Source organism: Pectobacterium sp. HCp5_1 (assembly GCF_032905925.1).
Lineage (GTDB): Bacteria > Pseudomonadota > Gammaproteobacteria > Enterobacterales > Enterobacteriaceae > Pectobacterium > Pectobacterium brasiliense_A.
The window spans coordinates 57,672-115,342 of record NZ_JAUMIO010000010.1 but is presented as its reverse complement, the minus strand read 5'-3'; the positions used below and the strand labels follow the sequence as shown (position 1 = coordinate 115,342).

At 52.2% G+C, this 57,671-nt stretch carries 47 protein-coding genes (2 of these 47 cut by a window edge); 27 read left to right on the top strand and 20 right to left on the bottom strand.

The window, feature by feature from the left end; genetic code table 11:
* The 5 genes from Q3A88_RS09800 to Q3A88_RS09780 form a co-directional block, all read right to left on the bottom strand.
* Positions 1 to 142 carry the beginning of a hypothetical protein gene (locus Q3A88_RS09800; RefSeq protein WP_110163740.1) on the bottom strand. It extends 512 nt beyond the left edge of the window, so only the first 142 of its 654 coding nucleotides appear in the window; its start codon is at positions 140 to 142; its stop codon lies beyond the left edge, outside the window.
* Positions 143 to 156: 14 nt separating this feature from the next.
* Positions 157 to 609 (bottom strand): hypothetical protein, encoded by a 453-nt coding sequence (locus Q3A88_RS09795; RefSeq protein WP_110163739.1) that lies wholly within the window; start codon positions 607 to 609, stop codon positions 157 to 159.
* A gap of 2 nt (positions 610 to 611) precedes the next feature.
* Positions 612 to 842, bottom strand: coding sequence for a 2-hydroxymuconate tautomerase family protein (locus Q3A88_RS09790; protein ID WP_110163738.1), 231 nt, complete (start codon positions 840 to 842; stop codon positions 612 to 614).
* 13 nt (positions 843 to 855) lie between these two features.
* Entirely contained in the window at positions 856 to 2,022 is a 1,167-nt protein-coding gene (locus Q3A88_RS09785; protein ID WP_317177823.1) for an MFS transporter, read from the bottom strand.
* Between the two features lie 202 nt (positions 2,023 to 2,224).
* A complete protein-coding gene (locus Q3A88_RS09780; RefSeq protein WP_317177822.1) occupies positions 2,225 to 3,322 on the bottom strand; it encodes a glycerol dehydrogenase in 1,098 nt (365 codons plus the stop codon).
* A gap of 400 nt (positions 3,323 to 3,722) precedes the next feature.
* Between Q3A88_RS09780 and nudK the strand changes: the two genes are divergently transcribed.
* From nudK to Q3A88_RS09750, 6 genes are all read left to right on the top strand, one after another.
* Positions 3,723 to 4,304 (top strand): GDP-mannose pyrophosphatase NudK, encoded by a 582-nt coding sequence (gene nudK, locus Q3A88_RS09775; RefSeq protein WP_039274973.1) that lies wholly within the window; start codon positions 3,723 to 3,725, stop codon positions 4,302 to 4,304.
* A 381-nt stretch (positions 4,305 to 4,685) separates the two neighbouring features.
* A complete protein-coding gene (locus Q3A88_RS09770) occupies positions 4,686 to 5,951 on the top strand; it encodes an ABC transporter substrate-binding protein (RefSeq protein ID WP_317177821.1) in 1,266 nt (421 codons plus the stop codon).
* 63 nt (positions 5,952 to 6,014) lie between these two features.
* Positions 6,015 to 6,896: a carbohydrate ABC transporter permease gene (locus Q3A88_RS09765; protein WP_039274971.1), complete on the top strand. Its 882-nt coding sequence runs from the start codon at positions 6,015 to 6,017 to the stop codon at positions 6,894 to 6,896.
* Between the two features lies 1 nt (position 6,897).
* On the top strand, positions 6,898 to 7,710 hold the full coding sequence (locus Q3A88_RS09760) for a carbohydrate ABC transporter permease (protein ID WP_317177820.1): 813 nt from the start codon (positions 6,898 to 6,900) through the stop codon (positions 7,708 to 7,710).
* Positions 7,711 to 7,746: 36 nt separating this feature from the next.
* On the top strand, positions 7,747 to 8,832 hold the full coding sequence (locus Q3A88_RS09755; RefSeq protein WP_317177819.1) for a sn-glycerol-3-phosphate ABC transporter ATP-binding protein UgpC: 1,086 nt from the start codon (positions 7,747 to 7,749) through the stop codon (positions 8,830 to 8,832).
* Positions 8,833 to 9,041: 209 nt separating this feature from the next.
* Positions 9,042 to 10,565 (top strand): glycosyl hydrolase 53 family protein, encoded by a 1,524-nt coding sequence (locus Q3A88_RS09750; protein WP_317177818.1) that lies wholly within the window; start codon positions 9,042 to 9,044, stop codon positions 10,563 to 10,565.
* Between the two features lie 70 nt (positions 10,566 to 10,635).
* Here the strand turns inward: Q3A88_RS09750 and Q3A88_RS09745 are convergent, their stop codons facing one another.
* From Q3A88_RS09745 to rpiB, 7 genes are all read right to left on the bottom strand, one after another.
* Positions 10,636 to 11,673 (bottom strand): LacI family DNA-binding transcriptional regulator, encoded by a 1,038-nt coding sequence (locus Q3A88_RS09745; RefSeq protein WP_317177817.1) that lies wholly within the window; start codon positions 11,671 to 11,673, stop codon positions 10,636 to 10,638.
* A 227-nt stretch (positions 11,674 to 11,900) separates the two neighbouring features.
* The gene (gene licT, locus Q3A88_RS09740) at positions 11,901 to 12,770 is read right to left on the bottom strand and encodes a BglG family transcription antiterminator LicT (protein WP_317177825.1); all 870 of its coding nucleotides are present in this window, start codon (positions 12,768 to 12,770) and stop codon (positions 11,901 to 11,903) included.
* A 149-nt stretch (positions 12,771 to 12,919) separates the two neighbouring features.
* The gene (locus tag Q3A88_RS09735; RefSeq protein ID WP_317177816.1) at positions 12,920 to 14,347 is read right to left on the bottom strand and encodes a glycoside hydrolase family 1 protein; all 1,428 of its coding nucleotides are present in this window, start codon (positions 14,345 to 14,347) and stop codon (positions 12,920 to 12,922) included.
* A gap of 65 nt (positions 14,348 to 14,412) precedes the next feature.
* Complete coding sequence (locus Q3A88_RS09730) at positions 14,413 to 16,317, bottom strand: beta-glucoside-specific PTS transporter subunit IIABC (RefSeq protein ID WP_110163767.1); 1,905 nt, start codon at positions 16,315 to 16,317, stop codon at positions 14,413 to 14,415.
* 314 nt (positions 16,318 to 16,631) lie between these two features.
* Complete coding sequence (gene tkt, locus Q3A88_RS09725; protein WP_317177815.1) at positions 16,632 to 18,626, bottom strand: transketolase; 1,995 nt, start codon at positions 18,624 to 18,626, stop codon at positions 16,632 to 16,634.
* 15 nt (positions 18,627 to 18,641) lie between these two features.
* Positions 18,642 to 19,592, bottom strand: coding sequence for a transaldolase (gene tal, locus Q3A88_RS09720; RefSeq protein ID WP_317177814.1), 951 nt, complete (start codon positions 19,590 to 19,592; stop codon positions 18,642 to 18,644).
* Between the two features lie 214 nt (positions 19,593 to 19,806).
* On the bottom strand, positions 19,807 to 20,265 hold the full coding sequence (rpiB, locus tag Q3A88_RS09715; RefSeq protein WP_014914261.1) for a ribose 5-phosphate isomerase B: 459 nt from the start codon (positions 20,263 to 20,265) through the stop codon (positions 19,807 to 19,809).
* Between the two features lie 543 nt (positions 20,266 to 20,808).
* Between rpiB and Q3A88_RS09710 the strand changes: the two genes are divergently transcribed.
* From Q3A88_RS09710 to mtr, 8 genes are all read left to right on the top strand, one after another.
* Positions 20,809 to 22,191: an MFS transporter gene (locus Q3A88_RS09710; protein ID WP_110163730.1), complete on the top strand. Its 1,383-nt coding sequence runs from the start codon at positions 20,809 to 20,811 to the stop codon at positions 22,189 to 22,191.
* Position 22,192: 1 nt separating this feature from the next.
* A complete protein-coding gene (locus Q3A88_RS09705; protein ID WP_317177813.1) occupies positions 22,193 to 23,965 on the top strand; it encodes a dihydroxyacetone kinase family protein in 1,773 nt (590 codons plus the stop codon).
* Complete coding sequence (locus Q3A88_RS09700) at positions 23,962 to 24,741, top strand: triose-phosphate isomerase family protein (RefSeq protein ID WP_317177812.1); 780 nt, start codon at positions 23,962 to 23,964, stop codon at positions 24,739 to 24,741. The genes Q3A88_RS09705 and Q3A88_RS09700 overlap by 4 nt, the downstream gene beginning before the upstream one ends.
* Before the next feature lie 16 nt (positions 24,742 to 24,757).
* A complete protein-coding gene (locus tag Q3A88_RS09695) occupies positions 24,758 to 25,585 on the top strand; it encodes a sugar phosphate isomerase/epimerase family protein (RefSeq protein ID WP_317177811.1) in 828 nt (275 codons plus the stop codon).
* A gap of 27 nt (positions 25,586 to 25,612) precedes the next feature.
* Positions 25,613 to 26,470: a phosphogluconate dehydrogenase C-terminal domain-containing protein gene (locus tag Q3A88_RS09690; RefSeq protein WP_010284305.1), complete on the top strand. Its 858-nt coding sequence runs from the start codon at positions 25,613 to 25,615 to the stop codon at positions 26,468 to 26,470.
* 199 nt (positions 26,471 to 26,669) lie between these two features.
* Positions 26,670 to 27,632, top strand: a complete 963-nt coding sequence (locus Q3A88_RS09685) for a sugar-binding transcriptional regulator (RefSeq protein WP_010284307.1) — start codon at positions 26,670 to 26,672, stop codon at positions 27,630 to 27,632.
* A gap of 258 nt (positions 27,633 to 27,890) precedes the next feature.
* A complete protein-coding gene (gene maeB, locus Q3A88_RS09680) occupies positions 27,891 to 30,170 on the top strand; it encodes an NADP-dependent oxaloacetate-decarboxylating malate dehydrogenase (RefSeq protein WP_039548421.1) in 2,280 nt (759 codons plus the stop codon).
* A gap of 193 nt (positions 30,171 to 30,363) precedes the next feature.
* Positions 30,364 to 31,638, top strand: a complete 1,275-nt coding sequence (gene mtr, locus Q3A88_RS09675) for a tryptophan permease (protein ID WP_317177810.1) — start codon at positions 30,364 to 30,366, stop codon at positions 31,636 to 31,638.
* A 69-nt stretch (positions 31,639 to 31,707) separates the two neighbouring features.
* On the opposite strand, the gene Q3A88_RS09670 is transcribed toward mtr, so the two are convergent.
* Together Q3A88_RS09670 and hemF are read right to left on the bottom strand one after the other, a co-directional pair.
* Positions 31,708 to 32,160 carry a YaiI/YqxD family protein gene (locus tag Q3A88_RS09670; protein WP_010307164.1) on the bottom strand — a complete coding sequence of 151 codons (453 nt, stop codon included), beginning with the start codon at positions 32,158 to 32,160 and terminating at the stop codon, positions 31,708 to 31,710.
* A gap of 3 nt (positions 32,161 to 32,163) precedes the next feature.
* Positions 32,164 to 33,096 carry an oxygen-dependent coproporphyrinogen oxidase gene (gene hemF / locus Q3A88_RS09665; RefSeq protein WP_110163724.1) on the bottom strand — a complete coding sequence of 311 codons (933 nt, stop codon included), beginning with the start codon at positions 33,094 to 33,096 and terminating at the stop codon, positions 32,164 to 32,166.
* 181 nt (positions 33,097 to 33,277) lie between these two features.
* Between hemF and Q3A88_RS09660 the strand changes: the two genes are divergently transcribed.
* From Q3A88_RS09660 to cysM, 11 genes are all read left to right on the top strand, one after another.
* Positions 33,278 to 33,703: a GNAT family acetyltransferase gene (locus Q3A88_RS09660; protein WP_039274944.1), complete on the top strand. Its 426-nt coding sequence runs from the start codon at positions 33,278 to 33,280 to the stop codon at positions 33,701 to 33,703.
* Between the two features lie 337 nt (positions 33,704 to 34,040).
* On the top strand, positions 34,041 to 35,012 hold the full coding sequence (locus tag Q3A88_RS09655; protein ID WP_317177809.1) for a TonB family protein: 972 nt from the start codon (positions 34,041 to 34,043) through the stop codon (positions 35,010 to 35,012).
* A gap of 70 nt (positions 35,013 to 35,082) precedes the next feature.
* The gene (locus Q3A88_RS09650; protein WP_317177808.1) at positions 35,083 to 37,686 is read left to right on the top strand and encodes a TonB-dependent receptor plug domain-containing protein; all 2,604 of its coding nucleotides are present in this window, start codon (positions 35,083 to 35,085) and stop codon (positions 37,684 to 37,686) included.
* Between the two features lie 105 nt (positions 37,687 to 37,791).
* Entirely contained in the window at positions 37,792 to 40,566 is a 2,775-nt protein-coding gene (locus Q3A88_RS09645; protein ID WP_317177807.1) for a M16 family metallopeptidase, read from the top strand.
* Entirely contained in the window at positions 40,563 to 42,236 is a 1,674-nt protein-coding gene (locus Q3A88_RS09640) for an ABC transporter ATP-binding protein/permease (RefSeq protein WP_317177806.1), read from the top strand. The genes Q3A88_RS09645 and Q3A88_RS09640 overlap by 4 nt, the downstream gene beginning before the upstream one ends.
* Before the next feature lie 188 nt (positions 42,237 to 42,424).
* Positions 42,425 to 43,024 carry an RpoE-regulated lipoprotein gene (locus Q3A88_RS09635; protein WP_010284344.1) on the top strand — a complete coding sequence of 200 codons (600 nt, stop codon included), beginning with the start codon at positions 42,425 to 42,427 and terminating at the stop codon, positions 43,022 to 43,024.
* A gap of 171 nt (positions 43,025 to 43,195) precedes the next feature.
* Positions 43,196 to 44,095, top strand: coding sequence for a Dyp-type peroxidase (locus tag Q3A88_RS09630; protein WP_014914274.1), 900 nt, complete (start codon positions 43,196 to 43,198; stop codon positions 44,093 to 44,095).
* A 319-nt stretch (positions 44,096 to 44,414) separates the two neighbouring features.
* Positions 44,415 to 45,443, top strand: a complete 1,029-nt coding sequence (locus tag Q3A88_RS09625) for a sulfate ABC transporter substrate-binding protein (RefSeq protein WP_317177805.1) — start codon at positions 44,415 to 44,417, stop codon at positions 45,441 to 45,443.
* The gene (gene cysT, locus Q3A88_RS09620; protein ID WP_317177804.1) at positions 45,443 to 46,297 is read left to right on the top strand and encodes a sulfate/thiosulfate ABC transporter permease CysT; all 855 of its coding nucleotides are present in this window, start codon (positions 45,443 to 45,445) and stop codon (positions 46,295 to 46,297) included. The genes Q3A88_RS09625 and cysT overlap by 1 nt, the downstream gene beginning before the upstream one ends.
* Entirely contained in the window at positions 46,297 to 47,163 is an 867-nt protein-coding gene (gene cysW / locus Q3A88_RS09615) for a sulfate/thiosulfate ABC transporter permease CysW (RefSeq protein ID WP_317177803.1), read from the top strand. Before cysT ends, cysW begins: the two co-directional genes overlap by 1 nt.
* Positions 47,164 to 47,219: 56 nt before the next feature.
* A complete protein-coding gene (cysM, locus tag Q3A88_RS09610) occupies positions 47,220 to 48,101 on the top strand; it encodes a cysteine synthase CysM (RefSeq protein WP_039312627.1) in 882 nt (293 codons plus the stop codon).
* Positions 48,102 to 48,104: 3 nt separating this feature from the next.
* Here the strand turns inward: cysM and Q3A88_RS09605 are convergent, their stop codons facing one another.
* Both Q3A88_RS09605 and Q3A88_RS09600 read right to left on the bottom strand, forming a co-directional pair.
* On the bottom strand, positions 48,105 to 50,057 hold the full coding sequence (locus tag Q3A88_RS09605; RefSeq protein WP_317177802.1) for a MacB family efflux pump subunit: 1,953 nt from the start codon (positions 50,055 to 50,057) through the stop codon (positions 48,105 to 48,107).
* A gap of 3 nt (positions 50,058 to 50,060) precedes the next feature.
* Positions 50,061 to 51,260, bottom strand: a complete 1,200-nt coding sequence (locus Q3A88_RS09600; RefSeq protein WP_180791470.1) for an efflux RND transporter periplasmic adaptor subunit — start codon at positions 51,258 to 51,260, stop codon at positions 50,061 to 50,063.
* Between the two features lie 250 nt (positions 51,261 to 51,510).
* Here Q3A88_RS09600 and Q3A88_RS09595 point away from each other — a divergent pair, with 250 nt between their 5' ends.
* Complete coding sequence (locus Q3A88_RS09595; RefSeq protein ID WP_010284362.1) at positions 51,511 to 52,191, top strand: response regulator transcription factor; 681 nt, start codon at positions 51,511 to 51,513, stop codon at positions 52,189 to 52,191.
* Complete coding sequence (locus tag Q3A88_RS09590; RefSeq protein WP_248721130.1) at positions 52,191 to 53,558, top strand: ATP-binding protein; 1,368 nt, start codon at positions 52,191 to 52,193, stop codon at positions 53,556 to 53,558. The genes Q3A88_RS09595 and Q3A88_RS09590 overlap by 1 nt, the downstream gene beginning before the upstream one ends.
* Positions 53,559 to 53,623: 65 nt before the next feature.
* Here the strand turns inward: Q3A88_RS09590 and crr are convergent, their stop codons facing one another.
* The 4 genes from crr to cysK form a co-directional block, all read right to left on the bottom strand.
* Entirely contained in the window at positions 53,624 to 54,133 is a 510-nt protein-coding gene (gene crr / locus Q3A88_RS09585; RefSeq protein ID WP_010284368.1) for a PTS glucose transporter subunit IIA, read from the bottom strand.
* 148 nt (positions 54,134 to 54,281) lie between these two features.
* Positions 54,282 to 56,009 (bottom strand): phosphoenolpyruvate-protein phosphotransferase PtsI, encoded by a 1,728-nt coding sequence (ptsI, locus tag Q3A88_RS09580; protein ID WP_039557011.1) that lies wholly within the window; start codon positions 56,007 to 56,009, stop codon positions 54,282 to 54,284.
* 45 nt (positions 56,010 to 56,054) lie between these two features.
* Complete coding sequence (ptsH, locus tag Q3A88_RS09575) at positions 56,055 to 56,312, bottom strand: phosphocarrier protein Hpr (protein ID WP_005971891.1); 258 nt, start codon at positions 56,310 to 56,312, stop codon at positions 56,055 to 56,057.
* Between the two features lie 432 nt (positions 56,313 to 56,744).
* Positions 56,745 to 57,671, bottom strand: partial view of a cysteine synthase A gene (gene cysK, locus Q3A88_RS09570; RefSeq protein WP_010284383.1) — the 3' portion only. 42 nt of this gene lie beyond the right edge of the window; 927 of the gene's 969 nt are visible here — the last part of the coding sequence; its start codon lies off the right edge, out of view; its stop codon occupies positions 56,745 to 56,747.

The window sequence follows — 57,671 nt, the reverse complement described above, 5'->3', positions numbered from 1 at the left end:
CGGAGTAATTGTGTTGCTCGTCATAACGCCAGTTATCGCAGCAAAAATTAATCGTTAGTGTGTTTGCGTTGGTGTACTGCACGCTGGAAATATAGCCGTTTAAATCGTCGTATAGCGCATCGGCTAGCTGTTCAATATCCATATTTTTTTTATCCTTTAAGCTGTGGACTCCCAGAAGAAGTGCAGGTATTCCTGTTCATATTCGGCAAATACGGATACCAGCATATCAGTGTCTGCCTCATACATCAGCAAAGCCCCGAGAAAGGGAGAATATGCTAAGGGGAATGCAGGAGGTTGTTTCAATTCGCTGCAATAATTCTTGACCAGTGTGTTAAATGTGGACTCGTCTATGCGTTTAAAATCAGCGTTTATCAGGTAGTTTTCGAGATTATTCGAACCCTCTGTCCGTTCTGCATAAATCCAGAATCGCAGTCCGTTATCCATAGCTGCTTTCGGGGCCCTGCTTATACAAATACCTTGTTCAGATTCGACTGAAGTAAAATCTGCTGCGATATAGCGCTGTACAAAAAATCTGGGGTAAACGATATCTAATAATGTCGTTCCAGATCGGTTTTTCAGGAATGAGATTAACGCATCACGGTTAAACATAGTTAATCCGCATCAGATTTCTCGGAAGGTTTCCCTGCGGCCTTCCTCAACTCCGTCACCGGCACGCCGCCGATTCCCCAATTGTCCGTTTCGACCTCATCAATCACCACCACGGTGGTTTTGGGGTTTTTGTTTAGCACATCGACCAGCAGTTGGGTCACGCCCTCAATCAATTGACGCTTTTGTTCAGCGGTGACGCCTTCATTGGTGATTTTGATGTTGACGTATGGCATGGGTTCTCCGGGATTATGGTTGTGGCCGGCGGTAGGGAAAACAGAGCCCTGCCGCGATGAAAAGTGCTGCTGCGCTACACAGGATCGCTGGCGCGACAGCGTGAGTATTCGTCAGGGCGCTGGTGAGCAGTGGGCCAAGAATCTGGCCGATGCCGTAAGTGAGCGTCACCAGCCCAAGCAGGTTGATGCCGTGCGGTGCGCGTAGCCGCTTGGCTAAGGGCATCACCAGCGAGGTCGTTCCCATAAAAGTAGCACCAAAGCCGATACAGCTGAATATCAATGCCACGGGGGAGTGGCTGAACAGCGTCAACAGGACGCAGCTTCCCTGAATGAGCAGGTTTGCCGTCAGGCAGGGTAACGTTCCCCAGCGGCTGGCAGCCCATAACCAGAAAAAACAGCCAGGAATCACCGCTAACCCAACCAGCGACCATAAATGCAGGGACAAACGTGGCATGTCCAGTGCAGTCACCATCAACGGCAGATAGGTAGCGATGATGATATACCCGAAGCCCGCGAGGCCGTACAGCAGCGCAAGCCGTCGCCAGCCAAGCAGAGGCGGTTCATCGGTATTGACCATCGGTTGCTGTGCGACGGTGGACTGATGCGGTGAAAGGATGAGTAGGGCGAACATAAGTAGTACGGCGATCAAAGCCGCACCCCACCACAATGGCTCGGCGTTGAGGGCGTAATGTCGTCCGATGATGATGTATTCATTACCCAACACGATCCCCACGCCAACCCCAGCATAGAGCGACGCGATAACGCGAGTATGCTTTGTGTGGTGCAAAATAGTCAAAGAACCGAAGATCATCATGGCCGCGCTGGCTATCCCGGCGAGGAAACGAACGAGCATGACCAGCGTCGTATCAGTGGTCAGAGCCATCGCGAAGAGCAAAATGCCGGTTGCGGCGGCTGCGGCAAACAGCAGAAATATGGGTTGAGCGGTTGAAGCGCGGCGGCTAAAAGAGAAAAACAGGCTACCGAACAGATAGCCGGCGTAGTTCGCGCTGGCAATATAGGACAGTTGGCCGAAGGTGAAGCGACCTTCCTCCAGCATCACAGGCAGCATCGGCGTATACAAAAAGCGCCCTAATCCCATTCCTAACGCCAGCACGACCGTCCCGAAAAGGGCAAGCGTCAGTGTATCTGATAGGGTGATAGGGCGAGGACGTTCCGTCATTCGATGGCTCAGGGGTGAGAGAGTATGTCGTTATCCTGCCCGTTTTCTCGTCAAATGAAAGTGAATAGTAATGAGCAGGTTGGTGACGCAGAAAGAACGTTTTCTGGCAGAAAACGATGGAGAGATGCGTGCAACGGATATATCAAGCCCGACTCCGCTGGACCGATCTCGCGAGAGCCGGGCTCTTTTACTGCAGCAGCGGTTAAACGATGGTTTTACTGAACGCATCGACGGCAACAATCGCGTGGGCGACGTCTTCGGCCGTTAATCGACTGTCCAGATTTTTCAACGTATCGGCGTCGCTGCACGCCAGTTCACCCACTTTGAGCAGATTCTCAAACGGCTCATTTTCCAGATGCAGATCTTTTAGCAGAGTCGGCATGTTGATGGCGCGGTAGAAGCGGATGTAGTGGGCGATTTCCTCATCAGGCCGCTGCTCCAGCACCATATGCGTTAACGTGCCGTAGGCAACTTTTTCTCCGTGTGTGAGGTGGTGGATATCGCCTTTGATCGCGGTAAATCCGTTGTGGATGGCGTGCGCGCCAGCCAGCCCGCCGTTCTCAAAGCCCAGACCGGAAAGCAGCGTGTTGGCTTCAACCACGGATTCTACCGCCGGTGTGACCACGCCTTTTTCCACGGCTTTATAGGCGCTGTAGCCGTAGGTTAGCAGCGTTGTTTCGCAGGTTTCGGCAATTGCCATGCCCGCCAGCGTGGGTTTACCGCCCACCATGGAGAGGGCGTGAGAGCGCTGAACGGCCTGTGCTTCGACAAACGTGGCCAGGCCATCGGCAATGCCGGAGGCGAACAGACGCGCGGGTGCCTGCGCACACACGGCGGTATCGACCAGCACCAGGTCGGGGTTCTTATTGTAAAAGCGGTAGGATTCAAACACGCCGTCATCGGTATAGATGACGGACAGCGCGCTGCACGGTGCATCCGTTGAGGCCACGGTTGGGACGATAGCGACGTTGTGTTTTAGCTCATCGGCGACGGCTTTTGCCGTATCCAGCGTTTTACCTCCCCCTAATCCGACGACGATGTTTGTGCCCGCGTCACGCGCCAGCTTGGCAAGACGGGTGATTTCGTTGCTGGAAGCCTCACCGTTAAAACGCTCGTAATGGTGTCCGATGCTCGCCTGTTTGAGTGAGGCATCGACGCGCTGGCCGATGATGTCCCACACCGTGCTGTCCGCCATCAGAAACGCTTTCGCACCCAGCGGCTTGAGCTGTTCGCCTAGTAGATCCAGCACGCCGCGACCCTGAACATATTTTCCAGGTGAAGAGAAAATGAAATGACTCATGTTATCTACCTCGATGATGTTATTGGAGAAGTGATGCGGCATTGAATCCGCGTAAATCATGGAAGGCGGTTGCGATAAGCGCGTTATGACGAACTGACGGTGGTTATAGGGCGACGAAAACGCAGCGACTTCCCGGAACGTGAGTTACTGAAGATTCAGTATAGACAATGCACACAGGCTGGCTGAAAAGTACGGCCGGGTTGCCGAGGATTTCGTGTTATGTAAATCATGTGGTTAGCGTTTATTGAACGAGATGTTTCCGTTTGGCTTACGTTGCACTGCCCGTTTATGCTGGGGCTAAAAGGGGATATGATGAATTTGCACCGTTATAATGAAAACGATTGTAACGAAGCGTTATCACCAAAAAATCCCTTCAGTCATCGAGCATCGAGGTGTTTGCATGTCGTCTCCCATTGATATCGTCGAAAAGAAGCTGCTATCCGATAATTGGTATATTCTGAACAAGTATACATTTGATTTAAAAAGAAATAATGGCGGCGTTGTTCGCCAGGTTCGTGAGGTTTATGACCGTGGTGATGGCGCGACGATTCTGCTGTACAACCGGGCGAAAGGCACGGTGATTCTGACACGACAATTCCGTATTCCTACCTACGTCAACGGCAACGAAAGCGGCATGCTGCTGGAAACCTGCGCGGGTTTGCTGGACGACCATTCGCCCGAAGAATGTATCCGTAACGAAGCCATCGAAGAAACGGGCTATGCGATCGGCAACGTGGAAAAGCTGTTCTATGCCTACATGTCGCCGGGCAGCGTGACGGAACGTGTGTACTTTTTCGCTGCTGAATATGATGAGTCGCAGAGGGATAATCTGGGCGGTGGCGTGGAAGATGAAGATATCGAGGTGCTGGAACTGCCGTTCAGCGAAGCCGTCGCGATGATGAACGATGGCCGGATTAAAGACGGCAAGACCATCATGCTGCTACAGCACGCGATCATTCGCGGCTGGTTTGCCAAGGCATAGGCATGTTTTGCGGCACACGGGTATCCCATGTGCCGCTTGATTTTCTGTGGTAACGCTTTCATTTTTGCGTAATTCCACGGTGAAGGGGTGATTATGGTTAATATGAGCTGATTAGTCTTTTTACACTGTCATTTTTTGTTTTATTTTCAATGGCATGTGTTGGGTTTTGTTTTTATTTTCATCATTTTCATGGGCTGGTATGGGCTTTATAGGAGGAAAATTTTCCTAAATTTTTTGTATTTAGATCGAATATTTAGTCATTTTTCTCCCTGTTGTGTGACCCGTATCACCGGATGAAAGAATGTAAGCGGTGTAACTCGTTGCTTCATTATGCAGTAACTCATATTCTCTCTTTACAAAAAGTAAAGAAGGACTGCTCTGATGAAGATCAAGAATAAAGTATCTACCCTATTTGCAGTTTCATTCCTCACGCTGGGCTTATCGAGTCATAGCCTGGCTGCTGAAGTCACCGTGTGGGCCTGGGATCCTAACTTCAATGTCGCGGCAATGCATGAGGCATCGTCGATATATAAAAAAGCCGATCCAAGTTTTAGTCTGAAAGTGATCGACTCCGGTAAAGAAGATATTGAGCAGAAATTAAATACCATGTTGGCTTCAGGGGTTAAAAACTCGCTTCCTGATATTGTGCTTATTGAAGATTATAATGCTCAGAAATATCTTCAGGCTTATCCTGACTCGTTTATCCCATTGCAGGATGCTATCGATTATAGCCAGTTTGCACCTTATAAAACGAAAGTAATGACGGTAGGGGATAAGGTATACGGTGTTCCTTTTGATTCCGGCGTGGCGGGAATGTTCTATCGACTCGATTATCTGGAGGCTGCCGGATATAAAGAGAGTGATATGGTGAATATTACCTGGGATAAATATATTGAAATCGGTAAGCAGGTAAAAGCGAAAACCGGTGTTGATATGCTGACCTACGATATGAATGATGTAGTTCTCCCTCATATTATGATGCAGTCCGGTGGAGAATGGTTCTTCGATAATCAAGGACAACTCAATCTCACCAAAAATAATGCACTGAAAGAAACGTTAAAAACAATTAAAGCGATTAATGACGCGAAAATTGCACGTCCTATCTCAGGCTGGTCGAGTTTTGTCGGGAGCTTTAATGCCGGAAAATCGGCGAGTGTGGTTTCTGGCGTATGGGTGATTGGCTCCATTAAAAGTGCTGAAGATCAGAAAGGAAAATGGCGTGTCGCGCCGATCCCACGGCTGAACCTCGACAAAGCGGTACATGCTTCCAATCAGGGGGGATCGAGCTGGTATGTCTTAAACGGTGGCAAGAATACTAAACAGGCGATTGAGTTTTTGCAGAAAACCTTTGCGGCAGATAGCAATATGTACCAAACCCTTTTGGTTGATCGCGGTGCGCTCGCCACCTTCCTTCCCGCCACTTCCGGCCCTGCTTACGCGGTACACGATCCGTTCTTTGGCGGGCAGCCCGTGTTTGCTGATTTCTCTAAATGGGTGACTGAAATTCCACAGGTTTCCTACGGAATGTATACCCAGGAAGTTGATAACGCCATTGCTGCTGAAATACCTGCATTACTGAAAGGCGATTCTGTTGATGACGTTTTAAAACGTGCCGAAACGGCATTAAAAAATCAGATTATGCAGTAGCGAGTGTGAGCTTGAGGGCGGCAAGCCCTCAAGTATTTCTCTCCAGAAATCGATGGTGTAATAATGATGTATAAACCTAAAATGAATAGGCTTTATAACATCAACGGCTGGGCTTTTGTCGCTACCGCCGTTGGGTTAATTGCCTTAATGACGATATACCCTATTTTCAAATCACTGTGGCTTTCTTTTCAGTCTGGCCGTGGTGTGGTGACACAATTTGTTGGCCTGGGAAATATCATTCGTTTATTCAGTGATCCTATGTTCAAAACGGCACTTTGGAATACGTTAACGTTTCTGGTAATCCAAGTCCCCATTATGATTCTATTATCACTGGCTATTTCTTCTTGTTTGAACTCGTCTCAGCTTAAATATCGCCAGTGGTTTAGAATAGCGATCTTTTTACCTTGTGTGACCTCACTGGTGGCCTACTCCATTCTTTTCAAGAGTATGTTTGAACTGGATGGCGTGATTAATTCATTCTTGCTGTTTATTCATGTTATTGACGATCCGATTCCGTGGTTATCCGATCCTTTCTGGGCGAAAGTGACCATCATTATTGCCATTACGTGGCGTTGGACGGGATATAACATGATATTTTATCTTTCCGCTATGCAGAATATTGATAAATCGATTTATGAGGCCGCCCGAGTTGATGGCGTCAGCCCAATTAAGCAGTTTTTCTTCATCACCATACCTTTATTGAAACCGGTTATTCTTTTTACCAGTGTGACATCAACCATTGGCACATTACAGCTGTTTGATGAAGTCATGAATATCACGAATGGTGGGCCGGCAAATGCGACGCTGACGTTATCGCTTTATATTTATAATTTGTCATTCAAATTTGTACCGAACTTTGGCTATGCGGCAACGGTTTCATACGTCATTGTTGTTTTTTCAGCAATACTTGCGCTGATTCAGTTTAAAGCAGCACGGAAGGGATAATATGAGAAAAAGTAAAATTAACAGCATGCTGATGCATATTTTTCTTGTGCTGATGAGCATTTTCTCGCTTTTCCCATTCTATTGGATGGTGGTATCGAGCACGAATAGCACCAGCCAAATCAACATGGGGAAATTCACGTTTGGCGATCAATTACTGGTCAACTTTACCAATCTGACGAGTCAGGTGGATCTGCCATTAGTGTTTTGGAATACCTCAAAGATTGCGTTGATTAGTACGGTATCGACGCTGGTGGTGTGCTCTATCGCGGGTTATGCCTTTGAGATTTATTCCAGCAAGAATCGTGAACGTGTCTATGTGGCGTTATTAACGACGATGATGATCCCGTTTGCGGCATTAATGATCCCGCTTTTCACCATGTTTGGTAAGGCTGGCTTACTGGATACGCATTTTGCCGTTGTCATGCCGACGGTGGCCGGAGCCTTTATTATTTTTTACTTTAGGCAATGTACGAAAACGTTTCCGAGAGAGTTGATCGATGCTGCACGCGTAGAAAGCGTCGCGGAGTGGAAAATTTTTCTGTATGTCTACGTACCGATTATGCGAGCCAGCTATTCAGCTGCATTTATCATTGTTTTTATGACGTCATGGAATGCCTTTCTCTGGCCGCTTATTGTCCTCCAGTCTAATGAATTAAAGACGATTAATCTGGTGTTATCCAGCTTTGCTTCTGCCTATTCTCCAGACTTCGGGCTTATTATGGTGGGAACAGTCATCTCTACTCTTCCTAGCTTACTTATCTTCTTCGCCATGCAAAAGCAATTTATCGCCAGCATGACGGGCGCAGTGAAGTAATACGCGCGCAATGGCAAATTAAGTTTGAGGTTCAACATGGCTGATATTTTATTAAAAAATATAGTGAAGCGTTACGATAAGACTGAAACCATCCATCGTATTAATCTTGAGATTAATTCAGGCGAATTTGTGGTCTTCGTCGGCCCGTCGGGGTGTGGTAAATCGACGTTGCTGAGAATGATCGCAGGATTGGAAGATATCACGGATGGCGAAATTCATATTGATAACCGTTTAGTTAACCATTTCGATCCCGCAGAGCGGGGGATTGCGATGGTGTTCCAGTCTTACGCGCTGTACCCGCATATGACGGTGGCTGAAAATATGGGGTTTGGGTTGAGAATGAACGGGCACCCCAAAGCTGAAGTCGAAAAAATGGTGCGCAAGGCCGCGATGACGCTCCAGCTAGAAGCACTGTTAGACCGCACACCGAAACAGCTGTCTGGCGGTCAGCGTCAGCGTGTTGCGATTGGGCGTGCCATTGTGCGCGATCCTAAAGTGTTCTTATTCGATGAGCCCTTATCGAACCTTGATGCCGAATTACGCGTGGAAATGCGTTTACAGATTGCCCGGCTTCATCAGGAAATGCGTAACACCATGGTTTATGTGACGCACGATCAAGTCGAAGCGATGACGCTGGCGGATAAAATTGTGGTGTTAAACAAGGGATATATTGAGCAGGTTGGGACACCGATGGCGCTCTACCATAAGCCAGAAAATCTTTTTGTCGCAGGTTTTATCGGTTCGCCGAATATGAACTTTCTACCTGGCGAAGTGCTACAGGTTGAAGGGAGCAACGTGAGTATCTTGATCAATAAGCTCAATACGCTTTCCGTTAATCTTGCTAACCACGGATTGTGTGCCGATCAGAAAATTACCGTGGGTATTCGCCCTGAACACCTGAGTATTGACCCGAGCGGTGGGGACGTCAGTTTGTCGATCACGAGTGAGGTCACGGAAAGGTTGGGTAATGCGACCTATATTTTTGGTGCGTATTCTGGCGTTAATAATTTTAAGGTTCATTTGTCGGGTGATAATAGTATTGTGCCTTACTCAACGATTCCGCTGACGTGCCGTAGTGAACATCTGCACTTTTTTGATGAAAATGGAAAGCGGATTAATTAAAAATAAAATTTCTGTCATGACGAGGATAACGCCATAGAAAACGTCATGTTGAATAAGTGAAAAATTTAGAAAATAGCTAAGCAGCCATTAATGGCTGCTTGGTTTATTCTGTGAAATTTATTTTTACCAGTATCCCCTCTATTTTTAATCTGTACCTGGGTATTTATGTAATAAATACCCTTTAAGCGTGTTACCTCAAGGAGAAATGAATGAAAAAGAATAATTATTCAGGAATCATCTCTATATTGTTAATGCTGTTTATAGGGTTCATGTCAGCCAATCTGGCGAAAGCAGCGCAGCCGTTTGCTTATGGCGCGGATATTGGCTGGGTAAAACAATTAGAAGATCGAGGGGTAAGCTGGCGTGATGATGCAGGAACGCCGCGCGATGTATTACAGATATTGCGCGATCACGGCATAAACGCTGTGCGGCTGCGTATTTTCGTTAATCCCGACCCCAGCGCGCTATGGCATAAAGATAATACGACCTGGACGATGCTTGGCTATACGGATAAAACCCGCGTGGTGGATGCCGCGCAGCGCGCCAAAGCGATGGGAATGCGCGTCATGGTGGATTTCCACTACAGTGATGTTTTCGCTGATCCGGGTCATCAAATAAAGCCAGCAGCATGGGCGAACTACAATCTGAGTCAATTAACGACGGCCGTTTATAACCATACACATGAGGTGATGACTGCGTTGATATCCGCAGGCGTGACGCCGGAATGGGTGCAGGTTGGCAACGAAATGAACCCGGGCATTTTACTCCCGGAAGGCAGTACCAGCCGGTTTGCCAATCTAACGCAGTTACTGAATGCGGGCTATGATGCGGTTAAAGCGGTCAGCCCTTCCTCTAAGGTGATCAGCCATCTGGCGCATGGGAATAATAATTCCAACTCTCGCTGGTTTTTTGACAATTTCCTCACCACGCACGGCGGGAAAACCGATGTTATTGGTTTTTCGTTCTATCCCTACTGGGAAGGGAAAAATTATTGGGAGCTCACTGGCGCTCTGGCGAGCAATCTCAATGATATGGCGAGCCGATATGGTAAGGAAGTCATGGTCGTTGAAGTCGGTGGTTTGGAAACCAACCCGACAGACAGTTACTGGACGATCAGGGATACGATTAATCTGGTTAAAGCCGTACCGGGAAATAAAGGAATTGGGGTTTTTTATTGGGAACCTGCGGGTAATGCAAAGGTGTTACCGGACGGCTACGCGTTAGGCGCGACGACGCAAGTTTCAACCAATGTATTGCAATTTACCCGAGCGCTTGACGCGTTTGCCGAATCACAAATCAATTTCATCAACGGAACCCGCTATAAGATCGCTAATCGACATAGTGGTAAATCGCTTAATGTTGTGAGCGGTTCGCGCGAAGACGGCGCATGGGTTGAACAATACAGTGATGGCAACTGGGACAGCCAGCGTTTTTATTTTAATGCGATTGGCAATGGTTATTTCAATCTGGTGAATGTGAATAGCGGAAAGTACATTGATGTTAATTTCAGTGCCAATGAGGATGGTGCGCAAATTCTCCAAATGTATAACACCGGCCATTTTAGCCAGCAATGGCTGATTTTAGATGCTGGCGATGGCTATTATAAAATCATGAATAGGAACAGTGGGAAGCTTTTGGATGTTAACAGCCGTTCAACAGAGAATGGTGCCTCCGGTATTCAATGGCATGATAATGGGGGATGGAATCAGCTGTGGACAATCACCGCTAATTGATGCTCTCTGGCCGCGTAGTTTGCTTACGTGGCCGGTATATTTTTAAGGATAGGAAAGATAATGGAATGTATTATAAAAGGGCATCGTTGAGTGTGAAGCTTTCGCGCCAGACCATCTCATAACCAACCTGTACGTGTTTCTTATAATAGCGTCCTGTCACCAATTCTAAAAACAGATCGACGGCGGCTTCGCCCATTTCAGTGGGGTAAAGTCGCATTGTGGTCAAACTGGGATTGAGATGTTGTGCTGTGGGGATGTCATTCATCCCAATCACTTTTATTTGCTTAGGGATGGCAATACCTTTCTCTTGAATCGCCCGGTACACGCCAATAGCGATAATGTCTGTCGCCGCGAACACGACATCAGGCCACTCTCTTTGTTGCAGCAACTCATTCATCGCCTGATAGCCGGACTCAATACAGAATAGCTGACTGACCTTGCATAGCGACTCGTCGTAGATACCGTGTTTTTGCGTTATCTCCCGAAATACATGCAACCGGCTTTCATTATTCCCTATAAATGCGGGGCGCTGAGCACCACTATTCACAATGTAATGTAATACTTCGCGTGCAGCCGCTTCCCGATCAAAAAGCACGGCGTCACATTGTTTATCGAGAGGGGCTGAGTCGATAAAAATCAAATTTTTATTTAATGAATAAATTAAGGCGATGTCGCTATCGCTAAAGTGACCTACGCAAATGATCGCCTGTGCCTGAGCTAAAGTCTGGCTATTGTATGATAAATTGGTGGTGAAGAAATTGCGTAACGAAATATTAAAATAGTGGCAGCGGTTTTCAATGCCAATACGCATTGCGGTGAAATAAGGGTCGTTGAGTTCTTCTGAGGGCGTAAGAAAGTGGACGACGGCGAGATTCAATACGTTTTCATTATCCATTTTGAAATGAGAGCGGACAACGAGCGAGTTCTCTAACTTTTTTTTCTGCTGCTTACGTTGTGTCGGCGATAAATAGGCCAACTCATGGGCGATTTTCTTGATGAGTTGGCGCTTTTCTTTGGTTATGGATAGGCTGGGATCGTTATTCAGTACGCGAGAAACGGTTGAGGCTGCTACCCCGGCTTTTTGAGCGATATCTGTAATCGTTGCCACAAAAAAATTTCCATAATTTGCTTATGAAAATGATAGTAGCCAATGCCTTATTGATTGAACATGCCCAGTAGCCAAAAATGCGATGAAACTTTCAGTAATCGCCGTGTCACCCGCATGGGTTGTTCCTTGTCCAAATGGGCTATCAGGGATGGGGTCTTGTGCGTGTTGCACTGGTGAGGTCATCAGAACGAGGAGCTGCAGCAGCGGCAGGAAAACCGCTGATCAATTTATCGCCGATTGGGTGCGTTTTCCTGTTCTGGGGTGATACGGACGATATGAATAATCAGGTACAGCATTTCATCGTTAGAAATGTCGATGTTGAGCAGGTTGTGAATATAGTCTTTGATCAGTCGGCTGCATTTATAGGCATCAGGATATTCTTTGGTCACCTGCTCAAAAATAAAGTCATCGTTTGAATGAATCAGGCTATTTTCCAGCAGACGCTGAATAAAGAATTGCATGTGCGTCAGGAAGCGTGAGTAGTTAATGGATTCTTTATCAATCACGATATGGAAGTTGTACTGAATGATATTAAAGATATCTTTCAGCATCTTGACCGACTGGAGCGTGTTCTCCATATTCTGGACGTCGGTTTGGGCGTTGACCAAATGGAACGCGATATTGCCCGCTTCCTCTTCGGGTAACTCCAGGTTCATTTGCTGGTTAATGTCGTTGAGCGCCCGTGAGGCAATCGCAAACTCCTGCGGGTAAAATCGCTTTACTTCATAAAGCAGACGATTTTGTATGCTGATGCCTTTGCGATAGCGCTCAATCGCAAAGCTGATATGGTCGATCAGCGTAAAAAAGACCTGTTCGCTCAGGCGACCATGAAGTTGTCGGTTCGCATCATCAATAATTTTATTCACGATATGAACATATTCTTCCCCGACGTGCTCAATCAGACGAGCAAACTCACGTGGCGATGTGCCGTCCTTGAGAATAAAGGTCTTCTCAATTTTGGTCGGATCGAGGATATCGCCGGTTTTGCTGTTAAAACCGATCCCTTTCCCCATGACAATGATTTCGTTGTTATCTGCATCGGAAGATAACACCAGGCTATTGTTCAGTATTTTTATTGCTTTTATCGGTTCAGCCATCATGCGTTTCTTGAGTGATATCAGTGGGAGCGTCAGTAAAATAATAACCCATTTCTTCTCTTTCATGTTGCGGGGGCGTTTTCCCGCAACAGGAGTGATTTCAGAGTGAGCTTATCCCTGTTTTAACAGCGTGTACTGGGGCGTCAGTATTAGGATTCCTCAGGAAATAGCCGCGTGCCATTTGATGCTATGACGCCCTGATACCAGTAAAAACTTTTCTTTTTGATGCGGCGCAGATCTTTCAGATCGAACTCATCACGGTTCACATAGATAAATCCGTAGCGCTTACCGTAGCCCTGATGGGTGCTGACCACATCGATCGCCGACCACGGACAATAGCCAATAAGATCAACACCGTCGCTGATGGCGAGCTGCATCTGTTCAATATGGCGGGCAATAAAATCGATGCGATATTGATCGTCGATCGTCCCGTCGGCCTCAAGCTTATCCGGCGCACCCATGCCGTTTTCCGTAATCAGGATTGGCAGATGATAGCGTTCGTAGGTTTTACGTAGCGTTAAACGCAAACCAATGGGATCGATCACCCAGCCATAAGGCGTTTTATCGACGTGCGGATTGTCCGCCGCGCGATAGACGCCGGGTTCACCCAGCATGATTTGCTGATCGCCCGCGCGGGCGCTGACATCCGATGCATCGCCTTTACTGGCGGCAATGGTGGCGGTGGAGTAGTAGTTAATCGCTACGTAGTCGGGCTTGCCTGACTGTAGGATGTCGTCATCGCCGGGCAATGTCTCCGGCGCGAGACCGCGATCTTCCAGATAACGCCAGGCCAGCGCGTTGTAGCGGCCGTGCACCGCGACATCCAGAAAGCTCCAGCAGCGCAGCGTTTCCCAGTTGTGTGCGGCGATGGCATCTTCCGGCTTGCTGGTGGCCTGATACATGGAGGTGGTGTTGATCGCCGGGCCAATCAAACCGTTGGGCGCGAGTTCGTGGCACAACGCCATGACCTGCGCCTGTGCCAGCATCATGTGATGATTCTGCTGATACAGCGCTTTTTTAGATGGCAAAACGCCACCTTCCGGCAGGCCAATCGCACCGGGGTGCAGAATCATGGTGTTCTGCTCATTAATCGTCAGCCAGTATTTCACCTTGTCGCCGAAATGCGTAAACAGCGTGCGGGCGTAGTGAACAAAGGCGTCAATCGTGGCGCGATTCTGCCAGCCGCCCTGTGCTTCCAGACAATAAGGCAAATCGAAATGGTAGAGCGTGACGACCGGTTCGATACCGTGCGCGTTCAGTTCATCAATCAGGCTGTTGTAAAACGCGATGCCCAGCGGATTGACTGCACCGGTGCCGTCGGGAAGAATACGCGTCCAGGCAATGGAGAAGCGATAGGCCTTTAACCCGAGCTCCGCGAACAGCTGCACGTCTTCTTTAAACCGATGGTAGTGGTCGCTAGCCACGGTGAAGTCGGCGGTGTTTTCCGGGTGCAGGCATTTATCAATGATCGACGGGCTTTTTCCCTCGGCCTGCCAGCCTCCTTCGACCTGATAAGCCGAGGTCGAGGCTCCCCACAGAAAGCCCGCAGGGAAGTGTTTTTGCTGTTGGTAATGCATATTTTCTCTCACATCTGGGAAGATGGAAAAGGCATTGGGCAGGGCACCCAATGCCTCTATGGGGATTAGGCGTTCACGTTAATGATGGTGTCCAGCGGTGCGATCGGCTGTGGTGCGGTGCAGACGACGCTGGCGTAGTCATCGCTGTTGATGATCACCACTGGCGTAATCGGGTCATAGCCCAGACGCATGATTTCATGCAGATCGAAGCTAATTAGCCTGTCGCCCGCGCTAACTCGGTCGCCCGGTTTGATGTAACCGGTAAAGTGCTTGCCGTTGAGATTCACCGTATCAAGGCCGACATGAATCAGTAATTCCAGACCGTTATCTGTCCGGATACCGACGGCATGTTTAGACTCAAGAAACGTGATGATTTCGCCACTAACCGGCGCGACGACTTCGCCCTTGTCAGGAATAATCGCCACGCCTTGTCCCAGTAATCCCTGTGAGAATACGTCATCGTTGATGTCACTCAGTGCGACCAGCTTACCGGACAAGGGACTCATAATCGCTTGCTGTTCTGCGCGACTTTCCGCTGCCTGGGGTTTTTTGGCGGTCTCTGTTTCCGAGGTAGACGAACTATTGGTGGTTGCTGTGGTGTCGGTTTCATCCACCGGATCGTCGAATCCCATGATCCAGGTGAGCGCAAACGTGACGACAATCGCAATGGCGCAGGTGATCAGCGCATGTACGATGTTCATCGGGTTTTCACCAATGAAGGCGGGTAGCGCCGCGAGACCCGGTGAGACGAAGGCATAGCGAACCAGCCCGGCCAGCCCGGCATAGATACCCGCACAGCCCCCGCCGATCATGGCGGCAATCAGCGGTTTCTTCAGTTTCAGCGTCACCCCGTACAGGGAAGGCTCGGTGATACCCAGCAGAGCGGTGAAGCCTGCGGAAGACGCCAGCTGTTTCAAATTCTTGTTCTTGGTTTTCAGCGCTACGCACAGCGTGGCGGCACCCTGCGCAATGTTGGAGGCCAGCATGCCGGGCCCGTTGATCATCTCGAAGCCGTTGCGAGTCAGCTGCGAGGTGGCAATTGGCGTCATCGCCCAGGCGGTGCCGGTGATCACCAAAAACGGTTGCAGACCGCCCATCAGCATCGGAATAAGCCAGCTCGCTTTTCCGTCAATGATCGCCGCACCGCTGGCGACCAGATCGTTGAGGAAAATCCCGAAAGGCCCAATCACCACCAGCGCGAGCGGCGCGGTAAACAACAGCACAATCATCGGCTTGGTGAAAAATTTGATCATCGAAGGCGAGATCTTTTCGGCAAACTGCTCGATGTAAGACATGATCCATACGGTAAGAATGATCGGCAATACCGATCCGGCATAGTCCGCCAGCCGCACCGGAATACCGATAAAGCTGATGGGGCCGCCGGAGGCCAGTAGCTGAGCCAGATTCGGGTGCAGCAGTGCGCCCGCAATCGTCATCGCCAGAATCGGGTTACAGGCGAACTTGATGGAGGCACCGTAAGCCAGCAGCACAGGCAGGAAGAAGAAGGCGGCATCGGAGATCGTGTCCAGCAGGCGATAAGTCGTGCTGTCGGCAGAAATTAACCCCGTCAGCTTGAGGATCGCCAGCAGAGCTTTAATCATCCCTGCGCCGGTAATCGCCGGGATAACTGGCGTGAAGGTGGTGGAAATCACGCTGATGATTTGCGAGAAAATGCCGCCTTTCTTCTGCGGTTCTTTACTGTTGGCAGTTCGCTGGCCGTCCATCTCGCCAATCTCGTTCAAAATCGCGCGATAGGTGATTTGGACATCGTTGCCGATGACCACCTGAAACTGACCGCCGCGATCGACCACGCTGATAACGCCGGGGAGTTTAGCAATCGCGTCTGCCTGTACGGCATCGCTGTCGTTGAACTCAAAGCGTAAGCGAGTGGCGCAGTGGGTCAACTTGCTGACGTTCTGCTTGCCGCCGCTTAACGCGAGGATGTCGACTCCAAGTTTTTGATAATTCATTTTTTGATAATTCATCGTTTTACCCTGTGTTGACGCCAATTAGGCCAAAAAAAAAGACCAAAATAAAAATGCACCTCTAAAAAAGAGGAAATGCATTTTTACTTTGGTCTTGCCTGCCGAAGCAGTAGCACGCCGCGATAAAAATAGGCTGGTGCAACTTATGGTGTTGCGCCGCAATATCAGCATGCGGCGCTGGAGTCATGCAATGTACTCAGATGAATTAATTGATCTGGATCACAAACAATGTGGCGGTTTGCGATCCTTTTGCGCACGATATCGCAGTTTTATCGCATCAATTTTACCGCATCGCCGCTTTACTTCAGCAGCGCCTGCGCTTTTTCAACGACGTTATCGACGGTGAAGCCGAATTCTTCGAACAGCAGCTCAGCCGGAGCTGATTCGCCGAAGCTCGTCATGCCGACAATCGCGCCGTTCAGGCCGACATACTTGAACCAGTAGTCCGCAATACCCGCTTCAATCGCTACGCGTGCTGATACGGCTTTCGGCAGCACCGCTTCACGGTAAGCTGCATCCTGCTTGTCGAACGCATCTGTAGACGGCATGGACACCACGCGCACCTTGCGGCCTGCGGCAGTCAGTTTGTCATACGCGCCGACAGCCAGTTCAACTTCAGAACCGGTGGCAATCAGGATCAGCTCAGGTTGACCCTCGCTGTCTTTCAGCACATAGCCACCTTTCGCCACGTTCGCCAGTTGCTCAGCGGTACGTGACTGCTGTGCCAGATTCTGACGGGACAGGATCAGCGACGTCGGGCCGTCCTGACGCTCAATCGCGTATTTCCACGCCACCGCCGTTTCCACCTGATCTGCCGGACGCCAGTTGCTCATGTTCGGCGTGACGCGCAGGCTGGCCAGCTGTTCAACCGGCTGGTGGGTCGGGCCGTCTTCGCCCAGACCGATGGAGTCGTGGGTGTAAACGTAGATGCTGCGGATTTTCATCAGCGCGGCCATACGCACGGCGTTACGCGCGTATTCCACAAACATCAGGAAGGTCGCGGTGTACGGCACAAAGCCACCGTGCAGCGCAATCCCGTTGGCAATCGCCGTCATACCGAATTCGCGCACGCCGTAGTGGATGTAGTTACCCGCGTGGTCTTTATCCAGTGATACCGAGCCGGACCAGATGGTCAGGTTACTCGGTGCCAGGTCAGCTGAGCCGCCCAGGAATTCCGGCAGCAGTTTGCCGTAGGCTTCCAGCGCGTTCTGTGACGCTTTGCGGCTGGCGATTTTCGCCGGATTCGCCTGCAAATCGTCGATAAATTTCTGTGCGTCCGCCTGCCAGTTGGCCGGCAGCTCACCGGCGGTGCGGCGTTTGAACTCGGCAGCCAGTTCAGGGTACGCGCTGGCGTAGGCGGCAAACGCCTCATCCCAGGCCGCTTCCTTACGCTGACCGGCCGGTTTCGCATCCCAGGAAGCATAGATATCAGCCGGGATCTCAAACGGCGCGTGCGCCCAGCCCAGTTGTTCACGGGACGCTGCCACTTCTGCATCACCCAGCGGTGCACCGTGGGAATCGTGCGTACCGGCCTTGTTCGGTGAGCCGAAGCCAATCACAGTTTTGCACATCAGCAGCGACGGCTTGTCGGTCACCAGCTGTGCTTCACCGATAGCGCGTTTGATGGCGTCCGCATCGTGACCGTCTACGCCGCGCACCACGTGCCAGCCGTAGGCTTCAAAACGGGCGGCGGTATCGTCGGTAAACCAGCCTTCAACGTGACCGTCGATGGAGATGCCGTTGTCATCATAAAACGCAGTCAGTTTGCCGAGCGTCATGGTGCCGGCCAGCGAGCAGACTTCGTGAGAAATCCCTTCCATCATGCAGCCGTCACCCAGGAACGCGTAGGTGTGATGGTCGACAATCTCATGACCCGGGCGGTTGAACTGCGCCGCCAGCGTGCGCTCGGCAATCGCCATACCCACTGCGTTGGCAACACCCTGACCCAGCGGGCCAGTGGTAGTTTCAACGCCGGCGGTGTAGCCGTATTCCGGGTGACCCGGAGTTTTAGAGTGCAGCTGGCGGAAGTTTTTCAGTTCTTCAATCGGCAGGTCGTAGCCGGAGAGATGCAGCAGGCTGTAAATCAGCATGGACGCGTGGCCGTTGGACAGCACGAAGCGGTCGCGGTTGGCCCAGTTAGGGTTGGCCGGATTATGGTTAAGATAATCGCGCCACAGCACTTCGGCGATATCTGCCATGCCCATCGGTGCGCCCGGGTGACCGGATTTGGCTTTCTGCACCCCATCCATGCTCAGCGCGCGGATAGCATTGGCAAGTTCTTTACGAGAGGACATGCTTGACTCCAAAAGTTACAGCTTGGCTGCCAGCAGCGTTTCCAGCTTTTGTTGATCGGCAGCGAACAGGCGAATGCCTTCCGCCAGTTTATCGACGGCCATCGGATCCTGATGGTGTTCCCAGCGGAATTCAGCTTCAGAGAGTGGGGAGGGATGATGGAACCCTTCGGTTGACGGTGTCAGCTGGCGTTCAACCGGCGCATCGCTGTTTTTCAACTGATCCAGCAGCGCAGGGGAGATCGTCAGGCGATCGCATCCGGCCAGCGCCAGAATCTGTTCCACTTTGCGGAAGCTGGCGCCCATGATCACGGTTTGGTAGCGGTGGCGTTTGTAGTAGTCATAGATATTACGCACGGAGATCACGCCGGGATCGTTGTCTGCCTGATAGTCGCTGGTGGGCTGCTTTTCCTGATACCAGTCATAAATCCGGCCGACAAACGGGGAGATCAGAAAGACGCCCGCTTCGGCACAGGCGCGCGCCTGCGCAAATGAGAACAGCAGCGTCAGGTTGCAGTTAATCCCTTCTTTTTCCAGCTCTTCGGCAGCGCGAATCCCTTCCCAGGTGGCGGCGAGTTTAATCAGAATGCGTGAACGCGGAATGTCTTTTTCCTGATACATCCCAATCAGTTTGCGTGCTTTGGCGACGCACATCCCGCGATCGAACGAGAGGCGGGCATCCACTTCGGTAGAGATGCGCCCCGGAATACTTTTCAGCACTTCTGCGCCGATGTTCACCGCCAGTCGGTCGCTGGCGTTGATGAGCCGCGTTTCCGAGCTACCGCCTTGCTGATTCGCATAGGCAATCGCGTCATCAAACAGCGGTTGGTATTGAGGCAGGGTGGCGGCTTTCAAAATCAAGGACGGATTCGTGGTGGCATCTTGCGGTGAAAATTGACGAATGGAGTCGATATCGCCGCTATCGGCGACCACCACGGTAAATTGTTTAAGGGCTTCGAGTTGGTTCATGAATGAGCTCCTTGGTGTAAATAGAGAAATGGCATGCGCAAAACAGAGCCAACACACTGCACCATGAGGTCGTGGAATAACATGCGCTTTTTCCGATTGCTGTGGTTGGGCTTTCTCGACTAGAACACTATTTTGCTGCACGGAAAGTCGGCTGAGCGAACAGTGAGACTGACGGCCAGTCAGTCTGGGGATAACTGCGGGCCGTCAGACAGGATTACCGGTGATTTTCCTGATGCTCGTAGTAGCTGATTTTCTCGACTTTTGGTGCGGATCCACCGCCTTCAAACTCGGCATCCAGCCAGGCACCGACAATCTCTTTTGCCAGTTCGGGGCCGATAACCCGCGCACCAAGCGCGATTACCTGCGCATCGTTACTTTTTCTGGCCCGCTGGGCGGAATAGGTGTCATGGCACTGAGCGGCACGAATGCCGTTGACCTTGTTCGCCACGATACACATGCCGATCCCGGTGCCGCACAGCAGGATCCCACGCTGGTGCTTACCGTCTTTAATCGCGTGCGCCAGCGTGTAGGCAACATCGGGATAGATCGGGTTTTCCCCTGTGGGATCGTAGCTGTAGTCGGTCACCGTCAGCCCTTTCTGCTGTAAATAATCAGTAATCGTGTTTTTCAGATCAATCGCGGCGCTGTCTGCACCAATTGCAATCGAGAGCATATCTATCTCCTGCCTGGCTGAGGGTCAAAGTGAGCCTGATATGTCGCTTTCGCTAAGTTGTTTATAAAAAACATTAATAAACAGACACTAACGAGAATCTCTCTGCCTGATTCCGTACATTTCCGGCCTTTTCATGGCTAAACATATACCGCTTCTTTCAAATGTTCAATGTGTGATTATTTGTTTTTTGTTTTCTCGGAAAGGAAACGATGATTAAAAGAGTGATCTTGGTCACTTTTACGCCTTTTAAGGCGCTATTTTACCTTTTTGATACATATTTAGATCATGCTCACAATTTTTAAACAGAGAGATAGGCAAAAGACTGGGGCAAATATATCGTTCATATGTTCACAGTGCGTGTTAATGATCTAAATCTTTAGAGGGCATAACAATGTGTCAGACCTGTATGCAAACCATAAAAAAGACAACGAACAACAAAGGTCACACCGGGTATCGAATGACGAAAGAGGATGAAATGCAGGAACAGCCTGGCGTAGAGGCAATGACAGGGAAGGGGTTGGCTATCGGTAGTAAGGGGGCTGTATGAGTAAAGTATCGGCTGCTGCAACGGCGGGGCAATCTGCCACAAAACCGTCCACCACAACACCATCTGCTGTAGAACAATCGGCCATTCGCAAGATCTCCTGGCGTTTGGTGCCTTTCGTCGGCTTGATGTTTTTCATTAACTTCCTCGATCGTACGGCTATTTCGTTCGCGGGACCGAATGGCATGAACACCGATCTTGCGCTCACCGTGGCGCAGTTCGGACTGGCTTCTGGCATTTTCTTCATTGGTTATATTCTGCTGGAAGTCCCAAGTAATCTGGCGTTGCACCGTTTCGGCGCGCGCAAATGGCTGTCGCGCATTATGGTGTCGTGGGGCATTGTGTCATTGCTGTTTACCTGGGTAAGCAGTATTGAAGGGTTGTATATCCTACGTTTCCTGTTGGGGATTGCGGAGGCGGGCTTTTTCCCTGGCGCGATCTTGTTCCTCAGCATGTGGGTGCCTGCCCGCTATCGCAGCAGAATTCTGTCACTGTTCTATCTGGCACAGCCGCTGACGGTGGTGTTAGGTGCGCCGCTGGCTGCCTGGCTGATTGAGCAGCACGGCCTGTTCGGCCTGTCCGGTTGGCGGGTGATGTTCCTCGGTGTATCTGTTCCGGCCATTATCGTCGGTATCATTACCTGGTTCTATCTGGTGGATCGTCCGGCCGATGCCAAGTGGCTTAACGCCGATGAGAAACGCTGGCTGGTCAGTGAACTGGAAAGCGAACATGCCACTAAAAATCACAGCAAACACCCTAGCGTGATGACCGTGATGTTCAATAAACGCGTCTGGGTACTGTGCCTGATTTACTTCGGTTTTATTTACGGCCTCTACGCGCTGGCGTTCTTCCTGCCCACGATTATCGCGGGTTTCCAACAGCAGTTCGGCACGACGTTCAACGTCATGGATAAAGGGCTGATTACCGCGATCCCTTACTTGCCTGCGGCCATCGTGATGTATTTCTGGTCGCGTGATGCAACGCGCCGCGGTTGTCGTTCATGGCACATCGCCATCCCAGCGTTGACCGGTGCGATCAGCATTCCGCTGGCGCTGTTTATGGAATCCCCTACGGCGACCATTGCGGTGATTACCGTAACGGCCTGCTCCATTTTCGCTGCGCTACCTAATTTCTGGACATTACCGACCCAGTTCCTGACGGGAGCGTCAGCGGCGGCAGCCATCGCACTCATCAATACCATTGGCAATGTTGCCGGATTTTCAGCGGGATACATCACCGGTGCGGTACGGGGGGTAACGGGAACCTACGTGCTGCCCATGATGATTGTCGGGGGGCTGATGCTGCTCTCCGCCGTGTTGATTGTCCTGCTCAGCCGTTCGGATCGGGTATCGAAAGCCGCATCAGCCACACAGGAGCATTGATATGACGTATTTGTTCAACCAACCTTCCGCCTTTGCCCGGGAACTGACCGAAGGCTTTGTGGCGGCGCATGCTGACAAAGTGCGTCAGGTACCAGGCGGTGTGGTCAGAAGCACTCGCAGTCGTGAAGGTGGGGTCGCCATTGTGGTCGGGGGTGGCTCCGGCCACTACCCGGCGTTTGCCGGACTGGTCGGGCAGGGGCTGGCGCACGGCGCGGCGATGGGCAACCTGTTTGCTTCGCCATCAGCCCAGCAGATCTGTAGCGTTGCCCGAGCGGCACACAATGGTGGTGGCGTACTGCTGACGTTCGGTAACTATGCGGGCGATGTGCTTCATTTCGGACAGGCTAAGGCGCGTCTGAATGCGGAAGGTATCCCGTGTGAGCTGCTAGCGGTTACCGATGACATTTCCAGCGCGCCACTGAACGAATGGCAAAAGCGTCGTGGGGTAGCGGGCGATCTGATGGTCTTTAAGGCTGCCTCTGCGGCGGCGGAAGCGGGCTATGATTTGGCCGCCGTACTTGAGGTTGCCGAGCGCGCCAACCAGCGCACCCGCTCGCTCGGCGTGGCCTTCTCTGGCTGTACCCTGCCGGGCGCGGAACACCCGTTGTTCACCGTTCCTGAAGGAATGATGGCGGTAGGCATGGGGATTCACGGCGAACCGGGTATCCGTGATGCCCCTATTTCAACCGCTGATGAACTGGCTGAGCTGTTGGTCAGTTCACTGTTGAAAGAGGTACCGCAAGGCATCACGACGCTCTCCGGACAGCGGATTAGCGTGGTACTCAACGGCCTCGGCGGGGTGAAATACGAAGAATTGTTTGTGGTTTATCGCCGCGTTTCACAACTGCTGGTTGAGCAGGGGCTGACGGTGGTCGAGCCGGAAGTCGGTGAACTGGTAACTAGCTTTGATATGGCGGGTCTATCGCTCACGTTGTTCTGGCTCGATGAGGAACTGGAGCGTTTCTGGCGTGCGCCTGCTGATGCACCGGCATTCCGTAAAGGCAGTATGTCTCCCGCCGAACCGCTGGCTGAGCGGACATTCACGGCAGAACTCGATGTGATCCCAGCCGCGACGGCGGCATCGAAAGCAACGGCACACTGTGTTGCGGCGGCGTTGAACGCGGCGCGTGACATTGTACTGGCTAACGTCACCGAGTTGGGCCGTATCGATGCCATTGCCGGAGATGGCGATCACGGCATTGGCATGGAGCGTGGGGTGATTGCCGCAGCGGAAAAGGCCGCGGAGATGCTGGAACGGCAGGCAGGCGCTGGCACGTTATTGCAACGTGCGGCAGATGCCTGGGCCGATCGCGCAGGAGGAACGTCTGGCGCAATCTGGGGTGTCGCGTTGAATGCGCTGGGAACGGTGTTGGGTGATGAGCAACGCCCTGACGGTCGCCGCGTGGCTGACGGTATACGTCAGGCCAAAGAGAGCGTGATGCATTTTGGTAAAGCGAAACCGGGGGATAAAACGCTGGTGGATGCACTCATCCCCTTTAGTTTGGCACTGACGCAACGAGTCGAAGCGGGAATGCGCTTGCCAGAAGCCTGGCAGCAGGCTGCGCAGTGTGCCCAACAGGCCGCTGACGACACGGCACAGCTGTTACCCAAAATTGGTCGCGCCCGCCCGCTGGCAGAAAAAAGTCTGGGCACGCCCGATGCGGGGGCGATATCGCTAGCCATGATCCTTGAGGCGGTGTCGGCCGTGTTGAACAGCGATACGACGCCGACTCCTTCGCATCAGACGGCGACGCAAGCGGAGAGTGAGCGATGAGTTCGCGCAAATTAACGCTGGGCGTCAGCCTGAAAATGTATTTCGGCTATCAGCAGACACTCGACTGGTGCCAGAAAATCCATGAGATAGCCGAACAGCATCCGCTGGCATCACTGCCCTCGGCCCGGCTGTTTGTGCTGCCCGCCTTCCCGACGTTAGCGCCCGTAGTGCAGCGCTTTGCCCGGTCACCCGTTCATGTCGGTGCACAAGATCTGCACTGGGCGGATAACGGAGCCTTCACCGGAGAAGTGAGCGGCACCATGCTGCATGAAATGGGGTGTCGCTATGTCGAAATCGGGCATGCCGAGCGTCGTCGCTATTTTGGCGAAACGGATGAGCATTTCGCGCTGAAAACGGCGGCGGCCTGGCGTAATGGGCTAACGCCGGTACTGTGCGTAGGCGAGGAGAAACGTGGCTCGACGCAACAAGCCATCGACACCTGCCAGGCTCAATTAGACGCGGCACTGAATCTGGCCCAGAAGCAAGAGCTGACGGGCGATCTGGTACTGGCGTATGAACCGCAGTGGGCGATTGGTAGTACGGAGCCCGCCCCGACAGCGTACATCAGCGAGGTCTGTCAGGCATTAAAACAGCATTTTCCAACACAGGCAGGCGTGCGCGAGGGGCGAATTATTTATGGCGGCAGTGCCGGGCCGGGATTGCTGAGTCAGCTTGGTGACGCCGCTGATGGCCTGTTTTTGGGGCGTTTTGCCCATGACCCGTCGGCGTTTAACGCCATTATGGATGAAGCCTTCATGCTCTGTTCGCAGGCGTAAGTGAGAGGAAATAAATATGGCAATTGGATTAAGTACCTATGCGTTCTTCTGGCGAGCCTCTTCCCGCGTGCCGAATCCGCTGGGGTTGGAAGCCATGCTGGAGCAAACCGCAGAGTCTGGTGCGGGCGTTTTCCAGATTTGTGATTACGCGGCGGTGGAAGCACTCTCGTCTGCCGAGTTGGAAAAATTGCGGCAGCGCGCGGTCGATCTCGGTATTCAACTGGAATTGGGAACACGAGGGCTCGCCACGGATCACCTGACACGCTATCTCACGTTGGCTCGCGCGCTGGATGTCCGTTTTATCCGCACCATGTTCAACACAGCAACACATAAGCCGACACAAGACGAGGCGCTTGCTTTGCTGCGCCGCGTGCTGCCTGAGCTTGAGCAGCACAACATCCAACTGGGATTGGAAACTTATGAGCAGGTAAGAACGCGCGACGTGCTGGCGGTCGTTGACGCCATCGACAGTCCGGCACTGGGAATTTGTCTCGATCCTGGCAACTGTGTTGCCGCCCTGGAATATCCGCGTGAGGTGATTGAACTAACGGCCTCGCGGGTAGTTAACCTGCACATCAAAGATTTTGCGTTTGCCCGTCAGGAAGGTTGGGTGGGCTTTACCTATTCCGGCTGTCTGCTGGGAACTGGCCTGCTGGATTACGACGCGCTTCACCAGGTCGTTCATCCGAACGAACGAAACATTAATCAGATCGTCGAGCATTGGCTGCCGTGGCAGGCCAATGCGGAAGAAACGTGCCGTCTGGAAGACGCCTGGACGCGCCATAGCCTGAATTATCTCTACACGCGCAATCCCTATGCGAACCGTTCATCACACATTCTTTGAATATCCCAAATCCGAGGAGTAACAATCATGGCTGCTGAATTAAAAACCATTACTGTACTGGGCGCTGGCGGTAAAATGGGCATGCGTATCTCTGCCAATTTCCAGAAAAGTGACTATCAGGTGTTTTACTGCGAGAACTCGCCGCGGGCGCAGGAGCAAGTGGTTGCCGCAGGCAGAGAATTGTCCGTTGCTGAGCAGGTGATTCCTGAAAGCGACGTGGTGATTCTGGCCGTTCCTGATATTGCTTTGAAAGTGGTCTCTGAACTTGTTGTCCCGCAGATGAAAAGCAACGCGGTGCTGCTGACGCTGGACCCGGCGGCGGCCTATGCCAATCTTATCGCCAAGCGTGATGATATCGATTACGCCGTTGCCCATCCGTGCCATCCTTCCGTATTTCTGGATCGTTTCACGCCGGAAGAACATGCCGATGCATTTGGCGGCGTGGCCGCGCCACAGCACGTTGCCGCCTCTTATGAGGCGGGCAGTGACGAGCAGAAGGCCACCTTAGCGCGCGTGGTTAAAGTGATGTATGGCCCGGTGATTGATGTGCACTGGGTGACGGTAAAACAGCTGGCCTATCTGGAACCGACGCTGGTTGAAACCGTCGCCTGTATGGTTGGCACATTGATGAAAGAAGCGCTGGATGAAACTATCAACACAATTGGCGTACCGGAGGCCGCGGCGAAAGCTATGCTTTATGGACACATTCAGATCGCGCTGGCGGTGGCTTTCCGCAGCACGAATCCGTTCTCGGATGCGTGTATGATCGCGATTGAATACGGTAAAGAGAACATCATCAAGCCGGATTGGAAGAAAATTTTCGACGAGAAAGAGCTCGATCTGGTGATTGCCAAAATGCTGAAGATTGATGCCATTCAGCGGTAATGTGTCACGTTGCCGGAGTCAGTATTTTTGTCTGGCTCCGGCGCTTCTGCCTCTGTCCGTTTGCGCCACCATCAGGGATAATCTCGCTGGGCTTGAGCCTCTTCTCCCAGCGTGTAACAATTATTCATTGCGACGGTTTTCATCTGTAGACACAGCGTCTGTATAAACCGATCCCCTTGTGTAAGGAAAATGTGACCAGATGGAAAAACAATCAGGATCTCAGGAAAGCGAACTTCTGACTGAAATCGCCGTTGCTTATTATCAGGACGAAATTACTCAGGAAGAGATTGCCAAGAAATTCGGTATTTCGCGCATCAAAGTCGGGCGTTTGCTGAAACGAGCGAAAGAAGAAGGCATTGTTGAAATTACCGTGCGCTATCATCCGGTCTTCAGCACGCGTCTTGAACAGCAAATGCTGGAGCGCTTTTCGATCAAGCGTGCGCTGATTGCACTCGACCATCAGGATGAAGAAGAGCAGCGTCGGCAGGTTGCGGCACTAGTTTCCAACTATCTGGCGCTGTCGTTGAAAGACGATACCGTGGTCGCCGTTGGACAAGGACGTAATGTGGCGGCGGTCGCCGACCATGTGAGCAACGTGACGGAACGTAACTGCCGCTTTATCTGCGGTATCGGCGGAACACACCGTCCCGGTGATGCGATTAACGCCGACCATATCAGCCGCCGTCTGGCAAAGAAATTTGGTGGCAGCAGCGAAACGCTGTATTCACCCGCTTATGTCGAAAACCGGGCGCTCAAAGAAGCCTTCATGCAGAACGGCACCATTAAGGAAACGCTGGATCGGGCGCGCAAGGCCGATATCGCGCTGGTGGGCATTGGGGATATGAATGAGAACAGCTACATGGTTAAACTCGGCTGGTTCACCCCGCATGAAATTATTGATGCCAGCCTCAATCAGGGCGTGATTGGGGATATCGCCGGATATGACTTCTTTAACGCGCAGGGCCAGCATGTGGATACGGTGATGAACGAACGGGTGATTGGCGTGAGTATTGAAGAGCTACATAAAATCCCCTGCGTGATTGCGATTGCTTCTGAAAATACCAAAGCCTTAGCGATTCTCGGCGCGCTACGCACCGGAGCCATCGATATTATCGCCACCAGTGCAGGTAATATTCGTACTATTCTGAATATGACGCAGTAACCTCTCTTTCTCTGTTGCGTGGTGTGTTTGCATCACGCGACGATCTTCCCGTTTTCTCTGAATTTCTCTCAATTATCCCGTTTGGTGTATCCGATTTTGGCTGCAAATCGAACAAAAAACCGTCAAATAAAATAACTATATTAACCAGCATTCCCCCTCAGTTTTTGCCATCCTCGGTAGTTTAGCTATACGCAAACACTATACTGGGTACTCTTGACCCTACAGACACAACACAACAAAACCGAAAAGGTACATAAGATGGATGAACAGCTAAAGCAAAGCGCCCTTGATTTCCACCAGTATCCGATCCCCGGCAAAATTCAGGTTTCCCCGACTAAGCCGCTGGCGACGCAGCGCGATCTGGCGCTGGCATATTCTCCCGGTGTTGCGGCTCCCTGTCTGGAAATTGCGGCAGATCCGCTAGCTGCCTACAAATACACCGCGCGCGGCAATCTGGTCGCCGTGATCTCTAACGGAACCGCCGTTCTCGGTCTCGGCAATATCGGCGCACTGGCCGGTAAGCCGGTGATGGAAGGCAAGGGCGTTCTGTTCAAAAAATTCTCCGGCATTGATGTTTTCGATATCGAAGTCGACGAGTTGGATCCGGACAAGCTGATCGATGTGATCGCTGCGCTGGAGCCGACGTTCGGCGGTATCAATCTGGAAGACATCAAAGCGCCTGAGTGCTTCTACATCGAGAAGAAGCTGCGTGAGCGCATGAAGATTCCCGTCTTCCATGACGATCAGCACGGCACGGCGATCATCTGTACTGCTGCGGTTCTGAACGGCCTGCGCGTAGTAGAAAAAAATATCTCTGATGTGCGTCTGGTGGTGTCCGGTGCGGGCGCAGCGTCTATCGCCTGTCTGAACCTGCTGGTGGCGCTGGGTCTCCAGAAGCACAACATCGTGGTGTGTGATTCGCGCGGCGTGATTTTCCACGGTCGTGACGAAAATATGGAAGAGACCAAAGCGGCGTATGCGGTGGAGGATAACGGTGCCCGTAAGCTGGCGGACGTGATCCCGGATGCGGACATCTTCCTCGGTTGCTCCGGTCCTGGCGTGCTGACGCCGGAAATGGTGAAAACCATGGCCCCGCGTCCGCTGATCATGGCGTTGGCAAACCCGGAGCCAGAAATTCTGCCGCCGTTGGCGAAGGAAGTGCGCCCGGATGCGATTATTTGTACCGGCCGTTCCGACTACCCAAATCAGGTGAACAACGTGCTGTGCTTCCCGTTCATCTTCCGTGGCGCGCTGGATGTGGGTGCGACCACGATTAACGAAGAGATGAAGCTGGCTTGCGTACATGCGATTGCTGATCTGGCGCTGGCAGAGCAAAGTGAAGTGGTGGCCTCTGCTTACGGCGATCAAGAGCTGTCATTCGGCCCGGATTACCTGATTCCGAAGCCGTTCGATCCACGTCTGATCATCAAGATCGCACCGGCGGTGGCGAAGGCGGCAATGGATTCCGGCGTGGCGACGCGTCCGATCGAGGATTTCGACGCCTATATCGAAAAACTGACCCAGTTCGTCTACAAAACCAACCTGTTCATGAAGCCGATCTTCGCGCAGGCGCGTCAGCAGCCGAAACGTGTCGTATTCGCGGAAGGTGAAGATGCGCGTGTGCTGCACGCCACGCAGGAGCTGGTGACGCTGGGTCTGGCGTTCCCGATTCTGATTGGTCGTCCGAGCGTCATTGAAATGCGTCTGCAAAAGCTGGGGCTGCAACTGACCATCGGTAAAGATTTCGAAGTGGTCAATAACGAATCGGATCCGCGCTTCAAAGAATACTGGAGCGAGTATTTCCAACTGATGAAGCGTCGCGGCGTATCGCAGGAAAAAGCGCAGCGCGCGGTGATCGGTAACCCAACGCTGATCGGGGCCATCATGGTTCACCGTGGCGAAGCGGATGCGCTGATTTGTGGCACGATTGGCACCTATGAAGAGCATTTTGATGTGGTTGAGAAAGTGTTCGGCTACCGCGAAGGCGTACAGGCTGCGGGGGCGATGAACGCGCTGCTGCTGCCGAGCGGCAACACCTTTATCGCTGATACCTATGTCAACGCGGATCCGACGCCGGAACAGTTGGCAGAAATCACGCTGATGGCGGCAGAAAGCGTACGCCGTTTCGGTATCGAGCCGAAAGTTGCGCTGCTGTCGCATTCCAGCTTCGGCACCTCGGATTCTCCGACGGCGCAGAAGATGCGTGCCACGCTGGCGCTGGTCAACAAGCTGGCTCCGGAGCTGGAGATCGATGGCGAGATGCACGGCGATGCCGCGCTGGTGGAAGCTATCCGCCGCGAGCAGATGCCGGACAGCCCGCTGAAAGGTTCGGCTAACATCCTGATCATGCCGAACATGGAGTCTGCGCGTATCAGCTATAACCTGTTGCGCGTGTCGTCTTCAGAAGGCGTGACGGTAGGGCCGGTACTGATGGGGATCTCGAAACCAGCCCACATCCTGACGCCGATTGCCTCGGTGCGCCGGATCGTGAACATGGTGGCGCTGGCGGTGGTGGAAGCACAAACTCAGCCGCTGTAAGTCATTTCCAGTCATACAGACAAACCCAGCCAGAAATCGGCTGGGTTTTTTATTTATCGCAATTTATCGACCAAATAGTCGCCTGACTAAGATGAATCAATGGAATAATTTTGGTTTTATGCCATGATCCCGCCTCGTCTTTAGGGGGAGACTCCCCGGACTTGATAAAAAAACCAACGAGCGACTATCGGTTATGGCAACACGCGCAGTGAATGAGAACACAGTAGAAAAAAACGGTATAGGAAAGCGTCTTCCTTCGCTGTTTGGCGGGTCGATGATTATTGCAGGGACGATTATTGGTGCCGGGATGTTTTCCCTGCCGGTGGTGATGTCGGGGGCCTGGTTTTTCTGGTCATTTGCCGTGCTGGTGTTTACCTGGTTTTGTATGTATCACTCGGGGCTGATGATACTGGAAGCTAACCTTAATTATCCGACTGGCTCCAGCTTCGATACGCTGACTAAAGATCTGCTGGGCAAGCGTTGGAATGTCATTAACGGCATATCGATCGCCTTTGTCCTCTATATCCTGACTTACGCCTACATTTCGGCGAGTGGTTCCATTATCCATCACACGCTTGCTGAGATGTCGGTTGATTTCTCTGCACGCATTGGTGGCTTCCTGTTTGCGCTGTTTGTCGCGTTGACCGTATGGTGGAGCACCGCAGCGGTGAGCCGCATGACTGCTTTTTTTCTGGCAGCAAAGGTACTGACCTTTTTCATGACGTTCGGCAGCCTGCTGTGGAATGTGAAGCCAACGGTATTGTTGAATGTGGCGGAGCCGGCACCCAGCTATCTGCCTTATGTGCTGATGACGCTGCCATTCTGCCTGGCATCTTTCGGTTTTCATGGTAACGTCCCCAGCCTGGTGAAGCACTACGGCCGTGAACCGCAGATCATCAAGCGCTGCCTGTTTATTGGCAGTTTGCTGGCGCTAGTGATGTATGCCATCTGGCTGATTGGCACGATGGGAAACATTGCCCGTCCTGACTTTATCGGGATTGCGGAGCGGGGCGGTAATATTGACGTGCTGGTGCAGGCGTTGGCTGGGGTGTTGAATAGCCCTTATCTGGACGTGCTGCTCACTGTCTTTTCCAACTTTGCCGTCGCCTGTTCGTTTCTCGGCGTGACGCTGGGGCTGTTTGATTATCTGGCAGATTTGCTGAAGTTTGACGATAGCCGAATGGGAAGAGCCAAAACAGCACTGGTGACCTTTCTGCCGCCGGTCATCGGTGGCCTGCTATATCCGAACGGCTTTATTTATGCGATTGGCTTCGCCGGGCTGGCCGCTACGGTGTGGGCGGTGATTACGCCCGCGTTGCTGGCTCGCGCGTCGCGCGTCCGCTTCGGTAGCCCGCTGTTTCGCGTGCGGGGCGGTAATGCGATGATTGCGTTGGTGCTGCTATTTGGTATCGGCACCGCGCTGATACACATTCTTTCCAGCCTTGATCTGCTGCCAGTGTATCGCTAAGTCAGTATCGCCATCCTGTTTTGCCTGTTAAAAGAGCAGCAAACGCGGGATGGCGAGAACTTCAGGCCATTATGGCTTTTTTGACTGCTGCAACCACTTGTCCAGCTCATTAGCAAACTGCTGACGGTCCCGCTGATTTAATGCGCTGGGGCCACCGGTTTGTATCCCGCTGGCTCGCATGGTATCCATAAAGTCCCGCATGTTCAGCCGTTCCCGAATGGTATCCGGCGTATAGCGCTCTCCGCGCGGATTCAACGCGATGCCGCCTTTTTCTATCACTTCCGATGCCAGCGGAATATCCGCAGTGATCACCAGATCGCCAGCTTCAACGCGCTGCACGATCTCATTGTCGGCGACGTCAAATCCCGCCGAGACGCGCAGCGTGCGAATAAAGCGCGACGGCGGTACTTTTATGGTCTGGTTAGCAACCAGCGTGACCTGTGTTTGTGTGCGATCCGCCGCGCGAAATAGCACTTCTTTGATGACGTTAGGACAGGCGTCGGCATCGACCCAAATCTGCATGACTTATGCTTCCTTGTTGTGCGTGTGACTTTCAGCCAGCCAGTCTTTGGCCGGTAAAAAATCTTGATACAGCAGGGCTTCCGGGCTACCCGGTTCAGTCTGATGCTGGTATTCCCAGCGTGCCAGCGGTGGCATGGACATCAAAATTGATTCGGTGCGTCCACCGCTTTGCAGACCAAACAGCGTACCGCGATCCCAAATCAGGTTAAATTCCACATAGCGGCCGCGACGATAGAGCTGGAATTCGCGCTCGCGTTCTCCCCAAGGCAGATCTTTACGCCGTTCAACGATGGGCAGATAGCCATCAAGGAAGCCGTTACCGACGGCGCGAATGAAGGCAAAGCTGGTAGCAAAATCGGGCTCGTTGAGATCGTCGAAAAAGAGTCCGCCGACACCGCGCGCTTCGTTACGATGCTTCAGGAAGAAGTAATCGTCGCACCACTTTTTATAGCGCGGGTACACATCGTCACCGAACGGCTGGCACAGGTCGTGAGCGGTCTGATGCCAGTGCACTGCGTCCTCTTTGAAACCATAATAGGGCGTAAGATCGAAGCCGCCGCCAAACCACCAAACCGGTTCTTCTCCCGGTTTCTCGGCGATGAACAGGCGCACATTGGCGTGGCTGGTGGGGATATAAGGGCTCAGCGGATGAATGACCAGCGACACGCCCATTGCCTGAAAGCTGCGGCCTGCCAGATCCGAACGATGGGTGCTGGCTGAAGGCGGTAACGACTTACCGATAATATGAGAAAAATTTACGCCCGCGCGTTCAAAGATGCGTCCGCCGGACAGCACGCGACTGCACCCGCCGCCGCCTTCGGCACGCTGCCACTCATCTTTGGCGAAATCGGCTTCGCCATCGATCGCTGCAAGCTGCTGGCAGATATCTTCCTGTAAGCTAAGCAAAAAATGTTTTACCGCATTGACGTCAGACATAGTGGGCATCTCGTTTCTTTGGCGATGGAGCACAATAATAAAGGCGGGCAGTATACCATCAATAAAATCGATCCCCGGTCACCTGTTGTGTGATTCCTGACGGCGGCGCGCAATTTGAGATTGCGTCTGATAAAAATCACGCGATAATCACGATTTACCTTATTGCAAAATGGCGACTGTGATGGAAATCCGCATATTCAGGCAGGATGACTTTGAAGCCGTGATCACCCTCTGGGAACGCTGTGATTTGCTGCGCCCGTGGAACGATCCTGAAATGGACATCGAACGTAAGCTCAATCACGATCCCGATCTGTTTCTGGTCGCAGAGGTGAACGGTGAACTGGTGGGATCGGTGATGGGCGGTTACGACGGCCACCGCGGATCGGCATATTATCTGGGCGTACACCCTGATTTTCGCGGGCGCGGCATTGCGAATGCGTTGATTAGCCGTCTGGAGAAAAAGCTCATTGCCCGCGGCTGCCCGAAGATTCACCTGATGGTGCGCGAGGACAACGATGCTGTCATCGGTATGTATGAAAAGCTCGATTATGAGATCGTTGACTGCATCACGCTGGGAAAACGCTTGATTGAAGATCGGGAATATTGATCGCTATTGCGTTGATGCTAAACCGTTATCCCTGCACCGCCTCTCCCCCCGAGTTATCCCCTTTTAGTAAAAGTGCGCCTCTGTTAGCGCACTTTTTTCATTTAACCTCAATGCGTTACTGTGATTTGTAATGATATTGCCTGCAGTTTGTTAGACTTTGTGGGTAACAGTTTTCATTTGTAAAACGATTCTCATTTGTATTATTATTTATTAATGTTGTCCGATCGGCCTTGACATGTTTTTTTGTGTTCCGATCTTGCTTACATTTTATCGCCTGGAAGATTGTGATTGCACGACTGACACCAGGAAGTTGAAGTTTAAGAGATGGAGTTGGATAGTGAGTCGTGAAAATCTTCAGGGGGCTTTGCTGGGTGCGAACCGCACTGGCCGCGGCGCATTGCTGGGCTCTCGTCCTCTTGCTCATTCCTATCCAACCGCAGCGCTGACCGCCGATGTGCCTAACTGGCGTTCGCTGGCATTCTTTGTTTTGTCCTGTGTTGCGCATGCGGCGCTGGCGCTTTTCTTTCTATTGCACTCTTCCCCGAAAGAAAGCATTGAAGATATGGCGGGAAATGCAGGCGGAAGCATGCAGGTCACGATGATGGCTGCGGCAATGACGCAGCAGGCTGATTCATCCCCTCCTACCGTAGAATCTTCCGATCCTCCCGTTGTGGCGACGCAAACCGTTTCTTTAGAACAACCTATTTCCCCCCCGTTACCAGAACACCCCAACCCGGTTATTAAACAACCTGTCATTGAGCGCAAGCCCGTCACACCCGTTGCGGAAAAGAAGCCGCCCGTGCGTGAGAGAAAGCAGCCTGAAAAGAAACCTGAGAACAAACCAAAAGAACAACAGCAGGTGACGCAGCAGCAGACAGAGAAAAAGAGTGAGTCTCCCGTAGCGACAAGCCAGACCGGCGATGCGCCTTCACCAATGCAAGCCTCTGCTGGTATGCCGGGGAGTGCGGCGACCGCTAAGGCTGGAGAAAGTGATAGCGGTCAGGCTGCGCGTGGTGCAGGGAAAAGTAATAGCCAAAATTTTAAAGCGCTGCATCGCCGCGTGAATTATCCCTCTCGGGCAAAAGCGCTGGGTGTGGAAGGAAAAGTGCGCGTCAAATTCGATATTACCGGTAGCGGTACGGTCACTAACGTACAGATTCTGTCTGAAACGCCAGACGGCGTATTTGGCGATGACGTGATGAAAGACATGGCGCGCTGGCGCTATCGCACGGAGGCACCGGTGGAGAATCAGGTGGTTTCCATCGTTTTCAAACTGAATGGACACATTCGGGTTGACGACCAGCAATAAATATTACATGTGGAATTTACAATAATATTTTATTTTTCAAATGATTATGCTTATTGGGGATTTTGAATAAATGAATAAGAACGTCTATTTAATGATGCTATTGTCATTATTATCAGGGCCTGCACTCGCACAGCAAAATGATACCTCTGCCGATGAAAATCAGCAGAAAAACAAGACAGAAACCGAAGAAGAACAGCAGGGTGATTCCTCTTCGGAAAATGGCGAAGATACGATTTTAGTCCGCTCAACCCCGACCAGTCAGTCGATGGGCACGCAGATTATTAATGCTGAGCAGATTAAAAAGATGCCTACTGGAAACGGTTCGATACCGGAGTTATTAAAGAATAACGCTGCTGTGCAGTTCTCGAACACAGCGAATAGCAGCAATACGCCGGGCGAGTTGGCTCCAGAGAACGTCTCGTTCCACGGCGAGAAATTTTATAACAATAATTTTATGATCGATGGGCTATCGAATAATAGCAATATCAACCCTGGAGCCAATAAGGGGCAGCTAGATGGCGATCCTGATGGTTACAATGCGACAGATCTACCTGCGGGTGGGACACAGTCATTCTGGATTAACTCGGAGCTGATTGAATCGCTGGAAGTATTTGATAGCAACATATCCGCTAAGTACGGTGATTTTACTGGCGGTGTTGTGGATGCCAAACTGATGGACCCTAAACTGGATAATGTATTTGGCAAGGTTTCTTATCGTACCTCGAGCGATAGTTGGACCCGTTATCACATTGATTCCAACATTAGCGAAGACTTCTATTCTGCGACTAACCTGTACTACCAGCCGAAATTTAAGAAGCAGTTCTACTCGGCCACCTTTAATCAGCCGTTAAGTGATAAAGCGGGATTTATTTTTGCCTATAACCGGCAGCAGTCAGATATTCCCTATTATCATCAGTATTTGCAACAGTGGGACGATCAGGAACGGATTAGTGAAACCTACCTGCTAAAAGGCGTCTATTTGGCGGATAATGGTGATATTGTTCGCATGATGGGCATGTATTCTCCGCACGAATCAAAATATTATAAACGAGATGTTAAAAACGGTTCGTTCACTAATACTGGTGGTGGTTACCGTTTTAATATGGAGTGGGAGCACAATGCCAACTGGGGGAAAGTGATCAGCTTGGCGGGATATCAGTCTGAACAAAATAAAATTGAACATGAGTCAAATTCTTTTCAGACATGGAATCGTTACAGTACAAGGGATAATTTTATTTCCGAAAAAATTGACTGGGTTAGTTCTCTTCCTGCTGGTAACTATCAAAATTCATTAATAGGCGGATCCGGAACGTTTGCAACAGAAAAAAGCACAATTACATTAAAGCAGGACTATGAGCTTAACCCTTTAGCAATTTGGGGAACCCAGCATCAGTTAGATTTAGGCTGGCAAGTTGATTCTTATAATACAAGATACCGCCGCTTTAGCGATGTTAGCTCAAGCCGAGCAAGACCAACTTTTGATAAAAATACAGTGTGTCAGGCTGGGGATGACTATTGTATTGCCGGGGAACAATATTTCAAAGGCCGGACTCTATATCCAGAACGTACCGTTGAGGGAAGTTATACTAATTACGCCGTTTACCTTCAGGACAGTATTTCTTTTGGCCGTGTAGAAGTGACCCCCGGCGTGCGTGCTAGTTATGATGATTTTCTGGAGAACCTGAATTTCGCGCCCCGTTTTTCTGCCTCTTATGATGTCTTCGGCGACCGGTCAACACGTCTGTTTGGTGGGGCGAATCGCTATTATGGCGCGAATATGCTGTCGTATAAGCTGCGTCAGGGGATTAACACGAATATTATTCAAAACCGTACGTCAGCCAGCGATCCATGGGTTTCCAACCCTGCAAGAATTGCGGGTCTTGACTACGATATTTCTGATTTAAACACGCCTTACAGTGACGAAATAACACTGGGGTTATCACAGCGTGTGATGAATACGGTGTGGACGGCAAAGTGGGTTAATCGTAAGGGAAAAGATCAGTTTGGTGCTGAATCAATGACCGTTGATGGGCAACGCTACCGTGTAATGAATAATGCTGGCCGGACGGAAGGGAATACATTGTCTCTGGAAGTGGAGCCAATTAGCCCGCACCGTTTCAGTTTCGCGGAAGTCAATTGGAAATTGGGTGCCAGCATTGCAGAAAATAAAGCTAACTCGATTGCTTATTACGATGACGTGAGTTCAGATGAGAATCGGGTGATTGTTGATAATAAGTTGATGTATAAGGGTGACATGGATGCGATGGATTTCAATACGCCATGGCGTGCCTTCCTGAATGTGGATACTTACTTCCCGGCGGTTCGTCTTAACTGGGGGCAGCGCGTAGGCTATACCTCCGGCTACAAAGGCTATACGACCTTGTCATCTGCGACGGTGTGTCCAGGCGGTAGCTCTGCGTGTAATGCCGACCCAGGCTTTACAGGAAGCGCTATAGAATATATCTCCACTAAATATGACGATTTTATCTCCTACGACTGGCGTTTCTCCTATTCTCAGCCGGTATACAAAACTCAGACGCTGGATATCACGTTGGATGTACTGAACGTTTTGGATAACGTAGTAGAAACTCAGCAGAAGGTGAGTTCGCTTAACAGCACCGTCACCTATAAACCCGGCCGTCAGTTCTGGCTTGGCGTCGCTTACACCTGGTAAATCCTATGCCCTGTCATTCGTCACATGCTGACGAATGACGGGGCATTTTGCATTGATGCATTCAGAAATTGCCTTGCAGGCAAAAATAAAAACGAAAAGGTTGTTATGAACTGGAAGAAATGTTGCTGGTTGTCGCTAACGGCTGTTGGCCTGTTAGCGGGGAGTCTGGTGAGTCAGGCCGAAGAAATCAAAAGTCCGTTGCCGGTTTTTAAAGAAGGGACGCTGGCGAATGGATTTCGCTACACCCTCGTACCGCTGGAAGGGCAGAAGTCGCGGGTCGATATTCGCCTGATTGTTGATGTCGGCTCGATCGATGAGAAAGACAATGAATCCGGCGTGGCGCATATCGTGGAGCACATGGTGTTCCGCGCCAGCGAGGCGTTTCCTCAAGGCGTCAGTACCGAACTGCACAAGCAAGGGTGGGTACGCGGTCAGAGCTATAACGCGGTGACCAACTACGAGCGTACTATGTACATGATGAGTCCGCCGAAAGGGAATCGCGATCTGGGCACGACGCTACAGGCGCTGAGCCAGATGACGGGCCATGCCAAGCTGCTGCAAAACGATCTCGACGATGAGCGCAAAATTATTCTGGAAGAGTGGCGTGGCAAGCTGGGCGTAGCGGAACGCATGAATCAGCAGCGCGTACAGGCGATTCGCCATGACTCTCGTTATCCTTCCCGCCCGACGATTGGCACGGAAGCGTCGATTAACGACACGCCAGCCAGCGTACTGCAAGATTTCTATCAACGCTGGTATCACCCGTCGAATATGCGTTTGATGATTATTGGTGATATCACGCCTGCGGATGCCGAACGTGAAATTCAACGCTATTTTGCGCCGTTGCCAAATGTCACTGTACCAGCCCGTGATTACTACGAGCCGCTGTTGAAACCGCAGCTCAAAGTCGCGCGTTTACAGGATAGCCAAAGTGGTAGCAGCCAGGTGTCATTTGTCTATCGTTTCAATGATAAAGACACATTCGGTCAACCTGAGTATCGCCACCGCTTGCTCACGCAAATCACGATGTCTGCGTTACTGCGCCAGGTTCGTCGACAACAGGCGGAGCTGCCGCAAGATGCCAGTAGCCTGGTCGTGCGTAAATCGGATATTGGGAAAACCACGGCAGCGCTGGGCTTCTTTGCGAATGTGATGCCGGGTGGTCATGATGCAGCGATGTCTGCCGTACTGAAAGAAATTGAGCGGTTTAAACGCTATCCGTTAAACGAGCAAGACATTACGGAGATCACCTCTGACATTCGTGAAGTCGCACAGCGTATGGCTAACAAGCAGGAAGTACGCGAGTTCTCCGATTGGGTTCAGCAGTTGACCATTGTCTGGCAGCAGGATCGTCCTTATGTCGGCAGCCAGCAGCGCGGTAAAGACGCGCTCGAAGCACTGGATACCATCACGGCAGAAGACGTGAACCGTCATTTGCAACGCTGGTTAGCGTCACCGGATACGTTGGTACAGTTTAGCGTGCCGGGCGCGACGCCGTTCACGTTGCCGAAGCCGGATGCGATTCGTAAGTTACAGGCACAGTGGGCAGCCGCGACGCTGGCACCATTACAGGTAGAAAAAGAGAAGGTCATCCCTGAATTGCCTGCCGTAACGCAAAGTGGGAAACGCACGGCTGTCAAGACCTTCGCCGCACAGAAGGTCGAGCAGTGGCAGTTGAGTAATGGTGACCGCGTAGTATGGCTGCGTGCGCCAGAGGCGGGTAAAAAAGTCTACTTCACAGCAGTGAGCGACGCGGGATATTTATCGACGTCGACCAATCCGTGGCAGGTACAGCTGGCAAGCCAATTAGTCAACCAAAGTGGACCGGCAACATGGAGCGGTGAAGCGCTCAGTAACTGGAAAAAGGAAAAAGCGCTGTCTTTGGGCATCGCTCAGGAAGCGGATCAACTGACGGTAAGCGGGAATGCGCCAGCGGGTGAGTTAGCAAACCTGTTAGCGTTATACCGTGAGCTGAATGTAGCTCCAGGTATCGATCCTGACGTGATGAAAGAGAGCATGATGGGTCTGGCGCGTCAAAAAGCCAATGACGATCAATCGGTTTCAGGAAAACGGGCCAGTGACATCGCCAAACTGCGTTTTGGTGAGCCAGCCTGGCAGCAGCCTGAAATTGCCGAGCTGAAGCAAATTTCAGCGCCGGCGCTGCTTTCACAGTGGCATAAAGCGGTGTTTGCCCCGGTCACCTACTATCTGGTGGCGGATATGCCAGCGGCACAGATTTTGCCGCAGGTTGAGCGCTATCTAGCGACGATCCCGCGTCAGCCTGCTGGTGAAGTGAAATCACATCTGGCGCTGCCGGGTAAACGCGAAGCGACATCGGCCATCAGTATCGAACCGCGTGCTGATATCCGCACCTGGAGCTTCACGCCGCATACGTGGACGCCACAGGCCGCCGTGCAGGTGAGCGTTGCCCGTAATCTGGCGAATAAGTATCTCAAAACCAGCTTGCGTGATGATGCGTTAGGTATTTACCGCATGCGTCTCGATAGCGAACTGGAAGATAAAAGACAGCGTATTGAAACGGAAGTGAGCTTCTCCAGCGCGCCTGAACGTGCGCAGGAGCTGTGGACGCTGGCTGAGAAAGCCTTTGCTGAACTGCCGACGAAGATCACTCAGCAGGATGTCGATGAGCAGAAAGCGCAGTTCATCCGTGCAGAAAAAGGGCGTCGGAGCGATCTCACAACGATAGAGCGTCGTCTGATCCTGAGCTACCGCCACTATAACGACCCACGTTATCTGAGCAGCGTATCCAAACTGGCTGACAGCATCACGCTGGAACAGGTACGGGCGATGTCGGCGAAGCTGTATAACCCGGATAACCGCGTGCTTTACATCACCTTGCCGCAAGAGGTGAAAGAGTGAAAAAGATAGCAGCACAGTTTGTCGATCTCTGCCGCCCTTTTTGGCGGGGAAAACAAGGCTTATTAGCTCTGTTACTGCTTGTTGCTGCCATCAGTATGGGATGGACCATCGTCTATCTCAACGTATTGCTCAATGATTGGAGTAAAACGTTTTACGATGCGCTAGGCACGTTTGATAGCAGCTTGCTGCTCTCTCTCATGAAAGAGTACGGCATCTATATCCTGATTTATATCGTGGTATTTGTGCATCAGGACTGGTTCACTCGCTGGCTGATCATTCGTTGGCGCAGTGCCATGACGGAAGAGTTAGTGAATAGCTGGTTGGCAAAGCGAGCGTTTTATCGGATGTCGATAGTGGGAAAAATCGATAACCCCGATCAACGTATCGCTGAGGATATCAGCTTATTTGTTGATAAGACGGTGAGCCTGGTGGCGTCATTTTTGGTTGTGACTGCCCAGTTGTCATCTTTCGTCATCATTCTCTGGGAACTGTCGGGAGTACAGCGCTTTACGCTGTTCGGTGAAGAGTGGGTAATCAAAGGTTACCTGGTCTGGGCCGTCATTATCTATACCGTGTTCGGCACCTTGATTACGCATCTGATCGGTAAACGGCTGCACGGTATTAACTATGAGAAGCAACGTGCGGAAGCGAATTTTCGTGCGTCTTTGCTGCGTAAGCATGATAACGCGGAGCAAATTGCACTATATGGTGGCGAACAGCAGGAAAAAAGCCATCTTAAGCGTCAATTTTCTGCGATTGTCTCTAACTGGTGGCGTTCAATGAATGCGGAACGTAATCTGGGCTTTTTCACCACGGGTTACATGCGTATTAGCTTGATCGTCCCTATTTTTGCGGCATTACCGGCCTTTCTTAGCAAAACGGTAACGCTAGGTGGATTGATGCAAATCCGCGGAGCGTTTGCTCAGGTGCATGGTGCGTTGAGCTGGTTTATTCGCATGTATCGGGAATTCATGGAGCTTTCCGCGAGCATGGAACGTCTGAGCCAGTTCAAACAGGAAATCAAACGCCATCAGTCTGAAGATGAAGTGGTTCCGGTCGGTGAACGTCTGCAACTGGATCAGCTTTCTTTCACCACGCCGCAGGGTTCTCCGCTGCTGCAAAAGGTGGACCTGAGCTGTGAAGCGGGTAGCTGGAGTAAGTTTTCTGGCCGCAGCGGGCTGGGGAAATCCACGCTGCTGCGTACGTTAAGCGGTCTGTGGCCGTATTACGATGGCCGCTGGCAATCGCTGGAAGGCCGCAGCCTGCTGTTACCGCAGCAGAGCTATCTGGGGCAGGGCACGCTGGCAGAGATTCTCTGCTATCCGCACCCGGCACTGGCTGACAGCGAGATGCTGCGTCAGACGCTCGATAGCGTCGGGCTGGGCGCGTGGCGCGATCGTCTGGATGAGCAACTGAACTGGGATCGCGTGTTCTCCGGCGGGGAGCGGCAGCGTGTTGCCTTTGCCCGCGCGCTGATTGCTAAACCCGATACGCTCTATCTGGATGAAGCGACGAGCAATCTGGATCATGACGCCGCCAGACAGCTTCTGGCTCTGGTCAAGCTGGCGTTGCCAGCGTGTACCGTGGTGGCGATTACGCACCAGACGGAGCTGGACGATCTGTTCACGCACCGTTATGACTTAACGGATTTTGCCTCACAGCACCGTTGATGTTGTTCGCAGGTCTTCCGGCTCTCGGGAGGCCTGCGGTTCTGGTAGGTTTCTTTTCGTATGCCCCCTATAATCTTCCGCAGGATTATCCCGTCTTTACGGCACTTTTCGTCGCTCACAGACTCCAATCCCCATCTTAACCAGGGTGGCTGATGACGGAAGCCGTTCAATCTTGAGGAGTACATGCCATGAATTTTCGCCCGCTGGGTTTATCGCTGGTGCTGGGTTTACCGCTGTTGCTGACCGGATGCAGCACGCTTTCCAATTTCTCATGGTCGAGCCTGTCGCCGTTTAACTGGTTCGGCAGCTCGCTGGAGGTTACCGATGCGGGTGTCGGCGGCATTAATGCCGGTACGCCACTGTCCGAAGGGGCGCTACAGAGCGCGCTGGATGGTAGTTATCAACTGCGTAGCGGAATGGGAACGTCGAACGGTCAACTGGTCGCGTTTTATCAGGCGCTGGATGGCAAAGAGGTGAAAATGATCATCAGCGGCCAGCCGAAGGGCAGCGTGCGCAAAGTTGAGGTCATGGATCCGGCGATTGGCAGCGCAGGCGGTGTGAAAATAGGTGATGTGTTTAGCACTACCTACAGCAAAGCGTTTGAATCCTGCCAGTTGGGGCAAGGTGATGATGCGCAGAGCGTAGAATGTGCCGCCCCGCAGAGTACGCATATCAGCTACGTCTATTCCGGCGAATGGAGCGGCCCGGAAGGCTTGATGCCGCCGGACGATATCCTGAAAACCTGGAAAGTGAGCAAAATCGTGTGGCACGCGCAGGCGCGCAACTAAGCTAAGTTACGTCTCGTAACGGGCTAATTTGTTTTTACGCAAGGTAAAAGTCAGGCGGCTTCCGGTATGATACCCGCGCCGCCTGATATCTTTTTCGGCAGCCATATTCGCCATAATGACCGTAGTAAACCATAACAACAAAAGAAAAAACTGACGCTTGAGGAAGCAGAAATGACACCAATTCAAAGCGGTATTTTATTGGAACACCGCCGTTTTGCCATTTTTATGGAAGCGATGATTCAGGGAGAGTTTGATGCTATCCGGCAGGGATGCAAAAAATTCTGTCAGACGTTACAAGAGTTACAGCAGCAGTATCCTGATGCGGGATTGGGCGCGGTGCTGGCATTTGGCAACGACGTTTGGCGCGATCTGGATTGCAACCACGGCGCAGCGGAGCTGAAACCGTTCACGCCGCTGGGTAACGGGCTTGCTCCAGCCACGCAGCGCGATCTACTGATTCACATCCAATCACTCCGTCATGATGTTAATTTTACGCTGGCACAGGCGGCGCTGGCCGCGTTTGGCAGCGCGATCCGTATCGAAGAAGAGACGCACGGTTTCCGTTGGGTGGAAGATCGCGATTTAAGCGGCTTTGTCGACGGCACGGAAAACCCGCAGGGCGATGCCCGTCACGCCGTGGCGATTATCCCTGAGGGCCAGCCGGATGCAGGCGGCAGCTACGTGTTTACCCAGCGTTGGGAACACAATCTGAAGCAGCTACAGCGTTTTAGCGTGGAACAGCAGGAACAGATGATCGGGCGTACGAAGCAGGATAACGAAGAGCTGTCTTCCGATGAACGCCCTGTAACGTCGCATCTTAGCCGCGTAGATTTAAAGGAAGACGGTAAGGGGCTGAAAATTCTGCGCCAGAGCCTGCCTTATGGCACCGCGAGCGGGAAAAACGGACTCTACTTTGTCGCCTACTGCGCGCGTTTGCATAATATTGAGCAGCAATTGCTGAGTATGTTCGGCGATCGTGACGGCAAACGTGACGACATGCTGCGCTTTACGCGTGCCGTCAGCGGCAGCTACTTCTTTGCGCCTTCTCTGGATCAGCTTTTGTCGCTGTAAGATCCAACGCGTTTTCCTGATGCCTGTACCTGTGCAGGCATCCGTTCTGTCTGCTTTCTATTTTTCCACTTTCCTGTATCGGGCTATCTGGCCGCACTTTCCTTTTCCCTCCTGCTTTTTCCTCTCGTCTCGCTCGTTTTGTGGTTATGTACTTTAGCGCTTAAAAATCCCGAAATGATATATATAAAGGTTATATGTTAACCGTCACTTCCCCCTACACTGATTGACGCTGACAAGCGCATTCGATTCAAAAAACGGCTATGTAACGGCTCCGACAACAAGGCCTACCGAATAGGCTCTAACTCTGACAGGACATAAGATGAATCAAGTACAGGTGAAAGGCTGGCTGGTGAAAGGTTCTCTGGCGCTGTCATTGCTGCTGGGCGGGCAGAGCGCTGTCTCTGCTACCGAGTTGCTGAACAGCTCTTATGATGTGTCGCGTGAGCTCTTTGTGGCACTCAATCCCGGCTTTGAAAAACAGTGGTTGTCGCAGCACCCTAACGATCCGCTGACGATCAAACAGTCGCATGCCGGTTCGTCTAAACAGGCGTTGGCTATTCTGCAAGGCCTGAAGGCCGATGTCGTGACCTACAATCAGGTGACGGACGTTCAGATCCTTCACGACCGCGGTCAGTTGATTCCCGCAGATTGGCAGACGCGTTTACCGAATCATAGCTCTCCGTTTTACTCCACCATGGCCTTCCTGGTTCGCAAAGGTAACCCAAAAGGAATTCATGACTGGAACGATCTGGTGCGTGATGACGTTAAATTGATTTTCCCGAATCCGAAAACCTCCGGCAATGCCCGTTATACCTACCTTGCAGCCTGGGGCGCGACCAGCAAAGCCAACGGTGGCGACGAGGCCAAAACGCGCGCGTGGATAACGCGTTTTCTGGCGAACGTCGAAGTCTTTGATACCGGTGGCCGTGGCGCAACGACCACGTTTGTGGAACGCCAGTTAGGCGATGTGCTGATCAGCTTTGAATCTGAGGTGAATAACATCCGTAATCAGTACGGTGCTGAGAACTACGAAGTGATCGTCCCGAAGGTCAACATACTGGCAGAATTCCCCGTGGCGTGGATCGATAAGAATGTCGAGAAGAACGGCACCGAGCAGGCGGCAAAAGCCTATCTGAATTACCTCTATACGCCAGAAGCACAGAAAGTGATCACCGATTTTTACTACCGTGTGAATAACCCTGAATTGGCGCAAACGCTAAAATCTCGTTTTCCAGAGACCACCTTATTTCGGGTAGAGGATCAGTTTGGATCGTGGCCACAGGTGATGAAAACCCACTTCGATACCGATGGTGAACTGGACAAACTGTTGGCGGCTGGTCGTCAGTAATGGCTTTGAGGTCTGGTAACTTCTTTTCTGGTTCAGGTAAACGAGTGCTGCCGGGATTCGCGCTGAGTCTGGGCAGCAGCCTGCTGTTCGTCTGTTTGATTCTGTTGCTGCCCTTAAGTGCGCTGGTGATGCAGCTATCAGAAATGAGTCTGGCGCAGTACTGGGCGGTGATCTCCAACCCGCAGGTGGTAGCGGCCTACAAGGTAACGCTCCTGGCTGCGGGGCTGGCGACGGTATTTAATGCGGGATTCGGCCTGTTAATGGCGTGGATCCTGACTCGTTATCGCTTTCCCGGCCGAGCCTTGCTGGATGGGCTGATGGATTTACCCTTTGCGCTCCCGACTGCGGTGGCGGGGCTGACGCTGGCTGCGCTGTTTTCAACGACCGGCTGGTACGGCGCATGGCTGGCCGAATTCGGCATCAAGGTATCCTATACCTGGCTGGGCATTACGGTTGCGATGGCGTTCACCAGCATTCCTTTTGTCGTGCGCACCGTCCAACCGGTGTTGGAAGATCTGGGGCCTGAATACGAAGAAGCGGCGCAAACGCTGGGCGCGAATCGCTGGCAGTGTTTTCGCTACGTCATCCTACCGGAGTTAACCCCGGCATTATTAACGGGCACCGCGCTGTCGTTTGCCCGCAGTCTGGGCGAGTTCGGCGCAGTAATCTTTATTGCGGGTAACATTGCCTGGCAGACGGAAGTCGTTTCGCTAATGATCTTTATCCGCTTGCAGGAGTTTGATTTCCCTGCCGCCAGTGCGATTGCCTCCGTCGTATTAGCTGCGTCTTTATTGATCCTGTTTGCCGTTAACGTGCTGCAAAGCCGTTTTGGTCAACGGACCCGGAGCGTGTAATGGCAGAGATACCGACTGTGACGTCACGGCGTCAACCTCATCCGGTTCGGCAGGAACGTAACTGGGCGAGAACCGCGTTGATTACACTGGGCGTGATATTATCGCTCATCATGCTGGTCATCCCTTTGGTGTCAATTTTTGCCGCTGCGCTATCGCACGGGCTGGGGGGCGTCTGGCGTAATCTGAGCGACCCTGACATGCTGCATGCCATTGGCCTCACGCTGCTGGTGGTCGCGATTGTCGTACCGGTGAATCTGGTGTTTGGTACGCTGCTGGCGTGGCTGGTCACGCGCTTTCAGTTTCCGGGGCGGCAACTGCTGCTCACGCTGATCGATATCCCTTTTGCTGTTTCTCCGGTGGTAGCGGGTTTGCTGTATCTGCTCTTTTACAGCACCAACGGCACGGTTGGCGGCTGGCTGGATGAGCAGGGGATACAGCTGATGTTTGCCTGGCCGGGCATTGTGCTGGTGACGATATTTGTGACCTGTCCGTTCATGGTCAGGGAGCTGGTTCCGGTGATGATGAGTCAGGGCAGTAAGGAAGAAGAAGCGGCGGTATTGCTTGGTGCGTCAGGCTGGCAAGTGTTCTATCGGGTGACGCTACCGAATATTCGCTGGGCGCTGCTGTATGGCGTGGTGCTGACGAATGCCCGAGCGATTGGTGAGTTTGGCGCCGTGTCCGTGGTTTCAGGCTCGATTCGTGGTGAAACCTACACGCTGCCGCTACAGGTCGAATTGCTGCATCAGGATTATAACAGCGTGGGGGCGTTTACCGCGGCGGCGCTGTTAACCGTGATGGCGATACTGACGTTGTTCATCAAAAGCGCCTTGCAGTGGCGTGTGAAGCGGCAAATGAATAAACGCTAACTTTACTATTTTCTATCACTCGCGCCGCATGCGCGAGGCTTTTTAGGACTCAACTTGTGACAACGCTTGAGCAGTGTATTGGCAATACCCCGCTGGTGAAATTGCAGCGCCTGACGCAGGGGTTAAACAGTGAAATCTGGCTGAAGCTGGAAGGAAATAACCCCGCCGGATCGGTAAAAGATCGGGCCGCATATTCCATGATCCAGCAGGCGGAGAATCGTGGTGACATCGTTCCCGGTGACCGGCTCATTGAGGCGACCAGCGGGAACACCGGCATTGCGCTGGCGATGATTGCGGCGGTAAAAGGCTATCGTCTGCGCCTGCTGATGCCGGACAACATGAGCTATGAACGCCAGACCGCTATGCGTGCGTATGGCGCGGAGCTGGTGTTGGTCAATCGCAAGCTGGGGATGGAAGGTGCACGAGATCGGGCGAAGCAAATGGTGTTGGCGGGAGAGGGGAAAACGCTCGATCAGTTCAATAATCCAGACAATTCGCTGGCGCACTTTCTGACGACCGGCCCGGAGATTTGGCAGCAGACGGCAGGTAAGGTGACTCACTTTATCTCCAGCATGGGAACGACCGGCACGATTTCTGGCGTCAGCCGCTATCTTAAGCAGCAGAACCCAGCGATTTGCACGGTGGGATTACAGCCTGCGGAAGGCAGTCACATTCCCGGTATTCGCCGCTGGACGCCGGACTATATGCCAGGGATTTTTCGTGCCGATCTGGTCGATCGCATTCTGGATATGACGCAGGTGGATGCCGAGAATACGTTACGCCAACTGGCGCGTCAGGAAGGTATCTTCTGCGGCGTCAGTTCCGGTGGCGCGGTGGCTGGCGCACTGCGGCTTGCGGCAGAAGACCCCGGCAGCGTGATTGTGGCAATCGCCTGCGATCGCGGCGATCGGTATCTGTCCACCGGGGTATTTGACTGATGGCTATTCACGCTCCAGCGCGTGAATCGGTTCCATCCGTGCGGCACGACGGGCGGGGAAGAAGCCGAAGATAATGCCGATCAGGCTGGAGCACAGGAACGCGGCAATAATCGAGGTACTGGAATAGATCATCGCGAAATTACTGCTGAACTGGGCGAATAGCACGCCGATAGCCAGCGACAGCCCCACGCCGATGATGCCGCCGAACAGGCAAACCAGCACCGCTTCGATCAAAAACTGCTGCATGATATCGCTGGTGCGTGCGCCAACCGCCATACGAACGCCGATCTCTCGGGTTCGCTCCGTGACGGAGACCAGCATGATGTTCATCACGCCGATCCCGCCGACCAGCAGCGAGATCAGGGCAATCATCGACACCAGCAGCGTGAGCGTGGTGGTGGTTTTCTCGATCATCTGACGGATGCTGTCAGTGTTCATGATAAAGAAATCTTTCGTACCGTGCCGCTGCGTCAGCAGGGCGGTGATGCTTTTCTCTGCGACGTTCATATCCATATTGTCTTTCACCCGCACCGTGATGCTTTTCAGGTAGGATTGCCCGACCATGCGCTTCATCACCGTGGTGTACGGCACCCAGACATTCAGGTTTTCATCGCTGCCGAAGCCTCCCTGATTCTTGCTGACGACGCCGATAATCCGCACGGGCAGCGAGCCCAGCAAAATCACTTGCCCAATAGGATCTTCGCCGTGGGGAAAGAGCTTGTTAAGCGTATTTTTATCAATCACGGCGTCCTGCTTCAGTTCATCGACGCTGCTGCGCGGGAAAAGCACGCCGCGTTGCAGGGTATAGCCACGCACGGTGAAGAACTGCTCGCCAACCCCAGAAATGCTGGCGGAAACGGCAATGTTGCCGTAGCGCATCGTTACGCTGGTGGAGATAGAAGGCGTGACGCTATGCACGTAGGGCTGCTGCGTCAGCGGCTGGATATCACTGGCGCGTAACGTCTGGATGGCGCTGGCATCCATGTCGCCGAAGTCTTTGCCGGGGAAAATTTCCAGCGTGCTGGTGCCCATCGAGTTGATGTCGGCCAGCACCTGTTCCTGTGAGCCTTTTCCCAGCGCGACCACCGAGACGACAGACGCAATACCGATGATGATGCCGAGCATGGTCAGAAAGGTGCGCATCCGCTGGGCGTTCATCGCCAGCAGCGCCATTTTAAACGCGTCGATAAAGCGATCTTTGAACTGATTCAGAGCGGACGTCGCCGGAGAGCTGGTGGCTTCCGTTGACGGCACGGAGGCCTCTTCGGGGCGTGTTTGACGGTCGGCAATCACTTCGCCATCGCGCAGTTCGATGATGCGCTGAGCATGTTCGGCAATCGTCATATCGTGGGTGACGATCACGACGGTATTGCCCTGCCTGTGCAGATCGCGAAGTATGCTCAGAACCTCGTTGCCGCTGTGGGTGTCCAGCGCACCGGTTGGCTCATCCGCCAGAATAATGCCGCCGACGTTCATCAGCGCCCGCGCGATACTCACGCGCTGCTGCTGGCCGCCGGAAAGCTGGCTGGGCCGATAGTGAAGGCGGCTTTCGAGTCCTAGCCGAGTGAGCAGCTCTGCCGCCCGTTGACGGCGCGCCAGCCGGCTTTTTCCGGCATAAATGGCCGGCACTTCGACATTCCCCAGCGCGCTGAGGTCGCCGAGCAGGTGATAGCGCTGGAAAATAAAGCCGAAATGCTCGCGGCGCAGTTCTGCGAGCTGGTCGTTGTCCAGCTCGCCAACGGCGCGTCCTGCCACCTGATAATCACCGGCGGACGGTTTATCCAGACAGCCGAGAATATTCATCAGCGTCGATTTTCCCGACCCGGATGCCCCGACGATCGCCACCATTTCTCCCTGATTGATGGTCAGGTTGATGTCTTTGAGGACGGTGACGTCCTGTTCGCCGTTGGAAAAGCGGCGGGTAATACTGGCCAGCTTCAGTAAGGATGTGGACATACGTTACATCCCCATCGGTGGGCCAGGATGCGTAGACGCGACATCGCTGGACGATGGGCTGATAACGACCTGTTCCCCCACGCTGAGCCCCGAACGAATCTGGGTACGCACGTTATCGTTGAGGCCAAGCGTCACCAGACGCGATTCCACCTTCTTGTTCGCATTCACGACCTGCACGTACCACATGCCGTCACGCGAGGTTAACGCTGTTGCGGGAACGACAATGGCGTTTTTCACTGAAGACAGCAGAATATACACCTGTGCCGTCATGGAAATGCGCAAGACGCCGTCAGGGTTTTTCACATCGAACAGACCGTTGTAATAGATCGCGGTGCTGGATGAGGAGCTGGAACTGCTGCTTGAACTGGATGAGGTTGTGGTCGAGTCCGTGTTGATGGAGTCTGGCGCGGGTTCAATCGAGCTCAGCGTGGCTTCGTAACGGTTATTCGGTTCGCCCAGAATACTGAACCACACGGGCATGCCGGTTTTCACCTTGACGACGTCGGCCTCTGAGATTTTCACCTTGATGGTCATGGTGTCCAGATTGGCGACTTTGGCGATGGTCGGTGTCGTCTGAATCGCGTTGACCGTTTGCCCCGCTTCAACCGGAATGGCCACCACGGTACCGTCCATCGGTGAACGAATTTGGGTGTATCCCAGATTAACCTTGGCGGTGTTGACGGTAATCTGTGCCTGAATGATTTGGGCGTCCAGCGCGTCGATATTGGCTCTGGTAGCATCCAGCGTCGCTTTTGCGCTGTCGTAGTCGGCCTGTGCCCCAACGCCACGTTTCATCAACATTTGCTGACGCTGCCAGCTTAATTCGTTATTACGCAATTCCGCCAGTTTGGCCGCTCGCTGTGCCTGAATGTTTTTTAACGCGGCCTCACCGTTTTTTAGCGTGTCCTGCTGAGTGAGGTCATCAATCTCGGCGATCAATTGCCCCTTTTTCACCTTATCGCCCAGTTCGACGTGCAGCGCTTTGATTTGCCCCGAGGCCTGTGCACCGACGCTGACCTGCTTCTGTGCCTCAATTTTACCGTCAGCGAGCACGGTCTGTTCGAGATCCGCAATCTCGGCGGCGGTGGTAAGCGCATTGGGCGCTGGCGATGGCTTATTGAAAAACAGATGAAGAACTACAGCAGCAGCGATAAGGCCAAGCGCGATCGTCGTACGGCGTCGTGTAAAAAATCGTGATTGCATCAGGGGGAGTCGTCCTTAATGAATGCATCTGTACGGGAATAAATAACGCAGGTGAGTAATTTACCCCGAGTCCGTAAAGGTAGCGGTAATCTTTGCTGAAAGAAATGGTAAGGATTAAGTAAATCTGGCTGCGAATATTCACGCCAGGCCTGAGAATACATCATCTATACCCATCATACTTCAAGCTGCTTGTGCGTTTCCTTCCCGCAACTCGAATACGTAGGGTATACCCGATTAATGAGGACAGGATATGAATATTTTACTGGTCGATGATGACGTAGAGCTGGGCGATATGCTCTGTGAGTATCTGAATGCGGAAGGGTTTTCAACCTCGCGGGTGCTAACGGGCAAAGAGGGCGTCGATGGCGCGATATCGGGGGATTACACTGCGATGATTCTGGATGTCATGCTGCCCGATATGAGCGGGATTGACGTGCTGCGCCAGATCAGAAAAACCCAGCAGTTGCCCGTCATTATGCTGACGGCGAGAGGCGACAACATCGACAGAGTTATCGGTCTGGAAATGGGCGCTGATGACTATATGCCTAAACCTTGTTACCCGCGCGAGCTGGTGGCGAGACTACGGGCAGTACTACGTCGCTATGACGATCAGCCTAGCACAAAGCGCGACGAGAGCCTGGCCGCCAGCGGCGATCTGGTGTTGAACCCTGCCACGCGTATCAGCGAATGGCGTGGGAAGCCGTTCGATCTGACGGCGTCTGAGTTTAATTTACTGGAGCTGCTGTTGCGTTCCCCAGAGCGGGTGGTGTCAAAGGATGAGCTGTCCGAAAAATGTCTGGGGCGTCGCCGTGAAGCGTATGACCGCAGCGTGGACGTGCACATCAGCAATATTCGTCAAAAGCTCGGTGCCTTGCCGGGCAACACCATGACGATTGAAACCGTGCGCAGCGTGGGATACCGGATTCGCTGATGATGATTCGTGGACGACTTTTCTGGAAGATACTGCTCGGGTTCTGGCTGACGTTTCTCGTCATGTCTCAGCTGCTGTGGCTGGCTTTTTCTTTTTACGGCGAGCGACATAAGCCGTTGGAAGAAATCGTGGTGTCGCGCATTGCGACGATGCAAACGGAGATGGTCGCGGCGGCGCTGCAACATGGCGGCTTGGGTGAACTGAACGATGTGATGTCGCTGCTGCCGCAGCAAGAGCAGCAATACATTTCCGTCACGGAATCGCCGCTGCCGCTGTCCGATCAGGAGTTGGTTTCTGGCTCGCAGAACGCGTTGCTCGATGAGGCTTTTGCGCCGGATAAACGTGGCATGCCGCGTGCCACGCACATTATCAAACAGGTCAACGGCCCAGCCGGAAAGTGGTATCAGATTCGCTATGACGCCGAGCTGCTGCGCAGTGAATTTCGTCCCCCTCGGCCAGTCGAATTTCTCAACGTGCCCGTGCCGTTTATCATTATTGCGGGGTTTGGTGGCCTGTTGTTCAGCTCGGTGCTGGCATGGAGCCTGGCTCGTCCGCTAAGCCAGATTCGTGCGGGGTTTGATCAGGTTGCGCAGGGCGATCTGAACGTGCGTCTGTTGCCAGTGATGCATAAACGTCATGATGAAATCAGCGATGTCGCGCGTGATTTCGATTCGATGGTTGAACGACTGGACAGTCTGGCCAGCGCACGTGAACAACTGCTCCATGATGTCTCCCATGAGCTGCGCTCCCCGCTGGCGCGTTTGCAGCTCGCTATCGGGTTGATACGACAGAATCCCGACAATATAGAGAGTTCCTTGCAGCGTATTGAGCGTGAAGCTTTGCTGATGGATAAGATGATTGGCGAACTGCTGACGCTATCGCGCACGGAGCATTCTGGTATTGAGGAAGCCTATTTCGATTTGCTGGGGCTGGTGACTGCCGTGGTCAATGATGCGCGCTACGAAGCGCAAGTCACCGGCGTTGAAATCCTGCTGACGGCCGATGAGGACGAAGACTACACGACTAAAGGCAATGCGGAGCTGATGCGCAGGGCGGTCGATAATGTGATGCGCAACGCGCTACGTTTTTCTGCTCCCACGCAGCAGGTTTCCGTGTCGCTCATTGGCAATGAACATGAGTGGACGATTCAGGTCGCCGATCAGGGACCCGGCGTGGAGAAAAGTAAGCTCTCCAGCATCTTCGATCCTTTCATTCGTGTTGATTCGCCGCTGTCTGGCAAAGGCTATGGGCTGGGGCTGGCGATTACCCGTAAAGTCGTACTGGCGCACGGCGGGCATATTGAGGCGGATAATGGTGAGCAGTGCGGGTTAGTGATTCGCCTGTGCGTGCCGCGCTGGAAAGCCTGAAACGAAAACGGCACCATCCGGGTGCCGTCTCGTGCAAACGTAGTAAACCATCCGTAGAAGGCGGTTTACTTTTTGATACGGATAACCGGCGTTTCGCCGACAACAACCGTACCACTCAGTTTGGTCAATTCCTTGATTTCATCCATGTTGGAAATAACCACTGGTGTCAGAGTAGACTTCGCTTTTTCTTCCAGCAGAGCCAGGTCAAACTCGATAACGAGATCGCCTTTCTTCACGCGCTGGCCTTCTTCAGCGATGCGCTTGAAGCCTTCGCCTTTCAATTCAACGGTATCAATACCAAAGTGCACAAACAGCTCAATGCCGCTGTCAGACTCGATGGAAAACGCATGGTTGGTTTCAAAAATCTTACCGATGGTGCCGTCTACCGGTGCGACAATCTTGTTGCCAGTTGGTTTGATGGCAATACCGTCACCGACGATTTTCTCTGCAAATACGACATCAGGAACGTCTTCAATATTGACGATTTCACCGGACAGCGGGGCAATGATTTCGATGCTACCAGTGTCTTTTTTGTCGTCAGAAACCAGAGACTTCAATTTATCGAACAAACCCATGATTCTCTCCTAAGCATTAATATTGGGCCAGCGTATACCCTAATCTTTCAAGTTGGTGTGGCATTGGTTTTCTTCGCTACCCCGACTGCGAATCTATCGCCTGTCGGGGTGCTGATTGCCACCTTGAAACCTATTAGGTAAAGCAGAATCAGCAGAGCGTTTTTTCTTTAATAAAGCGGCTCACCAGATTGCTTAACTCTTGTGCTGTCGGTTGAGCGAGTGCTTGTTCCGCCAGCGCCTTCGCATCTTCGTAATTCGCATTACGGATGATTTTCTTGATGCTCGGGATAGAGATCGCACTCATGCTGAATTCGTCCAGACCCATTCCCAATAACAGTAGTGTAGCACGTTCGTCACCGGCGAGCTCACCACACATCCCTGTCCACTTGCCTTCGGCATGAGACGCGTCGATGACCTGTTTGATCAGAGTCAGGACAGCAGGGGACATCGGGTTATAGAGATGAGAAATCAGCTCATTACCGCGATCAACTGCCAGAGTATACTGGGTTAAGTCATTTGTCCCAATACTAAAGAAGTCGACTTCTTTGGCTAAATGTGGCGCGATAGCGGCGGCGGCAGGTGTTTCAACCATCACGCCGACTTCAATGCTTTCGTCGAAGGCTTTACCTTCTTCTCTCAGCTGTGCTTTCAGTATCTCCAGTTCGGCTTTCAGCTCACGCACTTCTTCCACGGAAATAATCATCGGGAACATGATACGCAGCTTGCCAAATTTTGATGCGCGCAGAATGGCACGCAGCTGGGCATGCAGGATTTCTTTACGATCCAGACAGATACGGATAGCACGCCAGCCAAGGAACGGGTTCTCTTCCTTCGGCAGGTTCATGTATGGCAGATCTTTGTCGCCACCGATATCCATGGTACGGACGATAACAGCCTGAGCGCCAACGGCTTCGGCAACCGCCTTATACGCCTGGAACTGCTCTTCTTCGGTAGGCAGCGAGTCACGATCCATGAACAGGAATTCGGTACGATACAGGCCGACACCTTCTGCGCCGTTACGCTCAGCACCCGCGACATCGCGCACGGTACCGATGTTGGCACAGACTTCAACCTGATGACCGTCCAGCGTGATGGCCGGCAGATCTTTCAGCTTAGCCAGCTCATACTTTTCAGCGTGATATTGCTGCTGAACCGCTTTTAATTCTTCAATTTTATCCGCAGTCGGATTTTGATAGATCTGGTTGTTTACGGCATCCAGGATCAGATAGTCGCCGTTTTTAACCTGCTGGGTCACGTTGGTCGTACCGACGATCGCAGGCAGTTCCAGCGAACGAGCCATAATGGACGTGTGGGACGTGCGGCCACCGAGGTCGGTGATGAAGCCCAGCACTTTGTCCAGATTCAGCTGCGCGGTTTCTGACGGTGTCAGGTCCGTTGCAACCAGAATGACTTCATCCTGAATATCGCCCAGATCGACGATAGGCATATTGAGAATATTTCTGAGCAAACGCTTCCCGATATCACGCATGTCTGCGGCGCGTTCTTTCAGATATTCATCATCAAGCTCTTCCAGTGCTTTAGCCTGGTTTTCGATGACGGAAAACGCAGCGGCGTCGGCGGAAGCATGTTCATCTTTAATCAGGGCTATGATTTCCTGCTCGAACTCTTCATCTTCCAGCAACATGATGTGGCCTTCGAAGATGGCTTCTTTCTCTGCGCCCAGCGTCTCGCCCGCTTTCTTCTTGATAGCTTCCAACTGTGCGGATGCTTTGGAACGGCCAGTCAGAAAACGTTCAATTTCCTGCTCTACCTGATCCGCAGAGATTTTTTTCCGGTTGATGAGAATTTCATCTTCTTTCAGTAACAGTGCCTTACCAAAAGCAATACCCGGTGATACTAATATGCCTGAAATCATAACCCTACCTTACTCGATTCTGGTGTTCACTAAAAAACTCGTCGGTTACTCGAGCTCAGCCATCAGCTTGACCAGGTGTTCAACCGCTTTTTGTTCGTCTTCGCCTTCCGCAGCGATAGTAACCACAGTTCCTTGTGTTAAGCCGAGTGTTTGTAATTTGAACAGGCTCTTGGCGCTAGCGCTCTTGCCGTTGGACGTCACGGTGATTTCTGAGGTGAAGCCTTTAGCTTCTTTGACGAACTGAGCAGCAGGACGAGTGTGCAGGCCATTTGGTGCGGTGATAGTCACTTCTTGCTGGAACATGCTTTTTTCCCCAACTTATGGATTAGATTAATGTTGTGGAACTAAAGTCTAGTTGATTCACTGAACTTTAGCCTGTTTGGTTAGCTCCTGATTTATGTTACAGGGGCGGGCCACGATGCGACAAGAAAACCGTCAAACGTATTTCCTGAATAAAATACCATCAAACACCGCAGCTTCCGCTACCCATTATCTTAACCTCAGTCGCAAAACGGCGATGTGGGCTATCGTGCGCAGGGGAAAAGCATGTGACGGGGCGTGGTATTTGTCGGATATTAATTTCACGCATCAAAATAATTGTTCGGTTAAATACTAAACCTGATGTAGAAAAGCAATCCACATGTGGTGGAAAGTTTGAACTGTGCCACAAAAAAGCACCTAAATAGGTGCTTTTTTAACACATTGGTCACTTGTTGTTCGAGTGTGACCGGGAGGTTATTGTTGCAGTTCCTGCTCGGTGAACAGGTCGGCAAAGAGTGCTGTGCTGAGGTAGCGTTCGCCGGAAGAAGGCAGAATAACGACGATAGTTTTATCTTCAAATTCTTTTTCTTTGAGCAAGTTCAGCGCTGCTGCAACGGCGGCACCGGAAGAAATACCCGCCAGGATGCCTTCTTCTTCCATCAAACGGCGCGCGGTGCTGATCGCTTCTTCGTTCGTCACTTTCTCTACGCGGTCAATCAGTTTCAGATCCAGGTTACCCGGAATGAAACCCGCGCCGATGCCCTGAATCTTGTGCGGGCCTGGCTTCAGCTCTTCGCCTGCCAGCGCCTGAGTGATGACGGGTGAATCGGTAGGTTCAACCGCCACGCTGGTGATGGCTTTGCCTTTGGTGTTCTTGATATAGCGGCTGACACCGGTCAGCGTACCACCCGTACCGACACCAGAGATAAAGACATCAACCTGACCATCGGTATCTTCCCAGATTTCAGGGCCGGTGGTTTTTTCGTGAATTTCCGGGTTAGCAGGGTTGCTGAACTGCTGTAGCAGCAGATAACGCTGCGGATCGCTGGCAACAATCTCTTCTGCCTTGGCGATGGCACCTTTCATGCCTTTCGCGCCTTCGGTCAGCACTAGGTTAGCACCCAGCGCTTTCAGCAGCTTGCGGCGCTCGATGCTCATGGTTTCCGGCATGGTGAGCGTGAGTTTGTAACCGCGAGCTGCGGCGACATAGGCCAGGGCAATCCCTGTGTTTCCGCTGGTCGGTTCAACCAGCTCAACACCTGGTTTGAGAACGCCGCGTTTTTCTGCATCCCAAATCAGGTTGGAGCCGATACGGCATTTTACGCTGAAGCTGGGGTTGCGGGATTCCACTTTAGCCAGAATGCGTCCGTTGCCGATACGGTTCAGGCGAACCAGCGGCGT

What these genes read in the sequence shown, in the direction of transcription:
- Q3A88_RS09630 (WP_014914274.1), top strand. Translation starts at nt 43,196, where the DNA reads ATGACACCAATTCAAAGCGGTATTTTATTGGAACACCGCCGTTTTGCC.
- Q3A88_RS09730 (WP_110163767.1), bottom strand. Translation starts at nt 16,317, where the DNA reads ATGAATTATCAAAAACTTGGAGTCGACATCCTCGCGTTAAGCGGCGGC.
- Q3A88_RS09670 (WP_010307164.1), bottom strand. Translation starts at nt 32,160, where the DNA reads ATGCAGATTTGGGTCGATGCCGACGCCTGTCCTAACGTCATCAAAGAA.
- Q3A88_RS09685 (WP_010284307.1), top strand. Translation starts at nt 26,670, where the DNA reads ATGGAAAAACAATCAGGATCTCAGGAAAGCGAACTTCTGACTGAAATC.
- mtr (WP_317177810.1), top strand. Translation starts at nt 30,364, where the DNA reads ATGGCAACACGCGCAGTGAATGAGAACACAGTAGAAAAAAACGGTATA.
- Q3A88_RS09625 (WP_317177805.1), top strand. Translation starts at nt 44,415, where the DNA reads ATGAATCAAGTACAGGTGAAAGGCTGGCTGGTGAAAGGTTCTCTGGCG.
- Q3A88_RS09705 (WP_317177813.1), top strand. Translation starts at nt 22,193, where the DNA reads ATGACGTATTTGTTCAACCAACCTTCCGCCTTTGCCCGGGAACTGACC.
- Q3A88_RS09635 (WP_010284344.1), top strand. Translation starts at nt 42,425, where the DNA reads ATGAATTTTCGCCCGCTGGGTTTATCGCTGGTGCTGGGTTTACCGCTG.
- Q3A88_RS09795 (WP_110163739.1), bottom strand. Translation starts at nt 609, where the DNA reads ATGTTTAACCGTGATGCGTTAATCTCATTCCTGAAAAACCGATCTGGA.
- maeB (WP_039548421.1), top strand. Translation starts at nt 27,891, where the DNA reads ATGGATGAACAGCTAAAGCAAAGCGCCCTTGATTTCCACCAGTATCCG.
- tal (WP_317177814.1), bottom strand. Translation starts at nt 19,592, where the DNA reads ATGAACCAACTCGAAGCCCTTAAACAATTTACCGTGGTGGTCGCCGAT.
- ptsI (WP_039557011.1), bottom strand. Translation starts at nt 56,009, where the DNA reads ATGATTTCAGGCATATTAGTATCACCGGGTATTGCTTTTGGTAAGGCA.
- Q3A88_RS09735 (WP_317177816.1), bottom strand. Translation starts at nt 14,347, where the DNA reads ATGCATTACCAACAGCAAAAACACTTCCCTGCGGGCTTTCTGTGGGGA.
- Q3A88_RS09695 (WP_317177811.1), top strand. Translation starts at nt 24,758, where the DNA reads ATGGCAATTGGATTAAGTACCTATGCGTTCTTCTGGCGAGCCTCTTCC.
- Q3A88_RS09600 (WP_180791470.1), bottom strand. Translation starts at nt 51,260, where the DNA reads ATGCAATCACGATTTTTTACACGACGCCGTACGACGATCGCGCTTGGC.
- Q3A88_RS09790 (WP_110163738.1), bottom strand. Translation starts at nt 842, where the DNA reads ATGCCATACGTCAACATCAAAATCACCAATGAAGGCGTCACCGCTGAA.
- licT (WP_317177825.1), bottom strand. Translation starts at nt 12,770, where the DNA reads ATGGCTGAACCGATAAAAGCAATAAAAATACTGAACAATAGCCTGGTG.
- Q3A88_RS09750 (WP_317177818.1), top strand. Translation starts at nt 9,042, where the DNA reads ATGAAAAAGAATAATTATTCAGGAATCATCTCTATATTGTTAATGCTG.
- Q3A88_RS09785 (WP_317177823.1), bottom strand. Translation starts at nt 2,022, where the DNA reads ATGACGGAACGTCCTCGCCCTATCACCCTATCAGATACACTGACGCTT.
- Q3A88_RS09690 (WP_010284305.1), top strand. Translation starts at nt 25,613, where the DNA reads ATGGCTGCTGAATTAAAAACCATTACTGTACTGGGCGCTGGCGGTAAA.
- ptsH (WP_005971891.1), bottom strand. Translation starts at nt 56,312, where the DNA reads ATGTTCCAGCAAGAAGTGACTATCACCGCACCAAATGGCCTGCACACT.
- rpiB (WP_014914261.1), bottom strand. Translation starts at nt 20,265, where the DNA reads ATGCTCTCGATTGCAATTGGTGCAGACAGCGCCGCGATTGATCTGAAA.
- tkt (WP_317177815.1), bottom strand. Translation starts at nt 18,626, where the DNA reads ATGTCCTCTCGTAAAGAACTTGCCAATGCTATCCGCGCGCTGAGCATG.
- Q3A88_RS09595 (WP_010284362.1), top strand. Translation starts at nt 51,511, where the DNA reads ATGAATATTTTACTGGTCGATGATGACGTAGAGCTGGGCGATATGCTC.
- Q3A88_RS09645 (WP_317177807.1), top strand. Translation starts at nt 37,792, where the DNA reads ATGAACTGGAAGAAATGTTGCTGGTTGTCGCTAACGGCTGTTGGCCTG.
- Q3A88_RS09605 (WP_317177802.1), bottom strand. Translation starts at nt 50,057, where the DNA reads ATGTCCACATCCTTACTGAAGCTGGCCAGTATTACCCGCCGCTTTTCC.
- Q3A88_RS09660 (WP_039274944.1), top strand. Translation starts at nt 33,278, where the DNA reads ATGGAAATCCGCATATTCAGGCAGGATGACTTTGAAGCCGTGATCACC.
- Q3A88_RS09760 (WP_317177820.1), top strand. Translation starts at nt 6,898, where the DNA reads ATGAGAAAAAGTAAAATTAACAGCATGCTGATGCATATTTTTCTTGTG.
- Q3A88_RS09700 (WP_317177812.1), top strand. Translation starts at nt 23,962, where the DNA reads ATGAGTTCGCGCAAATTAACGCTGGGCGTCAGCCTGAAAATGTATTTC.
- Q3A88_RS09710 (WP_110163730.1), top strand. Translation starts at nt 20,809, where the DNA reads ATGAGTAAAGTATCGGCTGCTGCAACGGCGGGGCAATCTGCCACAAAA.
- cysW (WP_317177803.1), top strand. Translation starts at nt 46,297, where the DNA reads ATGGCAGAGATACCGACTGTGACGTCACGGCGTCAACCTCATCCGGTT.
- crr (WP_010284368.1), bottom strand. Translation starts at nt 54,133, where the DNA reads ATGGGTTTGTTCGATAAATTGAAGTCTCTGGTTTCTGACGACAAAAAA.
- Q3A88_RS09650 (WP_317177808.1), top strand. Translation starts at nt 35,083, where the DNA reads ATGAATAAGAACGTCTATTTAATGATGCTATTGTCATTATTATCAGGG.
- Q3A88_RS09765 (WP_039274971.1), top strand. Translation starts at nt 6,015, where the DNA reads ATGATGTATAAACCTAAAATGAATAGGCTTTATAACATCAACGGCTGG.
- hemF (WP_110163724.1), bottom strand. Translation starts at nt 33,096, where the DNA reads ATGTCTGACGTCAATGCGGTAAAACATTTTTTGCTTAGCTTACAGGAA.
- Q3A88_RS09770 (WP_317177821.1), top strand. Translation starts at nt 4,686, where the DNA reads ATGAAGATCAAGAATAAAGTATCTACCCTATTTGCAGTTTCATTCCTC.
- nudK (WP_039274973.1), top strand. Translation starts at nt 3,723, where the DNA reads ATGTCGTCTCCCATTGATATCGTCGAAAAGAAGCTGCTATCCGATAAT.
- Q3A88_RS09755 (WP_317177819.1), top strand. Translation starts at nt 7,747, where the DNA reads ATGGCTGATATTTTATTAAAAAATATAGTGAAGCGTTACGATAAGACT.
- Q3A88_RS09780 (WP_317177822.1), bottom strand. Translation starts at nt 3,322, where the DNA reads ATGAGTCATTTCATTTTCTCTTCACCTGGAAAATATGTTCAGGGTCGC.
- Q3A88_RS09590 (WP_248721130.1), top strand. Translation starts at nt 52,191, where the DNA reads ATGATGATTCGTGGACGACTTTTCTGGAAGATACTGCTCGGGTTCTGG.
- cysT (WP_317177804.1), top strand. Translation starts at nt 45,443, where the DNA reads ATGGCTTTGAGGTCTGGTAACTTCTTTTCTGGTTCAGGTAAACGAGTG.